Raw genomic sequence first — 55031 nt, forward strand, 5'->3', positions numbered from 1 at the left:
TTCTGGGCCGTCTCTACAGCGCAGCCGAGTTCCTGGACGTCGAATCCTACACGCACGTGATGCGGTGGGCCAAGGCCATCGATGCGCGCCCGGCCGTTAGCCGCGGTCGCATGGTCAATCGCCCGTTCGGTGAGCCCCACACGCAGCTTCACGAACGCCACGAAGCCAGCGATTTCGAAACCCGCACCCAGGACAAGCTGGAAGCTGCGGCAGAATAACCTTTGGCGCCCCGTAGGTCAGGGATCGGCGGGGCGCTTTGAATTGGGCTATTTCAGGATGGGCGGCTGGTTCGGATCACTGCCCGGTGTGACTTGTTTTACAACGCGTTCCTGCGGTTGCGGCAGATCGAACCGAAGCCCGACCTTTGCCAACGACGCAGCGGCCGGATCATGTGGCGCAAAGAACCCCACATCCATCGCCCCGGCTTCGATGCCAGAGAAGGTCAGTGCCTCGGACGCGGCTTTGGCCAGTGCAGCTTCTGCACCCTCAACCGCGCCAACAAACCCCAAAAGGTGGCCCGAGCCACCGTCCTCTGATTTCGTGCCCACCAGATACGCCGCTTGCGCTAAACCAACAGCTGTGGCCAGCTTGGCATCCAGCGCGGTCAGCAGATCGTCTGGCAACCCCACGGGAGGCAAGAACTCAGCAAGGCGTTGCTGCACTTCTTCGGGGCTGTGCTGCAAGGTGGTGTCCAACCAACCCAGCGCCTCGGACGGAATCAACATAGAGGACGGCGCCACCTCTAGGTTTAGCCCCAGGCCAATCCCCTGCCCCGACAGCATCGACGACAACACACGCCCGGACAGCGCCACATAGGGCACCGGGCGGCCAGCAAACCGGGACAGACGATCCTCGCGGTCGAAGGCCAGGACAAAGCTACCATCTGCCACGTCGAACAGTTCGGGCGAGATGTTTTCGCCTTTTGCCTCTTCGGTCAGCATCAGGAACAGCTCGCTATCCGCAAGCCGTTCGAAAAACCGCAGCCGGGCAGCGTTGTCGTGCAGATTGGCGTCCATGGCGACGTGGGCGGCGTCAAGGGCGGTTGTGTCAGTCATTCAGAACCTCTTGAACCCGCGCGCGCAGAACCGGCAAAAGCTCGGCCTCGAACCACGGGTTTTTCCTGAGCCATGCCGTATTCCGCCAGGACGGATGGGGCAAGGCAAATACCCGCGGCGCATAGTCTCGCCAATTGCGAACGGTCTCGGTCACAGGGCTGCGTACATGCAGATGGTACTTATGCGCATGTCCCCCAACCAGAATGGTCAGCGGTACTTCGCCTAATGCCTGCATAACCCTGCCATGCCATGTCTTTCCGCAAATTGGCGGGGGCGGCAGATCGGCCTTGCGTTCGTTGTAGCCGGGGAAACAAAACGCCATCGGAACAATCGACACCTGGGCGCGGTCATAAAATACGGTCTCGTCAATACCCAGCCAATCCCGCAATCGGTCACCCGATGGGTCGGTAAACGGACGCCCCGACAGGTGGACGCGCGCGCCCGGGGCCTGTCCCGCAATCAAGATCGGTGCGCCCGGCTGAAACCAAACCACCGGACGCGGTTCATGCGCGGTTTCGGTTGCCGCGAACCTGTCTGCACAAATGCGGCAGGATTTGATTTCTTTCTGTAACGAATTCATCAGATCGCAAGATTTCCTGCATCATGTTGGTTGACGGTCGAGCTGAAAGATAGTCAACGCGGGGCCTCGATCCAACCGGTGAAATAGTCACAATGCCGATGAAGTGCTGAGGTACGCATTGATCATTTGTTTCATAATTCGACATAATGTGGCCAACATGGGTCCGTAGTTTAACCACGCCCTCGCCGACCCGGTCGGTGCACAAACAAACCAAGAGCAGCAGGCTTTGAATGCTTGAGTTTGAGAATGTCAGTAAGTCCTTCTGGACCGGGACGCGCCGCAAGGTGATCCTGGACCGGGTCTCGTTCCGGGTCGAACTGGGCCGGTCGGTTGGCATTCTGGCCCCCAACGGCACCGGAAAAACCACGCTGATCAACATGATGGCCGGCCTGGAAAAACCCGACGAGGGTGTTATCCGTAAATCCTGCAGGATTTCGTTCCCAATGGGTTTCACAGGCGGCGTGGCTAGCAAAATGTCGGCGCTTGAGAACGCGCGCTACATCGCCAAAATCTATGGAATGGACCCCGACTATGTTGAGGCTTATTGCAGCTGGCTATGCGGTTTGGGTGAATATTTTGACCAACCCATGGCCACCTATTCATCAGGGATGAAGGCCCGATTTACCTTTGCGTTGATGCTGGCGCTGGATTTTGACATGTACCTGATCGATGAAGGGATGCCTGCCTCTACGGATGTCGAATTCAACAGAAAAGCGGGTGATATCCTGAAAGAACGCTTGCGCACGACCACTTTGGTGATTGTTTCCCACAACCCGGATATTCTTGAGCGATTTGCGCAACAGGCGGCGGTTCTTCTGGACGGTCAGCTTCATATGTTCGATACCTTGGAAGAGGCAAAACAGCTATATGACTACCAAACCCAAGGCTAGAAAATACAATTGGCGTCGCAATCGTCAGGGGGTCGGCACGCCGGACGCCCGTGCAGATGCGATCTCGCGCATCAGGAAGGCGACGCAACCGACCGAGACTGGGAATGAACAGCAGCCTGCGACCGATATTGATGAAATCAAGCGCGAAGGGCTGACTGGGCGGCAATTGCGCGTCGCCCGGCGGCTGGCGCAAAAGAACGATCTTGCGGCGACCTCGGATTACGACGCAGTGCGGTTGCTGCGCTTAAAGGGCATCGACCCGTTTGAACGCGCCAACCTGCTGGAACTGGCGTCCGAAAAGGCACAGGCCGAGGATCAGACCCAGGACAAGATCACAATTCAGCTGCCGCAGACCGTCAGAGACACCCCGCAGACCTTGCCGGGTCCGGAACTTAGCCCGTCAGAACGCCGGGATTTTGAAATCGGTGAGATTCAAAAGGACATCGCACGCCGCCGCAAACGCAAACTTTTTGCCTTGTTTGCGCGTCTGGCGGTTTTTGTCGTGCTGCCAACTCTGATCGTTGGACTGTATTTCTATCGGATCGCGACACCGATGTACGCCAGCGACTCAGCCTTTTCCATCCTGCAAGCGGATGGCGGCGGTTCGATCGGCGGCCTACTATCCGGTACGCAGTTTGCCACAGCCCCGGATTCCGTTGCCACACAGGAATTCCTTGAATCAAAAGATGCTTTGCAGCGCCTTGAGGGGGACGTCGGGTTTTCTGAGGTTTTCAAGCAAGATTGGATTGACCCGATTCAACGACTGTCTCCGGACGCAAGCCTTGAGGAAACTTATAAGCTTTACAAGCGGATGATCGTTATCGGATTTGACCCTACAGACGGCATCATCCGCATGGAAGTTGCTGCGCCGGATCCGGACATTGCGGTCAATTTGTCTAACACGCTCATCTCTTATGCCGAAGACCGGATAAACGGGCTGACAGAGCTGAAACGCGAAGACCAGATGCGAGATGCCCGCGCTGGTTTTGAAGCCGCCCAACAAGAACGCAGAACAGCGCAGGAAGACCTGATCAAACTGCAGTTGGAGGGCGCCGTACTGGACCCCGAAAACGTCCTGACAGGTCTGCGAACCCGTATCACCGAAATTGAGATTCAGCTGCAGGACAAAGAACTGCAATTGGCGGCCCTACTGGACAACCTGCGCCCGAACAAAGCCAAAGTGGATGGGGTTCGTGCCGATATTGAACGTCTAGAAGCGGTTCATGAAGAGCTGAACGCGGAAATGCTGGATGTCTCAGCAGGCGAAAACTCGCTGGTTAGGTTGAGCGTTCGAATCCAGATGGCACAGGCGGATCTGGCGGCGCGCGATTTGATGCTGCAAACCGCAATGGAGCAGATGGAAACCACCCGGACCGAGGCGAACCGAAAAGTTCGCTATCTGACAGTTTCGGTGAACCCCATCCCAAGCCAGGAACCGACCTATCCGCGCAAGTTCGAAAATACGATTTTGGCTTTCCTGTTGTTTGCTGGTATCTACCTGATGATCTCGCTTACCGCGTCGGTCCTTCGTGAACAGGTATCCTCGTAAGACACATGAAACATGTAAAAATCTCCGACCTAACGGTTGGCAATGATCTGCCGCTGACGATCATTGCTGGCCCTTGCCAACTTGAAACCGCCGATCATGCACAGATGATTGCGGGAAAAATGAAAGAGGCCTGTGATGCTGCCGGTGCGCAGTATGTGTTCAAAGCCTCATATGACAAAGCAAACCGAACGTCTTTGTCGGGAAAACGCGGCTTGGGGATCGATGCCGGACTGAAGGTTCTGGATGACATCCGCACGACGATGGGTATTCCGGTGCTGACAGACGTCCACACCGAAGCACAATGCGCCATCGTCGCCGAGGCTGTGGACGTTCTGCAGATCCCGGCCTTTCTGTGCCGCCAGACGGACATGCTGTTGGCGGCTGGAAACACAGGTGCAGTCATCAATGTCAAAAAAGGACAATTCCTAGCCCCTTGGGAAATGCCGAATATCGTCGCTAAAATTGAGAGTACGGGAAACCGAAACATTCTGTTGACTGAGCGCGGATCTTCTTTCGGCTACAACACGTTGGTGGCTGACATGCGGTCTCTGCCGCAAATGGCCCAGACAGGCTATCCGGTTGTGATGGATGCCACGCATTCCGTGCAGCAACCGGGTGGCCAGGGCGGTTCTTCTGGCGGGCAACGCGAATTTGCGCCCGTTATGGCGCGGGCCGCTGTGGCCGTGGGCACAGGCGCAGTGTTCATGGAAACGCATCAGGACCCTGACAATGCCCCCTGTGATGGGCCAAACATGATCTATCTGGACCAGATGCCTCAGCTCGTTGACACGTTGATGCGCTTTGATGCACTGGCCAAGGCCAACCCAATTCAGATTTAACCAAGAGAATTCCTATGACCAAACCGATCCCCGAGGTGACCCCAAACACCTGGAGCTTTCTGCGCGACCCAATGATCAAACCCACGGGCTTTCGTGAATACGACGCCCGCTGGAAATACCCGGAAGAAATCAACCTGCCCGGTATGACGGCCCTTGGGCTGGGTCTGGGCACGCAAATGCGCAAGCGCGGAATCGAGCCGGTGATCGCCGTTGCGAACGACTATCGCGACTATTCGCTGTCGATCAAGAACGCGCTTATCCTCGGGCTGATGCAGGCTGGTATTCAGGTCAAGGATATCGGCCCGGCGCTTAGCCCTATGGCCTATTTCGCCCAGTTCCACCTGGATGTTCCTGCCGTCGCCATGGTAACGGCCAGCCACAACCCCAACGGTTGGACAGGTGTGAAAATGGGCTTTGACCGTCCACTGACCCATGGTCCGGACGAGATGTCGGAACTGCGCGACATTGTCCTGAACGGCCAAGGTGTTGCGCATGAGGGCGGATCTTATGAGTTCGTTGACGGCGTCAAAGAGGCCTATATCGATGACCTGGTCGGTGATTTCAAACTGTCTCGGCCGCTCAAGATTGTATGTGCAACCGGCAATGGCACAGCCGCGGCCTTTGCGCCTGAGATTTTTGAACGCATGGGTGTCGAAGTTGTGCACAGCCACACCCGGCTGGACTATACTTTTCCCAACTACAACCCCAACCCCGAAGCCATGGAGATGTTGCATGACATGTCCGACACCGTGAAATCCAGCGGGGCCGACATGGCACTGGGATTTGACGGGGACGGCGACCGCTGCGGCGTGGTGGACGACGAGGGCGAAGAGATTTTTGCCGATAAGGTCGGCGTCATCATGGCCCGCGACCTGGCCAAGCTTTATCCGAATGCAACCTTTGTGGCCGACGTGAAATCGACCGGCTTGTTTGCCAGCGACCCCGAGCTGATAGCACATGGCGTCAAGGCGGATTACTGGAAAACCGGCCACAGCCACATGAAGCGTCGGGTCAAGGAAATCAACGCCCTGGCCGGGTTTGAGAAATCAGGCCACTACTTCTTGGCCGAACCGATTGGGCGCGGCTATGACTGCGGCATGCGGGTGGCTGTTGAGATCTGCAAGCTGATGGACCGGAACCCGGACAAGAGCATGTCGGACCTGCGTAAGGCACTGCCGAAAACGTGGTCGACACCGACCATGTCGCCTTATGCCTCGGATACCGAAAAATACGGCATCCTTGACCGTCTGGTAGACAAGCTGGTCGCCAAGGCCCGCGCCGGCGACACTCTAGCAGGCCGCCCGATCAAAGAGGTTGTCACGGTCAACGGTGCTCGGGTCATTTTGGATAATGGTAGCTGGGGTCTTGTACGGGCATCATCGAACACCCCCAATCTGGTTGTGGTCTGTGAAAGCAGCGACAGCGAGGATGAAATGCGCGCCATCTTCGCCGATATCGACGCGGTGATCCGCACCGAACCCGGGGTTGGCGATTACGATCAGACGATCTAGGACAGTCAGGCGGGGCGCGCTAAGCGCCTCCGCCTCAATCTCCGCCGAGCAGCTTTAGCAGACCTTTTTTGGCCTCTTCTTCAAGCTTGTTCTTCACCGCATCTTCGATGTCTTCGGTCTCGGTCACTGTGGTTCCCAACTCGCCCCCGACCTTATCCAGAACCTTCTGCTTGGCGTCATCTTCCAGATCCTTCAGCTTTCCTTCTGCCGCGGCCTCAATCACCTTGGTCAGATCGGGTTTGATCGAAGGGTTGCTCCACGGTCCGACGATCCGGACGGGAACCGACAAGCCCTCGCCGGAATTGGCGCGCAGGGCCACCGGAGTGAACAAATAATCGATCCGGCGTGCACCGATATCAACCTGCCCTGTGCCGTCGGCCCGGAAGTTATCCAGCGACATCAGCAGATCCTTGTTTGTCAGAACCCCTTTGTCGATCGTAAAGCTGGCCGACAGAATGTTGAAAACAGTCGTTCCGCCAGAGCCCTTGCCACGCCCCATTAGCCGGTCAAGATCAAGGCCGGAGATCACCCCCTGCCCCACGTTCAGATTTCCCTTACCGCCGAGCGAACGCATAATCTGGTTTTCGGTCTGACCCACGCCTAGAAACTCGAACGCGCCCGAGCCGGAACCGGTAAAGCGGTCGATCCCCCCCAGCGTCGACAAGGCTTGTTGGATATCTATATTCTTGGCATTCAGCTTGCCGCCGACCGACAGCCCATTCCGATTATTGGCAACCACCCGCCCGTTCAATTGCCCCGAAAACAGTGTGGCTGGGTTCATACGCAGAACCGCGCGGGACCTGTCCAGGCTGAGTGTCAAAACACTTGGCCCCAGCGTCAATTCCGGAACCACAATCGAACTGACTTTCAGGCGTATCTCTCCGTTAGCCAGGGCCAGAGCCGAGGCATCTATCCGCTCTGTCGACCAGCCGCTATCTTGCGAAGGGGTCGCGCCTGATCCACCGCCGCCTCCGGTTGCCGCAAACTCAGAGGATGCCGCGTTATACCGCGACAGGTCGATATCGCCGCCTTCCAGCTTTGCCGTGATCTTTGGCGGGTCCGAAATCTCGATATCGGCCTCACCGGTCAGGCGGTTGTTGTCCAGTTGCGCCACCATATTGCGCAGTGAAATCCGGCCCCCTTTGGTATAGGTCATATTCGCGGAAACATCGGCCACGCGCCCTAACCCAAAGGGCACACCTGTACCTGCCTGCCCAAAGGCCGCGAGCATCCGTTCTGTTTCTTGCGTTTTGACCTCCAGCTTGCCGTCCATCTCACCGGTCAGGTTGACGCGCCCGTCGAAACCGACCTCACCGCCCGGTGCCGTCAAGGCCAGCTTTAACGGCGTAACAGCACCCGATGCATAGGCTGGCAGATCCTGGATCTTTAAATCGATGTTGACCTTGCCACCCGGCACCCGCATCCCGGCCTTCATCACCATGGGTGAAGTTGGACTAGGCCAACTGGCCGCAAGGTCGACATTCGAGAAATCAAACGTCGTCACCCCGTTTTCGACGTAAATCAACCGCGCATTGGTCAACTCGAGACGATCCAGAGTGACCTGGCCTGTTTCCGAGCCTGATGGCGCGCTGCCGCTACTACTGCTTCCGCCTGTTGGTGCCGGAGCAGCCACGGCCTCAAGCTCCCAATTGCCGCGCCCGTCTGACAGTTCAAGGCGCAACACCGGGTTATCCGCGATGACACGCCTGATCCGCAAGTCTCCGTTCAGCAGCGCCGCAGCGTCTACCCCCACGGCCAGGCTTTGGGCGCTCAGCATCGGTTCCGATCCAGCCCAAGGTGCATTACCAAACGTGACCGGCCCGGTCTCCAGCCCCAGAACGGGCCAGAAGGACAGGTTCACGTCCCCCGACAGCGTCAGGTCGCGGCCGGTCTGCCCTTTGACCTGCTCGGCCAGAATCGACGCCAGCTTGTCGCCCGGCATCAGCAAAAGGGCGCCAATCACCAGCCCGATAACGACCACAAATAGAAACAGGATGCGCAACAGCCACTTCATTTTTCTGCTCTCCGCTTTTTGGCATGCGTTGAAAAGATCATTCAAAGCCTGCGTCACATTTGCAAGGGGAAGCTTTCCCCTCTATACGCCGCGCCATGACCACAAACCCGCCCAGCCTCCGCCCCGACCTAGCGCCTGCCGCTCGGATCACTGATACGCCCCGCCCGAACCAGCCGACTATCGGCATGGTGTCTTTGGGCTGCCCCAAGGCTTTGGTCGATAGTGAGCGTATTCTGACCCGCCTGCGCGCAGAAGGGTACGGAATATCACCGGACTATTCAGGGGCGGATGCCGTGATCGTGAACACCTGCGGGTTTCTCGACAGCGCCAAGGCGGAATCGCTGGACGCCATCGGCGAGGCGCTGGTTGAGAACGGCAAGGTCATCGTGACCGGCTGCCTGGGGGCAGAACCGGACTATATCCGCGAACACCACCCGCGCATCATGGCCGTTACCGGGCCACATCAATACGAACAGGTGCTGGACGCCGTGCATAGGGCTGTCCCACCGGATCCCGACCCGTTTGTAGACCTGCTGCCAGCCGCCGGCGTGCAGCTGACCCCGCGCCATTACAGTTACCTGAAAATCTCTGAGGGTTGTAACCACAAGTGCAAATTCTGCATCATTCCCGACATGCGCGGCAAGCTGGCCAGCCGCCCGGTCCATGCGGTCCTGCGTGAGGCTGAGAAGCTGGTCGACAACGGGGTGCGCGAGCTGTTGGTGATCTCACAGGACACTTCGGCCTATGGGTTGGACAGAAGGTACGACGTGAACCCGTGGAAAGACCGAGAGGTGCGCAGCCACATTACCGACCTGGCGCGCGAGCTAGGGCGGTTCGATGCCTGGGTCCGGCTGCATTATGTCTACCCCTACCCGCATGTGCGCGACCTGATTCCGCTGATGGCGGATTCGGGGTGTAACATTTTGCCCTACCTGGATATTCCGTTCCAGCACGCCCACCCGGATTTGCTGAAACGCATGGCGCGCCCGGCCGCCGGGGCCAAGACGCTAGACGAGATTGCCGCATGGCGCGCGACCTGCCCGGATATCACCCTGCGGTCGACCTTTATCGTTGGATACCCCGGTGAGACCGAGGCCGAGTTTCAGACCCTTCTGGACTGGATGGACGAAGCGCAGCTGGACCGTGTCGGCTGTTTCCAATACGAAAACGTCGCCGGTGCCCGGTCGAACGACCTGCCCGATCATGTTCCGTCCGAAGTCAAGCAGGACCGCTGGGACCGCTTCATGGAAAAGGCGCAAGCGATATCCGAGGCCAAGCTGGCCGCCAAAGTCGGTCAGACCATCGACGTGATCGTCGACGAGGTCGATGACGAGGCCGCCACCTGCCGCACCAAGTCCGACGCGCCCGAGATCGACGGGAACCTGTTCATCGACGAAGGGTATGAGGCCCTCAAGCCCGGCGACATCGTCACGGTCGAGGTAGACGAGGCGGGCGAGTATGATCTGTGGGGCAAGCTGCGCTGACGCGGCCTGCCCGGTCACCACAGATAGGGCAAGCGTGAGTCAAGTTTATTGGTGGTTGCTCTGTAAATCGCAGATCATGTCAGGACACCCGGAACCCTTGTGAAGGAGAGTCCAATGTCCCGTCTTCGCCCCTTTGCGCTGAAATGCGTTGCGGTGATCTTCGCCGCTCAGTTTGTTGCCGTGCCCGTCAACGCCGATGGTATCAGCATCAGTTCAGGCGGTGTCATAGTTTTAGGTTCCAAGTCGTCAGGCATCCTCCGCAGCAAACATCGCGTGCAAAGGTATTATGTCGCACCCAGACCGCATCACCACAAAGCCAGGCCGAAGGTGCACTACGTCAAGCCCGTCAAGCGTCATCGCCGTTTGCGGCTGGGGCATCACCCGAAACGGCAGTCGCCTTACTACATCCCACAGAAATACGGCATTCAGCACCGGAACTATCACCGTCGGGGGTTACGCCATCGTTACTGACCCCCAATCGACGAAGGGCAGGCAACAAAAAACCGCCCCGAGGGCGGCGCAGATACAAGGGGTGGTGCGGGCGGCTTGTGCAAAAGCCGCCCGCGGAATGCTTATTGTGCGACCGGGTTACACACGGTCTGACCTGCTTCGGTTGTCGCCAGTTCGGTACCAGCCGGGCAGCTTGGTGTGCCAAACTTGTCATACTCGGGCGTGATGTAAACCGGGGTCGGCTCCTCTTGCTGCGAGCATGCAGCCAATACCAAGGCAATTGCGCTAACGGCAGCAAATTTGAGTTTCATGTCCGTCAATCCTCTTTTAAATTTCTGATTTTGCCCAAGAATTCGGGGCCGGAATCAGAATACGGTCTCCGTGGCGTCATTGCAATGATTTCAATCACATGATCGTGAGTAAAGGCGAAACCACGCCTGTAAGGTGATCAAAATCAGCAGTTTTTTGAGCAACTTCTACCGTTTTTCGCGTATCACTCTAGAATAATTCTGGACATCAGCCAAAGACGGAGTAGCCAAATGTCAGATAGCCCAAACATCGCCCAAAAAGGGCCGTACCCGGTCGAAGTAACCGAAGGAAAAAGCTATTTCTGGTGTTCCTGCGGGCAGTCCAAACAGCAACCATTTTGTGATGGATCGCACAACGGCACGGGGTTCGAACCCGTCAAATACACGGCTGACAGCAGCAAAAAGGTCTTTTTCTGCGGCTGCAAACATAGCGCAAAGATGCCCCTGTGTGACGGGTCGCATTCCAAACTTTAATCAGACCTTCAGCGCATTCAGAAGATCAGCGTTGGCGCAGAAATCCGGGGCGGCGCTCGCTTCGGATTGCAACTCGGACAGCCACGCCATACACCGCCCGCTGCACCTAGACGCTCGGCAACGTGTCACCAACTCGGCGTATTTGTCGGCCGACAGACGGCCTTCAACCATCGCCTCGGCCAGAGAGATATGCATGCAGCGCGCGACGGATCGGGTGAGCCAAAAGTGCTTTTCAACATCTCCCAATACGTCCCGCGTCATCTCATTTCCTGCTCTTGCAGTGCTTTCAGTGCGGCAAAGCGCTGTTGATTGATGCATGCTTCCGGAGCATTGCTGGCAGCGTGATGCCGGCTTAGCCAATTCGGGCATTCTTTGGCCCAGCTACAGCCGCGACAGAATTCGATCATGTCCGCCCAGTCCTGCTGCGACAAATACCCCTTTCGATGTGCTGCGACCACATCCGTACCCGTGGTCTTGCCCATTTGCTGGACAAGACGGAAATGGGTCATGATCTGTCCGAGACGCGGCATTGTACGCTCCAGCGGCTAGGGTATCAATTTACTGAGAAGGTCCTGGTTCCGGCAATACTCCGGTGTTCGCTGCGCGATCTCATCACGATCCAGGAAAGCCTGGCAATGGCCCGGGTTCGGACAATCCGTACATCGGATGACAGCGTCAGAAATCTCATCGATCGAGACATCCCCACCGATCGCTGCATTTTCCAGATCAACCCCGAGTTTCGTGGCCATCCGGTCAACAAGACCGGCATGCAGCCTCAGCGTTTCTCGGTTGGGCATTGAATATCCTTTCCCTTTCGCACGTAAGGGGAAGGATAGCTCAAATTGGCGTTGGGCCATTTGACTCAGGTCAAAGCCCGGTGCCGATGTAATCCAGATAGGCCCGCGTGGCGTCCTGCACGCGGCGAAAGCGATCTCCACCCAGCTTTTTGCCGCCGTACCAACGGGTGACGATAACAACGTGCCCCTCAAGCCCGGCGCGATCCAACATGCGCAGGATCACAATGCCTGCGCCACTTTCACCGTCATCAGCCTTGAGCGCACCCGTCGGCAAAACGGCCGCCCAGGTGTTGTGCGTGGCCTTTGCATAAGATTTGTCGGATTTGAGGTCACGCAATACCGCATCAACGTCAGTTCGCGACTGAACCGGGGCTCCGGACACCGCGTATTTCGACCCGCGATCTGTCAGGATCACACCAAGCCGTGTTATCGCCGTCATTCTGACAGCCCAAGCTGACGCGCGGTGTCCAGAACGATCTGAACGCGCTGCGCGTTTGGCGGATGCGTGCCCAAAAAACGATCACCCGGATCGGGAATGCGGGCGAAGTACTTTGCGCCGACCAGCGGGTTATAGCCCGCGTTATGGGTAATGATGGTACCAAGCTGATCGGCCTCAAGCTCAAATTCTTTCACATTGATCTGAGTACCAACTTCGGCCCCCAGTTTCTGCGAGCGTTCAAGGTCTTTCCCGTCTTCACCGTACAGCTTTCCCAGATCGCCAAAGATGACGGCGCTTTCTTTTGCGTTTTGCGTCTGTCGATCGATGTGACCCAACACATGATGGGCTGCTTCATGCCCCATCACAAAGGCCAGCTCATCCGCATTCTGCGCCGATTGGATCATCGCGCGGGTGAAAATGATAACCGGTTGATCCCTGTCGTCTACGGTCTGAAAGGCATTGGCAGGCGCGCGCGGATTCAGATCGACCAGAATCGTGAAATCACAATTGCTGACCTTGGCCTGCCGCAGACATTCGGCACGCGCTTCCTTGCCAACCTTGCGACTAATTTCCTGAAAGGTTCGAGCCTCAACCTGAAAGTTCGCGGATTCCTGCGACCATTCGGTCACCGGCTGAATACGCGGGGTGTCGGTGCTGCAGGTCGCCAGCACCAGGGGAAACAGCAAAAAGGTCAAACGGCGCATTCATATTCCTTTGAAACGGCGACCCCGTTTGAAAAACCATAGCGCGGTGTCAGCAGGATCGCCACTGCCGGATTGCGATTGAGCGGGTTGCATTGCGCGCGCGCGCCCGGCACTCTGGTTGCATGTTTTCGATTGAGCATGAATTCGACTCGACGGTTATTACTCTGGTGGACGAAGGCGCCAAGCCTTTGCAGGAGGATATCGTCATCAACAGCTTTGCTGAATGTGTAACAATAGAGCAGCTGGACCCGCGCACGGACCAGATGCAAAAGATAACCCTTTCACCCGAACAGGTGCGCGATCTGGCCGCGGCGCTGGATCTGCCGGAAGGGGTGTATCAGATTCACGAGACACCACCTCAGGGCGCATAGACAAACACCTTGTCCCGCGCGGCCTGCTCCTGTTTCAAGATCAGGACCGAGGGCGCAACGCCCAGTGCCGCTGCGAGTATCTTGCGCACGGCATCGTTGGCCTTGCCGTTTTCCGGTGCGGCCGTGACGGTGATACGTATCGCACCAATGTCAACAACGATGCTGTCTTTAGCTGCCTTGGGTGTGACCCGCGCCGCAATCGCAGCGCCGGGTATTGCGAGGCCGCTTAGATCGGGCATGTCACGCAGTTTTGGTTTCGCCATAGACCTCTCCTGATCTCAAACACTCTTGCATGGGGGGCTGGGGAATGAAATTGATCCAGCCAATCCAGCTGTTTGCTCTTGAAACCTGCCAGATGCTCAACCAGATACAAACTGCCCATGTAAAGGAAGTTAACATATGTCCTTGAGTAACCCGGCTGCCCTTGAGTTTCTGCAAGTGCGGCGGTCGCGCCCGGCAAAGACACTGATTGCTCCGGCACCTTCACGGGAAGAGCTTTTGCCCCTATTGACGGCTGCAGCCCGCAGCCCCGATCACGGCAAGCTAGAGCCCTGGCGTTTCATCGTATTGGAAAAAGGGGCAATGGCCCGCCTTTCTGAACTGACGCAGGATTGCGGCGATGCATTGGGTAGATCACCCGACGATATCACAAAGGCGCGCAGCCAGTTCGATTTGGGCCAATTGGCCGTTGCGGTGATCGAAGTCCAAAAACCTTCGGACAAAATCCCGGCGATCGAGCAAACCTATTCAGCCGGAGCAGTATGTCTGGCGCTATTGAACGCCGCGCTTGCTGCGGGATGGGGCGCGAACTGGCTGTCGGGCTGGCAAACCCATGATCAGGGGTTCTGCCGAAAGGCGTTCGATCTGAAGGACAATGAACGCGTCGCGGGCTTGATCCACATTGCCACCGAAAGCAATACCCCACCCGAACGTCCGCGCCCGGATGTGGCCACCCTGACCGAGTGGGTTTCAGAATGATGATCCTCAACGCCTTTTTCGCAGCCCTTGGTCAGATTGGTGACCCCAGGTTCCGTTCTGTCCTGCTGCGCGGTGTTGGCCTGACGATTGCGCTGTTGATCGCAGCCTGTGCCGGGGCGATCTGGTTGATCAACTGGCTGTCGGGGGATGAAATATCGCTGCCGTTTATTGGTGCGGTTCCATGGCTGAACGACGTGCTGAACTATTCAGGCATCTTTTTGGTGTTGGTTCTGCCGGTTTTTCTGATGATGCCGGTGGCCTCGGCCATCATTTCGTTGTTCCTGGAAGAGGTCGCGCAAGCAGTCGAGGATAAGAACTATCCCACCCTGCCCGGCGTGCCCGGCATCCCACTGAGAGAGAGCATTGCTGATGCGCTGAGTTTTATGGGCGTTTTGGTCGTCGCCAACCTGCTGGCGCTGATCCTTTATGCGATCTTTCCACCTCTGGCGCTGTTCATCTTCTGGGCCATGAACGGATTTTTGCTGGGGCGGGAGTATTTCACACTGGCCGCTATGCGCCGGCTTGGTCGGGACGGTGCGCGCCAGCTGCGCACCAAGCACACGGGCACCATCTGGCTTGCAGGAACCCTGATGGCCATCCCCCTGACGGTGCCGCTGGTGAATCTGGTGATCCCGGTCATCGGGGTCGCCACGTTCACCCATATCTATCACAAACTGCCAGGGTCCACGCCCTGACGGTCAGCCGCGCGGCTCCAGTTGGTTCAGCCAGTCAAAGTCACGCACAGAAATCACGCCCGAGATAATTATTCCGGCAATGATCCCCCACAGCACCACCGAGATTCCGGTGGTGATCCATAGCTTTTTCTTCATGTGATGCACTTCCGGCGCGCCCGCATGGGTGCCCGGAACAATCTCGCCCAAATCGCCCTGCGTCTTGATACGGATCGGTAACACGACAAGCAGCGTCATGAACCAGATAACAGAGAACAGAACCAGTGCGGCAGTGATCGTCATGACAGCCTCATTTCTTTTGGATCATACCTGCTCTAGCTCGACCAGGCAGCCATTGAAATCCTTGGGATGCAGGAACAGCACGGGTTTGCCATGGGCACCGATCTTGGGTTCACCCGATCCCAGAACCCGAGCCCCGGTTTCCTTCAGGTGATCCCGGGCTGCGATAATATCATCAACCTCATAGCAGACATGGTGAATCCCGCCTGAAGGGTTTTTCTCCAGAAACCCGTTGATCGGGCTGTCGTCACCCAGCGGGTACAGCAATTCGATCTTGGTGTTGGGCAGTTCGATGAACACGACCGTGACGCCGTGATCCGGTTCGTCCTGGGGCGCGCCGACCTTTGCGCCCAGTGCGCTACGGTATTGCTCGGACGCGGCCTCAAGGTCAGGAACGGCAATGGCGACGTGGTTCAGGCGACCAATCATGGAACTCTCCTCTATTCTGCGTTGCGGCGGTTATGAGCGCTGATGGGGCAAAGAACAAGTGCGCCAAATTGCCGTTAACCCTGTGTTAGGCGGAAGTTCTTAGCGTGAGGCATCTGCTGATTAGGAGTTTTGCCATGGACGATTCGACACCCTTCGCTTCTCCCGCGCAGCCGACGGCTACGCGGCCGCTGCTGGGGCAGACCATTCTGGTTGTCGAAGACAGCCGCTATGTCTGCGACGCAATCCGTCTGATGTGTTTGCACAGCGGCGCCCGTATCCGGCGCGCCGATTGTCTGAAATCGGCCCGGCGTCACCTGCAGGTATACCGGCCATCAGTCATTCTTGTTGATATCGGCTTGCCTGACGGGTCCGGTACGGATCTGATTGCCGAGCTGACGGATTCATCGCCCCGAATTGGCGCGATCCTTGCCATGTCCGGAGATGACTATGCGCAGGACGCGGCGCTGACCGCAGGCGCGGATGGATTTCTATGCAAGCCGCTGAAGTCGCTGGCCTACTTCCAGAAGTTTATTCTTGAATGTCTGCCCCTAGATCGATGCCCCAACAACCTGCATGCCGTCCGGGATGAGGTCATTCGCCCTGATCCGATGGCTTATCAGGATGACATGGCACATATCGCCGACGTACTGGCCGGGCCAAACGATCACAGGACGTTGGATTACGCAGCGCAATTCTTGCGCGGTGTCGCCCGCGACGCCGATGATACGGTTTTGGCAAATGCGGCCCAAAGACTGGCTGCATCACAGGCTGAAGGCACGCCGGTAACCGCGCTGGCCGCACAGGTGGCCGGTATCGTGCAGGCCCGACTGGAACAACGCGAGGCGATCTAACGTGGCGACAGCTTATTTCATCACCGCAACAATCCTGTGCCTTTGGGCCTATCACCAGACCCGCACAGCGGCTTGCAACATCCGGGATGCACGTGGCACGTTGTGCAACCCTCTGGATAGGGGCGGGCAGGAATCTGGGCATCACAAGGCCTGCCCCAAGTAAGCCTGCCCAAAGTAAAAAGCCCGCCGCGGAGGTTGCGACGGGCAAAATGTTACTCCTGCGGGATGATCCGCAGACCAAGTTCCATCAACTGATCCGAAGTCGGATCAGAGGGCGCATCCATCATCAGATCTTCGGCGCGTTGGTTCATCGGGAACATCATGACTTCGCGGATGTTGGCCTCATCCGCCAACAGCATCACAATCCGGTCGATACCCGCAGCGCAGCCCCCGTGCGGCGGCGCGCCATAGTGGAACGCGTTGAACAGGGCGCCAAAGCGGCTTTTCACTTCGTCTTCGCCATACCCGGCCAGTTCAAAGGCTTTGAGCATAATCTCGGGCTTGTGGTTCCGGATCGCACCTGAAACCAGTTCGTACCCGTTACAGGCCAGATCGTATTGATACCCGCGCACGTCCAGAGGGTTGCCCTGCAGCGCTTCCATACCACCTTGCGGCATCGAGAACGGGTTGTGTTCAAAGTCGATCGCGCCGCTTTCTTCGTCTTGCTCATAGATCGGGAAATCCACGATCCAGGCAAAGGCGAAACGGTCCTTTTCGGTAAGGTTCAAATCCTCACCGATCACATCGCGCGCCTTGCCTGCAACCTTCTCAAAGGCTTTCGGCTTGCCACCCAGGAAGAACGCGGCATCGCCTACGCCCAAACCCAGTTGTTGACGGATTGCTTCCGTGCGTTCGGGGCCGATATTTTTGGCCAGCGGGCCCGCGGCCTCCATCCCTTCGCCCTGATCGCGCCAGAAGATATATCCCATACCGGGCAGACCCTCTTTCTGGGCAAAAGCGTTCATGCGGTCACAGAACTTGCGGCTGCCGCCTGTGGACGCGGGGATGGCGCGGATTTCGGTTCCGTCTTGTTCCAGCAGTTTGGCAAAGATGGCAAAGCCAGAGCCGCGGAAATGGTCTGAGACCACCTGCATCTTGATCGGGTTACGCAGGTCGGGCTTGTCTGAGCCATACCACACTGCCGCGTCCTTATAGGAGATTTGCGGCCAGTCCTGATCAACCTTACGGCCGCCACCAAACTCTTCGAACACACCCGTCAAAACCGGCTGGATCGTGTCAAACACGTCCTGCTGCTCGACAAACGACATCTCAAGGTCAAGCTGGTAGAAATCGGTGGGCGAGCGGTCAGCGCGCGGGTCTTCATCACGAAAACACGGCGCGATTTGAAAGTACTTGTCGAAACCCGACACCATGATCAGCTGTTTGAACTGCTGCGGGGCCTGCGGCAGGGCATAAAACTTGCCCGGATGCAGGCGCGAGGGCACCAGAAAGTCACGCGCGCCTTCGGGGCTGGAGGCCGTGATGATCGGTGTCTGATACTCGCGGAAACCCTTGTCCCACATGCGGCGACGCATCGAGGATACAACGTCCGAACGCAAAGTCATGTTCTGCTGCATCGCTTCGCGGCGCAGGTCCAGATAGCGATAGCGCAGGCGGGTTTCTTCGGGGTATTCCTGATCACCGAACACCATCAAGGGCAGTTCGTCAGCCGCGCCCAGAACCTCAAGCTCGCGCACATAAACTTCGATCTCGCCAGTTGGCAGTTTGGTGTTCACCAGTTCGGGGGCGCGTGCCTTGACCGTGCCGTCGATACGAATACACCATTCGGAACGGACTTTTTCTAGCTCGGCAAAGGCCGCGCTGTCGCCGTCGCACAGAATCTGCGTGACGCCGAAATGGTCGCGCAAGTCAATGAACAGCACGCCACCGTGATCTCGGACCCGATGCACCCAACCGGACAGGCGGACGGTTTCACCAACATTGGCGGCGGTCAGTGCGGCGCAGGTGTGGCTGCGGTAGGCGTGCATGAAATATCCCTTCGGGCGCAGAATTCGTCGCGCCGATACACCGCGTCAGGCCCGGAAAGTCAAGGCAAGTTGGGCCATCAAAACGGCCTTTGCACGTTGCCTGAGTAGAAATAGATGCCCAAACCCACCGCAAAGATGACGTTACCCGCAATTGCGTGCAGCAAGACCGCTAAGAAAAACGACCCGCGACTGCGAAACGCCCAGGTAAAGAGCAACCCTCCAGCAAACGTCATGATGGCGACGATCCAGCTCCAGTACATCAGGTGCGCCAGGGAAAACAGCGATGCGTTCAGAAGATGAGCGACACGTCCGTCGGGCAGGATCGCGTGGTAGCGGCGGAAAAACAGAGATCTAAACAGCAACTCCTGCGGCAACGCGGAAAGCGCCGGGTAGCCCAGCCAGATCACCGCCAGAAACTCAGGCCGGTTGCGTAGCAAAAAGAAGGCTGCGTCGGAGCGCAGCGCCATCACCAGCGCGGAACAAACCAGTGTCATTGCAACGGTGAAACCGACAAGCTCGGGCCAAGACCAATTGCGCCAGCTATAGCGCAACTCTGCCCAGGCAAACCCCGGCGTGAAATGCAACAGCACTATGCCAATACCCGTGAAGGTGAACAGCGATGGAAACATCCAGTTGGACGGGAAAAATACGGCGATCAGTATCGGCACGGCGATGAAAAACAGCCCAAATTCCAAACGCAAACGCAGATAGAGAGCCCTGGTGCCTGCCCAATCACCTTGCTTGCTCACTGCGCTATCAACTCTGCCCGGATCAGGCCACGCAAGGAATTCCCGACATAGACGGTTTGCGCGTTTTGCAGATCGACCAAGGTTAGGACAGCTTCGGTAAATTGTTTTTTAGCAACCATTTCCTCACGCAATATGCCGGGCAACAAACCGCAGGACAAAGCCGGGGTCAGTGCGCGCCCATCGGGCATCTCCAGAAACAGATTGGTGATCGTGCCCTCGCACAGCTCATCGCGTTCGTTAAGAAAAGCCTGTTCGTCAACTCCCTGAGGCAGAGAGGCGCGGGCCGTATCGTAGATCGCGCGCTGTGTTGTTTTATGTCGCAACCATACATCAGAAGAGGTCAGGCGCGCTTGGGCGACATTTACCCGCCAGACCGAAGGGTTTGCGGCCAGCACACCGGTTGTCACGGCAAACTGCCCGTCCATTGCCAGTGTCAGGCGACACCGCAATGGTGTTATTGCGGTGACCTTATCCAATGTTGCAATAGCCCGATCCAAATCGAACGGCAAACCCAACCTGGCTGACGTACGCGCCATGCGGGCCAGATGCCGGTCGCGCCGTACAAACCCTTGCCCCGGTCGCAAGGCCAGGGTCTCGATCAGGCGGAAGTCAGGGTCGGCTGGTGGGCAAAGCGGGCTTTCCATAACGCTTCCTCATACTCGGACGGGGCGGTGCTGTCCCAGATCACGCCGCCGCCGACATTCAGCGTAGCGGTGCCATCCTCGACCATCAGCGTGCGGATCGCGACGTTGAACGCGGACCGGCCATCCGGGGCCGCCCAGCCGATGGCACCGCAATAGATGTCGCGGGGCCAGGGTTCGAGCTCGGTCAGAATCTCCATGGCGCGGATCTTGGGCGCACCGGTGATCGAACCACAGGGAAACAGTGCCGTCAGAATATCCGACAGCTCTGCACCCAAATGCAATTGCGCCTGCACCAGAGAGATCATCTGATGCACGGTCGCGTAGGTTTCCACCTTGAACAGCTCTGGCACCTTGACCGAACCGGCCAGAGCAACCCGGCTGATATCGTTGCGCAGTAGATCGACGATCATCAGGTTCTCGGCCCGGTTCTTTTCGTCGATCGACAGGAACGCCCGGCGGCGCGCATCCTCGGCCATGTCGTCGCTGCGCGGCTGAGTGCCTTTCATCGGACGGGTTTCAATCCCACGATCAGCATCGGTGCAAAAAAACAATTCCGGCGACCGGCTGAGCAGATCGGGCAACCCATCCTGCTGTACCAATGCGCCGTGTCCCACCGGCTGACCTGCCGACAGTGCGGCATAAAACGCAGCGCTGTCGCCCGTGACCGTCAGGTCGATCGGAAAGGTCAGGTTGGCCTGATAGATATCCCCTGCCCCAATCGCATCATGAACCTGACGAAAGGCTCGCGAATAGCGCGGCTCGTCCCAGCGGGGCCGAAACGCTGTTACGCCTCCGTCCGCAGGGGGAAGCTCGCGGAGAGACGGGCAGTCGTAGACGCCGAAACACAGTAACGGCAAGCGGCGCCCTGCTGGCATACGATCCAAAAGACAGGGTTCCAGTGCAAAACCCAGTTCATAGCTGGCGTAGCCTGCCAGCCAAGCGCCCTCGGCGCGTGCCTGATCCAGCGCCGCCATTGCCTGGGGCACTTCTTCCGCTGTGTCAGCGCGGATCACTCTGACCGGCCGGTCGAAACTGGTTCCGGGTCCGGCAGGTCCCTGATCGAAACGAATACGCAAGTGCATCCTCAATTTCCCGTGCTCCGCGGTATAGAGAATACGGCGTTAAGGGAAAGAGGGGAAAGCGGCAATTTCACCGCCGATTCCGATAGCCCTTGAACCTTTTCGCGCGGTCCCTATAACGCAGGACAATTTGGGCGCATGGGCGGTGCCCCAACTCGCTGACAATCAAAGGAATGAGGCCATGCCGAGAAGAACCGACATCCAGTCGATCATGATCATCGGGGCGGGCCCCATTGTTATCGGTCAGGCGTGCGAGTTCGACTATTCCGGCGCTCAGGCTTGCAAGGCGCTGCGGGAAGAAGGGTACCGGGTCATTCTGGTAAACTCGAACCCCGCCACGATCATGACCGATCCAGGACTGGCCGATGCGACCTATATCGAACCCATCACGCCCGAGGTTGTCGCCAAGATCATCGAAAAAGAACGCCCCGACGCATTGCTACCCACCATGGGTGGGCAAACCGGCCTGAACACATCGCTTGCACTGGAAGAGATGGGCGTGCTGGACAAGTTTGGGGTCGAAATGATCGGCGCCAAGCGGGATGCCATCGAGATGGCCGAAGACCGCAAGTTGTTCCGCGAGGCGATGGACCGGCTGGGCCTGGAAAACCCCAAAGCCACAATCATCACAGCCCCAAAACGCGAAAACGGCAGCACCGATCTGGACGCAGGCGTTCAGATGGCGTTGGACGAGTTGGAAGAGATCGGCCTGCCCGCCATTATCCGCCCGGCCTTTACCTTGGGTGGCACCGGCGGTGGTGTGGCCTATAACCGCGAGGACTACATCCATTTCTGCCGCACGGGCATGGATGCCTCACCCGTCAACCAGATCCTGGTCGATGAATCCCTGCTTGGCTGGAAAGAATTTGAAATGGAGGTGGTGCGCGACACCGCCGACAACGCCATCATCGTATGTTCCATCGAGAACATTGACCCGATGGGCGTACACACCGGTGACTCGATCACTGTGGCACCGGCGCTTACACTGACCGACAAAGAATATCAGATCATGCGCAACGGCTCAATCGCCGTTCTGCGTGAGATCGGGGTCGAGACCGGTGGATCAAACGTGCAGTGGGCAATCAACCCCGATGATGGCCGGATGGTCGTGATTGAGATGAACCCGCGCGTATCGCGTTCCTCGGCGCTGGCGTCCAAGGCAACCGGTTTCCCGATTGCCAAGATCGCGGCGAAACTGGCCGTTGGGTATACTCTGGACGAGCTCGACAATGACATCACCAAGGTCACGCCCGCGTCGTTCGAGCCAACCATTGACTATGTCGTCACCAAAATCCCGAAATTTGCGTTCGAGAAATTCCCTGGCTCGGAACCCTACCTAACCACCGCAATGAAATCGGTGGGTGAGGCAATGTCGATCGGCCGCACAATCCACGAATCGATGCAGAAGGCGCTGGCCTCGATGGAATCCGGGCTGACAGGGTTTGATGAGATTGAAATTCCCGGCTTGAATGTAGGGCTCTGGGACGAAGCTGACGACAAGGCCGCCGTGATCAAGGCGATCAGCCAGCAGACCCCGGATCGCTTGCGCACCATCGCTCAGGCCATGCGCCATGGTCTGTCGGATGATGAAATCTTTGGCGTCACAAAGTTCGACCCCTGGTTCCTGGCCCGCATCCGCGAGATCATTGAGGCCGAGCGCGCCGTGCGCAAAGACGGTTTGCCAGTGACCGAGGACGGCATTCGCAAGCTCAAGATGTTGGGTTTTACTGACGCGCGTCTGGGCAATCTGACCGGCCGGGACGAGACCAATGTTCGCCGTGCCCGCCGCAATCTGGGCGTCGCCGCCGTGTTCAAGCGGATTGATACCTGTGCGGCCGAATTCGAAGCACAAACACCCTATATGTACTCGACCTATGAGGCCCCGATGATGGGAGACGTCGAGTGTGAAGCACGGCCCTCGGATCGCAAAAAAGTCGTCATTCTTGGCGGTGGCCCCAACCGGATCGGTCAGGGGATCGAATTCGATTATTGCTGCTGCCATGCCTGTTTCGCGCTGACTGAAACTGGTTATGAAACCATCATGATCAACTGCAACCCCGAGACGGTCTCGACCGATTATGACACTTCGGACCGCCTGTATTTTGAGCCGCTGACTTTTGAACACGTCATGGAAATCCTGACGAAAGAACAGGAAAACGGTACTTTGCACGGTGTTATTGTTCAGTTCGGCGGTCAGACCCCGCTAAAGCTGGCCAACGCGCTGGAAGAAGAAGGCATTCCGATCCTGGGCACCACGCCCGACGCAATCGATCTGGCGGAAGACCGGGAAAGGTTCCAGGCGCTCGTCAACGATCTGGGATTGAAACAGCCCAAGAACGGGATTGCCTCGACCGACGCACAGGCACTTGAAATTGCAGAAGAGATCGGCTTTCCGCTGGTGATCCGCCCGTCGTATGTTCTGGGTGGTCGTGCCATGGAAATCGTGCGCGACATGGATCAGCTGCGGCGCTACATCAACGAGGCTGTGGTGGTCTCGGGTGACAGTCCGGTGCTGCTGGACAGCTATCTGTCCGGCGCAGTTGAGCTGGATGTGGATGCCCTGTGCGACGGCACCGACGTGCATGTTGCGGGCATCATGCAACATATCGAAGAGGCCGGCGTACACTCGGGCGACTCTGCATGTTCACTGCCGCCATATTCGCTGTCCAAAGAGATCATTGGCCAGATCAAGGATCAGACGTTCAAACTGGCCAAGGCGCTGAACGTTGTAGGCCTGATGAATATTCAGTTCGCAATCAAGGATGACGAGATCTATCTGATCGAAGTGAACCCGCGTGCCTCGCGCACCGTGCCCTTCGTCGCCAAGGCCACCGACAGCGCCATTGCCTCGATCGCAGCGCGTGTCATGGCCGGTGAAAAGCTGGCGGATTTCCCGAAGCGTCCACCCTACAAAACCGTCGACGACACCAAGATCGCCGATCAGATGACACTGGCCGATCCGGATATGCCGTGGTTCTCGGTGAAAGAGGCCGTGTTGCCATTCGCCCGCTTCCCCGGTGTCGATACCATATTGGGCCCGGAAATGCGCTCAACCGGTGAAGTGATGGGCTGGGACCGTGACTTCCCACGAGCCTTCCTCAAGGCGCAGATGGGCGCTGGCATGGTGTTACCCGCATCGGGGCGCGCCTTCATCTCAATCAAGGATGCCGACAAGACCCCGGCAATGCTTGAGGCGGCGCAGGTTCTGGTCGAGCAGGGCTTTACCTTGGTCGCAACGCGCGGCACTCAAAGCTGGTTGGCGGACCAGGATGTGCCCTGCGATGTGGTCAACAAGGTCTATGAGGGACGCCCTGATGTCGCGGACATGCTCAAGGATGGTCAGGTTCAACTGTTGATGAACACAACTGAAGGCGCACAAGCGGTCGAGGACAGCAAATCCATTCGTTCCATCGCGCTGTATGACAAAATCCCTTACTACACCACTGCTGCCGCAAGCCACGCCGCCGCGCTGGCAATCAAGGCACAGGCCGAAGGGGATGTTGAGGTCAAGTCGCTGCAAGGCTAAGCGCGCGCCACACAATCGATAAAGCAAAACCCCCGGTCGATGGCCGGGGGTTTTTCATTTAAACAATGGCTTGCGGGTGCGCGTGCTTTCGCCTCTCTTCCCGCTGAAAGAACACCATGTAGAACACCGGCGCAGCCACCATCGTCAGGATCGTGGCAAAGGCCAGACCGCCCATAATGGTCACCGCCATCGATCTAAAAAACGCATCCGTCAGCAAAGGCGCCATCCCCAGAATGGTGGTGATCGCCGCCAGCATGACCGGCCGCAGACGCGAGACCGAGGCCTCTATAATCGCCTCGTGCAAGCCTTTGCCGGATTCGCGGACCAGATCGATTTCCTCGACCAGGACGATGCCGTTTTTGATCAGCATCCCCGACAGGCTGAGCAGACCCAGCAGCGCCGTGAAGGTGAACGGCAGGCCCGTGCCCAACAAACCGATCACGACCCCGTTCACCGACATCGGCACCAGCAACCAGATGATGATCGGTTGGCGTATTGCGTTAAAGATCAGCACTGATATCAGCACCATGATCAACAGGCTCAGAGGCAGCTGGCGCCCCAGACTTTCATTGGCCTCGCCTGCATTTTCGAACTCACCACCCCACTCCATGCGATAACCTGCGGGCAGGTCCATTTCTTCGATGGCCTGACGCACCTCGGAATGGACTTGCGCTGCGGTCATGTCCGGCGGGATGTCGGCCCCGACTGTGATGGTCAGCACGCGGTCACGGCGATGAACCAGCGTATTCAGCGCCTTGTATGCGAACCCATCGACCATCTGCTCAATGGGAACGAACCTCTCTGACTGGTCCGAATAGACCACCTGATCCACAATCGAGTAGGCCCCGTCTGCCGGGCGTCGCAGAATGATCGGGATCAGACGATCACGTTCGCGGAAAACACCGCCGGTAATTCCATCGGTTGAGAATTGCAGCGTAGCCGCAATGTCTTCGCGGGTGACGCCAGCGGTCTGGGCACGTTCGGTCGCATAGATCGGTTGAACCGCCAGTTCCTGTTCGCGCCAGTCGTGATAGACGTTCAGCGCGTTGGGTGAAGCGGCGCGCATTTTCAACACGGCCTCGTCAGCCAACTGACGCAGAACCGCAGGGTCACTGCCCGAGAACCGCGCCTGGATCGGATCCCCGCCGCCGGGGCCAAAGATCAAGCGCTTTGTGCGGAACGTTCCCTCCGGGAACTGAGCTGATCCAAATGCGTCCAGGTCCGCCTGCAGCACTGGAATATCGTCCAGAGTTTCCGTGCGAATGATCATGTGTCCATAGCTGGGGTTTGGTTTTTCTGCCTCATAGGTCAGCAGGAACCGGGTTGCGCCCTGGCCGACAAAAGTAGTCACCGAGACGACGTCCTCACGCTTGGCCAGCCAATCTTCGAACACCGTCATATCGGCAGCGGTGCGGGCGATGGGTGTGCCCTGTGGCAGATTGTAGTGTGCAAAGAACAGCGGCGTGTTCGAGTCAGGGAAGAACTGCTGTTTGACCAGCGCAAACCCGGCGAAACAAACAACTGTCACACTCACAAGCGCGGCGATCACCAGCCAGCGAAAGCGCAAGGCCCAGCGCAGAATATGACCGTAAACGCGGAACATGACCCCACCATAGGCATCCACTGCGCCTTCTTTGCCCTGCTGAAAAAAGTAGTGCCCCAGCATCGGCGTCACCGTCAAAGCCAGAACCCAGCTCAGCAACAACGAGATCCCGATCACCGCAAACAACGAGAACATGAACTCACCCGTTGCATCCGGGCTAAGGCCGATGCCTGCAAAGGCCATGATCCCAATGACCGTAGCCCCCAGCAATGGGATTTGCGTCTTTGATGCAGCCTCGTCCGCTGCATCGCGCGAATTCTTACCGCGCAGCATGGCGATTTGCATGCCCTCGGCCACGACGATGGCATTGTCTACAAGCATACCCATGGCAATGATCAGGGCTCCTAGCGAAATCCGCTCCATCTCGATCGAGAAGATCGACATGAACAACAGCGTTCCCACTACGGTCAGCAACAGGGTCGAACCCACGACCACAGCCGCGCGCCATCCCATGAAAACCGCCAGCACGGCCACCACGATGGCGACCGACATCGCAAGGTTCACCAGAAAGTCGTTCGAGGCCTGCTCGACCACCACATGCTGTTGATAGATAGGGAGGATCTCGACTCCGAACGGAATTTGTGAGTCCAGTTCGGCGAATTTTTCATCAGCGCGTTTGCCGACCTCGACGATGTTTTCACTCGACAGACCCGCGACCCCCAGCGTGAACGCTTCGCTGCCGTTAAAGCGGATCATGACCTCGGGGTCGGTCTGGCGGCCCCGATACACATTCGACATGTCGAACAAGTTGATAACCTGCCCCTGCGATCCGACGGATAGGCCGGCAATTGCGGAAACGGTGTCAGACCCTTCGGCCGTCAGAATCGTTGTGCGGCCATCGTCTGACCGGACAGACCCCGATGCATTGACGGAATCTGCGTTGGCAATCGCCTCGTTGATAGCTTGCAGGGGGACGTTCTGGTTTACGGAAATAGCCAAATCGGGTTCAACAAAGATTGCCTCGTTCGGCAGACCCTGAACCTCAACATCCGCGACACCGTCTACCGTCAGCAACTCGCGCCGCAGGAACGTGGACAATTCGTGTTTTTCGGCGTCCGAAAATCCATTCGCAGTCACTGCGTAAAACAGCCCGAACACATCGCCAAACCCGTCATTGACAAAAGGCTGCTCGGCACCAGACGGCAAAGCTCGGGATGCATCACGCACTTTGGCGCGCAGTTTGGTCCAGATCTCGGGCAATTCAGTTCCGTCATAGGTGGATTTGATTTCAACCTCAATCAGCGAGAAACCGGGCTGATTGATCGAGGTGATCGTGTCGACTTCGCCCATCTGCTGAATGGCAGATTCCAGAGGCTCGGACACTTCAAGGGCCACCTGTTCCGCAGTGGCGCCGGGATATTGGGTGGCGATAACGGCGTTTTTGATGGTGAAGGCAGGATCTTCCAATCGGCCCAACGACAGGAAACCCCAGATACCCCCAAACAGGGCAATCACGATGACCAGCCACGTGTAAATCGGCCGGTCGATAGAGGCGCGTGCGATGTTCATCTGTCAGCCCCTCAGTTCGCAAAACCGACAAAGCGGCTGACCGTCTGACCGTCGGTCAATGCAGCCCCACCGGCCACCACGATCTCATCCCCGTCCGACAAGCCGCTGAGCATGCGCACGTCACCGGTTTGGGTCGGCTCAATCGTGACCGGGACCCGGCGCACGGTGCCTTCGTCTGCCCCAGCCGGCGAAAACACCATGACGCCGATTGCACCTTCGGCATCTGCGACAATGGCAGTGTTTGGGATGACGATGCCGGTCTGGTTGTCCTGCACTTGAACATTGACCGTCACTGAGGACCCCGGCAGGATTTGCAGCCCCTCGGGCGGGGTCAGTCCGAACTGAATGCGGAATGTCTGGCCAACACTTGAGGATTCGGCGTCGAATTCGCGTATTTGCAGCGGGAAAACCTCGTCACTGACCGGGAACTTGGCGGTGACTTCAATGTCATTCTGCCCACCCGACCGCTGAAACAGAATCTCAGGTACATCTACTTCTATCCGCAATTCTGACATGTCGTGGATTCGCACAATGGGCGTTCCAGAGGCAACAGTTGTGAACGCCTCGACCGAGCGGCTGGAGACCAACGCATCAAACGGCGCGGTCAACGTGGCCTGCTCAAGATCGTATTCGGCATCACGCACGGCAATCTGAGCCAGCTGCGCGGCGGTTTCCGCGTCATCCACAGCCACCTGACTTGCGGTCGTGCCACGTAGGCGTGACAGTCGGGCCAGCGTCCGGTCGGCCTGTTCCTTTTGCAGAATGGCCCGGTCATGGCGCCGCTGGAACGGCTCAAGGTCCAGTTCGGCAATCAGCTCATCCTTGGGGATCACAAAGCCTTCGGTCACCGGCATATCAACGATTTGACCGGCCACCTGAAAGGCCAGATCAACCGTCTGACGTGCCGCTACCCGGCCAAAGAACTGGCGCGAAAACCCTGGTGTGGTCTCTTGCACCACAATCAGTTTCACCGGTTTGATGGCCTCTTCAGCCACAGCAGACGTTGCAAATACGGTCAGAGCGACGCTCAGAACAGAGAAGATTTTCATTTCTTCAATCCCTCGGGAATTCCAGTTTTCATTATGCTTTCCCGGATTTTCCGGGCCAGTCGTGCGAACTCAGCAGTCTCGGCGGGGGTCAGCCCCGAGGCGCGTTGAAACAGGGCCCCCGCCTCTGTCACCAGCATTTGGCGCATCTCAAGGCCTTTCTCGGTCAGAACCAACAACCAGGCACGCCGATCCTCGGGGTCGCTTTGACGGGTCAGATACCCCGCCTTTTCCAGCGCATCTGCGGTTGAGGTGATCGTAGACGGAACCGTCAGCATATCTGACGCCAGAACACCCATGCGCTTGGGCTGATCCAGCTTGATAAGCATGTGGCATTCCTGATGGGTCAATTCCATTTCGATGCAACCAAAGCTTTCTTCCAGCTTCCAGTACAAAGCATACACCCCCATCATCGCCTGCATTTCCGGGCTGAGGCGCTCAATCAGTGCGCTGTCATCATGTGTCATGGACCGAATCCCTGTGAGATCGTGACCTCGCATATACTTCGAAAAATGAACTATTCAAGAATTGAAGCTGATTTATTGTGAAGTTTGATCTTCCCTCGGGTCAATATCACTTGAACAAACCCGTCTGTGTCTGCATTTTGGGCAAATCCGAAAAACTCAGGTCAAATCATGTATACGCCAGCCATCACCGGTACCGGTGTTTTCACGCCAGAAAGCGTCATCACCAATGCTGAACTTGTTGCAGCGTTCAACGCTTATGCCGACAAGGTCAATGCTCAGAACGCTGATGCCATCGCCGCAGGTGAGACGGAACCGATGCAGCATTCCTCGGAAGAGTTCATCGTCAAGGCCTCAGGGATTGAAAACCGGTATGTGATGGACAAGACCGGCGTGCTGGACCCGGATGTGATGCACCCCTCGCTGCGTCAGCGCAGCGATGACGAACCGGGTGTTATGACCGAGATGGCCGTGGACGCCTGCAAAAAGGCGTTGGAACAGGCGGGACGCCGCGCCGAGGATGTTGATCTGGTGATCTGCGCCGCCTCGAACCACGAACGCGCCTATCCCGCGGTCGCTATCGAGATCCAGCAAGTCCTGGGCATTGACGGTTTTGGGTTCGACATGAATGTCGCCTGTTCGTCAGCCACTTTCGGCATTCAGGCGGCGGCCGACATGGTCCGCTCGGGTTCGGTCCGCTCTGCGCTTGTGGTCAATCCCGAGATATGCTCCGGCCATCTGGAATGGCGGGACCGCGATTGTCATTTCATTTTCGGGGACGTCGCCACCGCAACATTGATTGAACGGATCGAAGACGCCAGCGACCCGCATTTCGAGATTCTTTCGACCCGCTGCGCCACGTCCTTTTCCAACAACATCCGCAATAACAATGGCTTCCTGCGTCGCTCACGCCCCGATGGGGTGGTTGACCGGCGCGACATGCAGTTCATGCAGAACGGCCGCAAGGTGTTCAAGGAAGTGCTGCCCATGGTCAGCAAACACATCTCGGATCACATGGACGCCGAAGGGGTGACAAGTGACGACCTAAAGCGTCTGTGGCTGCATCAGGCCAACAAGGCGATGAATGATTTCATCGGCAAAAAAGTTCTGGGCCGCGAGCCGGAAGCAGGTGAGCAGCCCAACATTCTGCAGGACTACGCCAATACATCCTCGGCCGGATCGATCATTGCCTTTTCCAAATATTCCAATGATCTGACGGACGGAGATGTCGGTCTGATCTGTTCGTTCGGCGCAGGCTATTCAGTTGGGTCGGTAATTGTGAAGCGGCACGGGTAAGCGCCGGGCGCTGTCCAGGCTCTACCCACCTTCGACGGGTCAGAGTGATTTGTTAGTAAGGGCAATGCTTTAGAGAAGGGGCAAACGCCTCATAAATCTTTTCCTTTTGCGCGTCGGTTGGCTCTAAAGCCTCCCGAAATCCCGACTTGGCCTTGGTTTTAATTCCACTGTAGGGAAACCCGAGTTTAGCCGATATTTCAGTAAGTTCGTCATGAAGGGATTCGTATCTGACGATACGATCGACGATAAGCTGGCCATCCGCATCCACGTATTTTTCCACATCCATCGGGAACCCACCTCGTTCAACATATGCGTCCCAGGTCAACTCGCTGTTCCCCTCACCATGATACGGGCTGTTTTTGAGCATGGAGTAATGGCTGATGCATTTGCTGACAGGTTCACGTTCCACACAAAACTTGAAGTACGAGTTGAAAATTTCCTCGCCGATGATGTCCCGTACGAGGCTGGCACTCATATGGTTGCGAAACTCAGACTGTCCTTGCAGATCCGATGCGGGACCAAGGTCATAGTTCCTTGGCTCATGACCGGCAACCGGGGGGCGAATAGGCGTAACCACATCTCGTTTACCCATGAATTTACTCAAGTCCACTTCGGTTGAAGTCCCCGCCGTCTTGGCCGTCTTGATAAAAATGAACTGATACTTGTGGCTCAGTAGCATCTATTCGAATTCTCCTAAGTGAGTGCTTGCGATCGAAAGCGCTCAAGCCTCAGCCTTGTTCCACAGGTTTTCGGGACCGGCAAGAAATGCTGTTACGAGTCCACGCAATCAGCTTTCCCGGTGATTCCCGAATTTACGCTGTCCAATACATTGGGCGCCCTGCGGTTCACAATCGAATCCTTGGGTTTGCAAGCCAAACAGCGTCAACCTTAGCTGACGCTTTCCTCTCCCAGATGCAGCTTCATCTCAATCAGAACCTGTTGCAGCAGGCTGGTTTCCCTCAGCAAGCGCTTGGCTTCGTTCACGGTGATGATGCCGTCTTCGATCGCGGCCTGGTATTCAGTCATCAGCATGGCAAACCGCTGGCTCAGCGCGATAACGTCCGAATTCACCCCACCGGTGCGCGGGTTGTCAGTATTTCGGCCGTCGTAAGACAGCGTGATGTTTTTAAGGTCCGCCAGCGCTGAAGTGACATGAGGAAAGTTCGCCACGGCCTCAAGCCGCGCCACGGCATCGACGGGCATGAACCGGTCCGTGTGTTCGGTGTTGTCTGAATAATACCGGCCCAGTGTCGCCTTGGACTTGCCAGTGATTTCGCACGCGGATTCGATTCCGACATCCTTAACCAACGCTTCAGTGTGCTTTTTCAGATAGGCCCCGATATCTGCCATATTTTTACCTTCTCTGCCGCCTGTACCCACAACATCTGCCTCTGTGGGGGAAAGGGAAATGAAAATTCCCATACTCGATTCATAATTGAAATGTCATATGTTGGCTATCCCTCAGATATGCAGGGGTTTTGTGAGTGAGTGGCGGCGGTTTACGCCGGTAATGAGTGTTCGCGGGGCAGAATTGTAACCTCGTGTTGTTACGGCCGCACGTTGGCCGGCAACGTCACCGTTGTGGACGCGGAGGTTCCATCCCCATTGAGCCTACGCTCTGCCTCTGCAACCACAATGGTGACGTCGTTTCTTTTGATTTTTGACATCTTGCCCGCAAGGAGAGGTCCATTTAGACCCGGGTACATGGCAAAGCTCTATTTCAATTACTCTACTATGAATGCAGGCAAATCGACCGTATTGCTGCAGGCATCGCACAACTACCGCGAGCGTGGCATGGACACTTACCTGATGACAGCGGCGCTGGACGGGCGTGCTGGCACGGGGAAAATCGCCTCTCGCATTGGCATCTCTGCCGACGCCGATACGTTCGGGCCTTCAGACGATGTGTTTGCGATGATCGAACAGCGCATGAACCAAAGCCAGATCACTTGTGTCTTTATTGATGAGGCTCAGTTTCTGACCCAGGATCAGGTCTGGCAGCTGGCCCGTGCTGTGGACGATCTGCGCGTGCCAGTGTTGGCCTACGGGCTAAGAGTGGATTTTCAAGGGCATTTGTTTCCCGGCTCGGCGGCCTTGCTCGCCTTGGCAGATGAGATGCGCGAGGTGCGCACCATCTGCAGATGCGGGCGCAAGGCTACTATGGTGGTTCGTCAGGACGAAAACGGCACAGCCATCACCGAGGGTGCGCAGGTGCAGATCGGCGGAAATGAGACTTACGTCTCGCTCTGCCGCAAACACTGGCGCGAGGCGGTCGGCCGCTAAACCGGGTTTGGCAACGGGCGACCAGCGACAAAGGCCGCCACATTGTCCAACGCCATATGCCCCATATCGGCGCGCACTTCTTCGGTCGCGGTGCCCAGATGCGGCAGCAGGGTCACGTTTTCCATATCGCGCAAGGCCTGCGGTACGGCTGGTTCGAACTCGTACACATCCAGACCTGCGCCTGCGATCTGATGTGCCTGCAAGGCTGCGATCAGGGCTGTCTCATCCACGACCTCTCCCCGTGCGATATTGATCAGGATGGCCGATGGGTTCATCGCCTCCAACACCTTTGCATTGATCAGGTGGCGTGTTTCGGCCCCGCCCGGCACAGCGAGGATCATGAAATCGACCGCGGCGGCCAGTTCATTTAGCTCAGGGATATATTCAGCAGGAAAATCCACGTCCTTTGGGCTGCGTGATTGGTAAGCCACCTGCATCCCGAATCCAAAGTGACAGCGCCGCGCGATGGCCTGACCGATACGGCCCATGCCAACGATGCCAACACGCTTACCGGTGACGTGATGACCCAGCATCTGAGTTGGATGCCACCCCTGCCACGCGCCTGCGCGCACCAGCCGCTCACCTTCACCTGCGCGTCGAGCTGTCGTCAGCAGCAACGTCATCGCGATATCTGCCGTGGCATCGGTGACGGCTCCGGGCGTATTGGAGACCGCAACGCCAGCAGCACGTGCCGCATCCACATCGATGTGATTAAATCCCACCCCGAAATTTGCCAGCAACTTGCAGCGCGGCGCAGGAATTTCGGCAAATACCTGTGCCGAGAACAGATCTCCGAGGGTTGGCACCACGATATCGAACTCGGACAACGCACGCAGCATTTCGCCCTGCGCCAGAGGCAGGGTGTTGTCACGAATTTCTACGTCAAACTCGGCACGGGCGCGAACTTCGACGCTTTCAGTCATTGGTCGGGCGATCAACAGCCGCATCAGTGCATCCGCCCGCCGGTGGGGACGTCGCCATCCGGCCCGATCAGCACGATCTCCCCCTGTTCATCCGGCAGGCCCAGCACCAGGACTTCGGACATAAACTTGCCGATCTGGCGCGGCGGAAAGTTAACCACTGCCATCACTTGCTTGCCGACCAAAGACGCCGGATCGTAATGCGCGGTGATCTGGGCCGAGGTTTTACGCTCCCCAATAACGTCGCCAAAATCGATCCACATCTTGATCGCGGGCTTGCGCGCCTCGGGGTACGGTTCGGCCCGAGTTACTTCACCCACACGGATGTCGACCTTAGCAAAGTCGTCGAATGAAATCTCACTCACGAGACAGCTCCTTGGATCGCTCGGTTGCCGCTTTGACCGCGCGGTGCAGTAGATCGGGAAACCCCTGGTCTTCATGCATCAGAACCTCAAGCGCGGCTTGAGTGGTCCCGTTGGGAGAGGTCACGTTGATGCGCAATTGCGACGGGTCCTCATCAGCAGCCGCTGCCAACGCCCCTGCCCCCGCGACTGTGGATTTGGCAAGCTTCATCGCCAGATCATGCGGCAAACCCTGTGCCTGCCCGGCTGCAGCCAGCGTTTCGATCAGGTGAAAGACATAGGCCGGACCAGACCCGCTGAGGCCGGTGACGGCGTCAATCTGCGTTTCGTGATCCAGACGAACGGTTTCACCAATGGCCGACAGCAGGGTCTCAGCCAGCGCAACATCTGCGTCAGCGGTCACTGGGTTACCGATCAACGCGGTGATTCCCTGCCGGATCGCCGCAGGCGTGTTTGGCATGGCGCGCACGATCGGAGTACTTTCACCCAGCACGCCTTCGAACGTGGCAATCGACGTGCCCGCAGCGACCGAGATGAAAAGGCTTTTGCCACCGCCCAACGCTTTGATCGCAGGCAAAGCATCACCCATCATCTGCGGTTTCACGGCGACAAGTACTACTGCCGGGGTCTCAGGGAGTGGCGTGTTGATGTTAACGCCCTGTGCCTTCAGCCAGTCCGAGGGATTCGGATCAATCACCCAGACCGCTGACGCAGGAAGACCATGCTCTAACCATCCGGCGAGCATGGCCGATCCCATCTTGCCGCATCCCAGAAGCACCAGCCCCTGTTCGGCGACACGTGACATGTCCATGATTGCCCCTCCGCTTAGACATCGCTTTGGGGCAAAGGTTTACGCGCGGCCGTAGGCCTCTGCAATGGCGACTTGCATTGCGTCTTCGGGGGTACGGTTGCCCCATGTGACGAGTTGGATCGCCGGGTAATAGCGTTCGGCGCTCAGCACTGCTGCGGTGATCATCGTGTCGATCTGCTCCGGGCTGGCCATCTGCCCGCCGGCCAGAACCAGACCATAGCGGTAGACCATCAGCTTTTGGTTGGCCCAGTAGGTGAATGCCCCGGCCCAGCACTGATCATTCATCTTGTTCAGCAGCTCATACAGGATGGTCTCGCGTTCTGACGGCGGCTCCATCTCGAACGAGCAAACCATGCGCAGCGTCTCGTCATAGTTGGACCAGGCCAAAGTGATCGAATATGTGCGCCACTGCCCTTCAACAGCCATCGCAATCTGATCATCTCCGATCCGGTCAAAGTCCCAGTCGTGATGTTCAGCAAGATGTTCAACAATATCGATAGGATGAAGGTCTTCTTCCAGAAACTGTTCGGAAAGGGCCATAACGTCACCTCACTACTCTCTAGCATTTTGGGACTGGCAGCGCCCCAGCACTAGTTGCCTGCTCTACAAGCCGGGCTTCCCCCAAAGACTTGTACTAAATATGGTGCGATGTGGGTGGTGGTCTGGCAACCCCATTTGTTGGGGATAACAGCAATAAGTTGTGGACAGTTAGCAACGGCGATCAAAATATTGTCACTGCGTGTCGCTTTGTCTTGATTAAATTCTGCGACCCGTCAAACTACACCGCACGCACAACCCGATGCCTCGGGTTGCGCGGCAGATAACTTGTCCCAAAAAAATCTGAAACCGTCGAAACGCTGGCGCGTTACTTGTCCAGTTTCGCTTCAAGCGCCGCGATGCGCGCTTCAAGCGCTGTATTCTCTTCGCGCGCTTTCTGCGCCATCGCACGGACAGCATCGAATTCTTCGCGCGTGACAAAGTCGCGGTCGGCCAGCCAGCGGTCGATCATCGACTTCATCGCGGTTTCGGCCTCTTCCCGTGCGCCCTGGGCAACACCCATCGCGTTGGTCATCAGTTGAGATACGTCATCTAGAATCTTGTTGCGGGTTTGCATGGCTTTACTCCGATATCGCGGTTTGTCTCTATATGGGTAAAGATTGGCTCGGGCTCAAGGTTGACTTGCCCCGCAAACCCCGGGCAATGAGACGCACATGCAGGCTGTTCTAAATTTCCCCGATCTGTCGCCCGAATTGTTCTCGATCTCAGTGTTCGGGTTCGAGTTCGCCCTAAGGTGGTACGCGCTGGCCTATATCGCCGGTATTCTGATCGCATGGCGGTTGGGGGTAATGGCGCTAAAACGTCCCGCCTTGTGGCCGGACAACAAGCCGCCGATGCAGGCCGCGCAACTAGAGGATCTGATCACCTGGATCATCTTGGGCGTGATTCTTGGTGGACGGCTGGGGTTTGTCCTGTTTTATCAGCCCGGCTATTATCTTTCGAACCCGATTGAGATTCTAAAGGTCTGGCAGGGTGGCATGGCCTTTCATGGCGGATTGCTGGGGGTCGTGGTCGCTTCTTACCTTTATGCGCGGCGCTATCAAATTCCGGTTCTGTCCATGGCAGATCTGATTGCGCATACAGTACCACCGGGGTTGTTGCTGGGGCGGCTGGCAAATTTCATCAATGCTGAGCTTTGGGGTCGGCCCAGCGAATTGCCATGGGCCGTCGTGTTTCCAGGCCCGGCTGCACAGGATTGCCCTGGTGTCTTGGCCGGAATGTGCGCGCGACATCCTTCACAACTATACGAAGCCGCGCTGGAAGGGTTGCTGCTGGGGGCGTTGCTTTTGTGGTTGGCCTATCGGCGCGGCGCGTTCCACAGACGTGGTCTGATCTTGGGGATATTCCTTGCAGGTTATGGCGCCTCACGTTTTTTCGTCGAATTCTTCCGACAGCCCGACGCACAGTTCATAACGCCCGGTAACCCACTGGGGCTGGCGCTGCATGTCGGTGGTCACGGCCTGACTATGGGACAATTGTTGTCGCTGCCCATGATCGCGCTTGGGCTGTGGTTTGCCCTGCGTGCGCGTTCCACGCAATGAGCCTGACGGATCACCTGTTGGCGCGTATCGCTCATGACGGTCCGATAACTGTTGCCGACTATATGACCGAATGTCTGCTGCACCCGACACATGGGTACTACACCACGCGGGACCCGCTGGGCACGCAAGGAGATTTCATCACAGCCCCGGAAGTGAGCCAGATGTTCGGCGAACTGATCGGACTTAGCCTTGCACAAAGCTGGCTGAATCAAGGCCACCCTGACCACTTTGTTCTGGCCGAGCTCGGGCCGGGTCGCGGCACCTTGATGGCTGACATCCTGCGGGCCACGCGCAGCGTTCCGGGCTTTCACGACGCGGTCGAGGTTCTGCTCCTGGAAGCTTCGCCTACCCTGCAGAACCTTCAGGCACAGACGCTGAAAGACTACGCGCCGCACTGGATCGACTCCGTCGCCGACCTGCCCGAATCTCCGCTGTTTCTGGTTGCTAACGAATTCTTTGACGCTTTGCCGATCCGCCAGTTCCTGCGCGATGGGGACAGCTGGCGCGAGCGGCTGATTGGTGTGGAAGATGGCGCGCTGGCCTACGGGCTTGGTCCGCGGGTCCCGCAGATTGCGTTGAAGCACCGGCTGGACGACACACAAAACGGCGACCTGGTCGAACTTTGCGCGGCGGCGATTCCGATCATCACCGTGATCGCGGGGCGAATCGGCACTCATGGCGGAGCTGGATTGATTGTGGACTATGGTGATTGGCATTCGCTGGGCGATACGTTTCAGGCCCTCAAAGCGCATGAGCGCGCCTACCCGCTGGCGGCGCCAGGCCAGTCCGATTTGACGGCGCATGTGGATTTCGAACCCCTGGCACTTGCTGCCCGCGCTGCCGGGTGCGCCTATACACGACTGACGCCACAGGGCGTGTTTCTGGAACGGCTAGGGATCAGCACCCGCGCGCAAGCTCTGGCCGCGCCACTCGGCGGGTCTGAGCTTGATACGCTGGTCAGCGCACATCGCCGGTTGACGCACCCTGATGAAATGGGAAACCTGTTCAAAGTGCTGGGCCTCTACCCATCGCCATCCTCACCGCCACCGGGACTTGAGCCATGACATTGGAAATTCTGACTTCGGATATGTTGTCGCCTGTGCGTCACGGGTTCTTCAGCCGCCGCGGCGGCGCCTCTTCCGGGGTTTTTTCAGGCCTCAACTGTGGCTACGGCTCATCCGATCAGACCGAGGCGGTCTCGGTCAATCGGACCCGTGTGGCCAACGCAATGGATGTTTCCCCCGAGGCGCTGATCAGTGTTCATCAGGTCCACTCACCCACTGTTTTGACGATCGATAGCCCGATCAACGACGACAAACCCAAAGCGGACGCAGTGGTGACGGCATCCCCGGGGCTGGCCCTAACGATTCTCACGGCGGATTGTCAGCCGGTTCTTTTTGCCGACGCACAAGCAAATGTGATCGGGGCGGCGCATGCCGGATGGCGCGGCGCCCTGGATGGCGTGCTTGAGGCGACGCTTGACGCGATGGAGGCACTGGGTGCAAAACGCGAAAATACAGCGGCTGTAATCGGGCCCACAATCTCTCAGCAGGCTTATGAAGTCGGGCCTGAATTTCTGGACGATTTCGTCGCAGACTCAGCTGAAAACCTAAGGTTTTTCGCAAACGGAGCCGGGGACAGGCTGCAATTCGACCTGCCCGCTTTTGGGCTGCACAGATTGCGACAAGCCGGGATCGGACAGGCGGAATGGACGCGCCACTGCACCTATTCGGATCCAGACAGGTTTTATTCGTATCGCCGGGCGACCCATGCGAAAGAAGCAGACTATGGCCGCCTGATTTCTGCCATTAAATTATAAGCCTCGCCCCAATTGTGGCGATATGGCCGCTTTTTCGCCACATTTAATGTGTCTATTTGAGTCGGAACAATTTGATTTTTATTGTCCTCTCTCAGGTGTTTACTAGTTGGTGCTTCCTCAGAGTGTGACAGCTTTAAAGAAGAGGAAATGAACGGCTTCGGTAGTCCTGAATTCATCCCCTGCTAGCCTTATCACCGCCGTATTGGTCGGCCAGGTTACGGCTTATAGGGACCAGGGGCATCAGACCCCAAACCAGCAGGATGATAAAATGAAGCCAAAATCTCGCTTCCTTAATTCGGTGGTCGAGGCCACCAAAGAGAACGAACTGGAGATGCCCTGGAAACGGGTTTCCAGTAACTCGGTCAGAGTTGCGCGCCGGCTGGCAACGCGACGCTGATCACTAAGGCCCGGGGAACCAAGCTGCCGGTTCCCAGAGTCAAGACGCGCAACGGAGGGCTGCTCCGATCCGCTGTGCGACCAGCCGCAAGTTTTTGCGCGGCATGGGTTCGGAGCGTGTGTGCGTAGGTAATTTTCGCCTGCGTTTTTACGAGTTTGTCTGGGGGGTCAATGTGTTGACCATTAGTGTGCAAGGTATATTCGCGATGCGCGACCGGTTTTGGTCGCGGCTCTGTGGTAACCCTTCTCATTCAAGACAAAGAAAAACCGATCGGGCGGACCTACACAGGGGTTCAGTCTGCCTGAACGGATGTTAGAGGGGTCGGAATAACCATGACTATTCCATATTCTTTGTCGCGCGCTGCCAGAAATGCCGTTGGAACTTCGGTAGTTCTGCGCGATGCGCCAAGGCCAACAACAAAGCAAAAGGCGCAGTTGCGCCGCTATGAAGTCAGTACACTGATGAAAAACGGGGAAATTGCGCAGACGCGCCATATTGCCCCCGCTCTGCCTGTATTCGAGGATGCGTTCTGCGCTTTCACACGTGGGTCGCTGGTGGAAACGGAAAGCGGTCCGATGGCAATCGAGGACCTGCTGCCCGGCGACACCGTGCTGACGCAGGATGGCACATCCGAAACTGTCGTGTGGAAAGGGTCAGTGACTTTGATCCCGGGGCGCGTGGATTCCAGGGGCCGAACACGCCCGCTGACACGGATCATGGCAGATACGTTCGGGATGCAAAAACCGCTGTCCGGCGTGATTGCTGGCCCGTCTGCACGACTGGTAGGCACGCCCGGCCATCTGCGCCACATCCACGGCGACGATCAGGTTTTGACCCCGGTTCATGAGTTTCAGGACGGGATGAGTGTTATCGAGACACTGCCACCGACGCCCATCGAACTGTTTCATATCTGCCTGAAACGGCATTCAGTCATTCGGGTCGACGGGTTGCAATTCGAATCCTACCATCCCGGTATCAACGCGGTGCGCAGGATCAGCCATTCGCTACGGTCGATCTATCTGAACCTGTTCGCGCATGTCGATTCGCTGAACGATTTCGGCCCACTGGCCATGCCGCGTGCCGGCGACGGCGAGATGGACGCACTGACAGCCTAAGACCGAAGAAACTGCAATGTGGGGGCATTATGCAGCTGATAATAAGTTGGGTACTTTCGCTGATGGTGGCAGCCTTCTTGCCACCATCAAAACAACAATCAAAGCGGATGATGTTTACGCCGTCCGGCTCATTCGTTCTTCCAGAACGTCAAAAGGTACGCCGGGTTCGTCTTTTGCGCCGCGGATAACAAGCGATGTCTTGACGCTGGCCACGTTCGGCGTGGTCAGCAATTCGCCTGTCAGAAATTGTTGGAAACTGCTGAGATCCGGCGCGACGCATTTCAGGATAAAGTCCACCTCGCCATTCAGCATGTGGCACTCGCGAACCAGCGGCCATTCGCGGCAGCGTTCCTCAAAAGCGCTAAGCTCCGCTTCGGCTTGGCTTTCCAGACCAACCATAGCAAAGACCTGAACCTCGAACCCGAGTTCGCGTGAGTTCACCTCGGCGTGGTAGCCGCGGATCAGGCCGGATTCTTCCAAAGTACGCACACGCCGCAGACACGGCGGCGCCGAAATACCGACGCGTTTTGCCAGCTCGACGTTGGTCATACGACCGTCAGCCTGCAATTCCGCCAGAATCATGCGGTCAATCTCATCCAGCCGAGTCGCGACCATCAAATGCTCCTGATTTTTTCGGTTGTTATATCAGCACCCGGAAGATGCGCAATAATCTTTCGTGCTTGCGCAATATTGTTTATTTTCAATGTTCTTTTTTTTGCGCTCTGCGCCGCGCGCATAGCGGATACAAATCCGGAAGGGGCTTTAAGCCCCGCCCGGTGGTCGCTATATCCATCCGTCAGGGGCCGCGCGCCCATATCAGGCAGATCAAGCTGGGGGTACCATGGCCGAAACACGACACACCAAGGTTCTGATCATCGGATCGGGACCGGCCGGTTACACTGCGGGCGTTTACGCCAGCCGTGCGATGCTGGAACCGATTTTGGTTCAGGGCATCGAGCCCGGCGGTCAGCTGACCACCACCACCGAGGTCGAGAACTGGCCCGGTGATACCGAAGTTCAGGGTCCCGACCTGATGGTCCGCATGCAAGACCACGTCAAAGCGATGGGCTGCGAGGTGATTGGCGACATCATCAGCGATCTGGATCTCAGCAAACGCCCGTTCACCGCCAAGAGCGACAGCGGCACCACCTACACTGCCGACGCGGTCATTCTGGCCACTGGCGCACGCGCCAAATGGCTTGGTCTGCCCTCGGAAGAAAAGTTCAAGGGTTTTGGCGTCTCGGCCTGCGCCACCTGTGACGGTTTCTTCTATCGCGGGCAGGAAATCGTGGTGATCGGTGGCGGCAACACCGCTGTCGAAGAGGCACTGTTTTTGACCAATTTTGCCAGCAAGGTCACGCTGATCCACCGTCGCGATGAACTGCGTTCCGAGAAGATTCTGCAGGATCGTCTGTTTAAGAACGACAAGATCGAACCCCTGTGGTTTCACGAATTGGATGAAGTGGTCGGCACTGACGCCCCGCTGGGCGTCGAAGGCGTACGCGTCAAGAACGTGAAAACCGGCGAGATCAGCGAGATCCCCTGCAAAGGCGTCTTTGTCGCCATTGGCCATGCCCCGGCCAACGAATTGGTCAAGGATTCGCTAGAGACCCACATGGGCGGATACGTGGTCACCAAGCCAGGTTCGACTGAGACCTCGGTGCCCGGCGTTTTTGCAGCAGGCGATCTGACCGATCACATCTATCGCCAGGCCGTCACCAGCGCCGGGATGGGCTGCATGGCGGCACTGGATGCCGAACGTTTCCTGGCCGAGCAGGAATAATCCAATGCTGGAATTCTCTGGTCCGGTCTGGAGAATTCTGTTTCAATCCAAGGCAAACGCCCCTTTGGCCCCTGCCCGGGCGCCAGAGGGGCGTTTTCACCATTCGGGACAAGTGGCGCTTTATGCGTCGCTCAGCCCAGAGGGAGCCGGAATTGCAATCCGGCGTTACGTGTCGGGCGGTGATCCCCAACGGGTTCTGCAGCGGGCAAAGGTGACAATGGCGCAGATGGTTGATTTGCGCGGCCAGCCCGAAGTGTCGATTGTCTGGCAGGACATTTTTGACCGGCAGGGGAATTCTCCGACATGGAAGTTTTCAGACCAAGCGCGCGACACAGGCGCTGATGGGGTGATCTACAGCTCACGCTCTCGCCCGGATCTGAGCCATTTGGTTCTGTTCACCACATCGCCGGCGCGAATCCGCACCGATGGTCCACCGTCAAACTGGTTGCCGCCATACACAACCATAGCTTGACCGCTGCGCGACGCCGTATCAAACTCGTGGCAAGGAAAGCGAACGCAGGTGATCTGATTGAATAGTGTTCTGTGGCAAGGCAGCTGGGCAACCCGGCTGAGGATCGGTAGTGGCCTGATCCTGTTCACTTTTGCGATCTTCCATTTCATCAATATCGGGCTGGGCTTGTTTCATACCGATTATCTGCATGGCATGCAGGATGGGCGCAAGGCTGTAACCCGGCACGACGTCACGAGCGTGATCCTGTACGTCGCCTTGCTTTTTCATTCCGGTTTGGCGCTGTATTCTATCAGCAAACGCAGAACCCTGCGGATGCCCTTTTCGACCGGGTTACAGGTGGTTCTGGGGCTACTCATCCCACTGCAGCTGATCTCTCACATCGTTCAAACTCGTTATGCGCATGAGGTGTTCAACGTAAATGACGAGATGGGTTACATCATCATCTTGATGTGGCCCAGCAACGTAATCTGGACCCAAAGCCTATTACTGCTGCTGGTTTGGATACATGGCTGCATTGGCTTGCACATGTGGTTGCGTCTAAGCCGCTGGTGGTCAAAGACGGTGCCTTATTTGATCGGTCTGGCCGTGTTCATCCCGTCTTTTGCGCTGGCCGGGTTGCTGACCGAGGGACGGCGCCTGTGGACGGATTTCGCTGATCCGTTTTTGCGCGACCAATATATTGAACACTATAACTGGCCTACGCCCGAAGAGTTTCAGGCCCTGTTCAGCGTCAAAAACAACGCCCTGTTGGCCTTCTGGATCGCTTTGGGCGTATCCCTTGCAGTCTATGTCTTACGCAAGCTTTGGCGCAGGCGGCACTCGGTACGCGTCAAATACGTCGAAGGCCCCGAAGTCGTGGCCGAAAAAGGCATGACGCTGCTTGAGATTTCGCAGGCCAATGGCATCCCGCATACTGCGCTGTGCGGAGGCAAAGGGCGTTGTACTACTTGCCGCGTGATAGTTGAGGATGGCGCTGCCAATCTGCCCGATCCCAGCCCGACCGAGGCCCGCAGCCTTGCCGCCGTCAGTGCACCCGAAGGGGCACGTCTGGCCTGCCAAATCCGACCGACCGAGCCGATAACGGCCTTTCGCATGTTCCGGTCTGGTGGCGGGCGCAACCGGGCCCATGCCAGCCAGGGTCAAGAGAGGCAACTGGCAGTTCTGTTCCTGGACATGCGCGGATTCACGGCGCGCACCACTGGCCAGTTGCCCTATGATATCGTTTTTCTGCTCAACCGGTTTTTCGACGCAATTGTCCCTGCGATCACAGCTGATGGCGGCGTGGTCGACAAATACATGGGCGACGGGCTGCTGGCCGTATTCGAGACGTCGGATGCCAAAAGCTCGGCCCGGGCCGGGCTACGGGCGGCCGCTGATGTCAGCCGGGCGCTGGACATCTTCAACCGCCAACTTGAGGCCGAAGGCAGCCCCCGTATTCGCATTGGCATGGGCCTGCATCTGGGTGATCTGGTTCTGGGTGAGATCGGGGCCGCAGGAAATGCTGCACGCACAATAATCGGCGACGCAGTGAATGTAGCCAGCCGTCTCGAAGCGGAGACCAAGGCGCTGGGGGTCGAGCTTTTGGTCTCGGCTGAATTGTTGCAAGAGGCAGGTCATGACGGTGATATGAGCGGCCTGCGATCCTTTAACCTGCGCGGGGTGACCCGCCCGATTCCCGCTCTGCCCGTCCCAAGTGCTGCAGAGCTTGGGACCGAGATGGCCGCATAGGAACGCATTTACCTTTTCAAGTCGAATTGCCGCCCATCTGCGGGATTTTGACCGTAATATGTCCTGATTACTGGAAAATCCTTCCATTCCGGAGAAAAACCGCGCATATCGTCCTTTGTTTCATGACTGTATATGGACTTTGACCACTGGCCGGGGCAAACGCCCCGCAAACGCCCTTGAATCACCGGCAAACCTCACTTCGACAAGAGTATTCCAATGACGATGTTAAGCAACCTGACTCCGATCCCTGAACTGTATGTTTCGTACGAGTCGGCGCAGAAATTGAAAGTAGAAGCTGCCGATCTGACTAGCTGGGACCTGAGCCCGCGCCAGATCTGCGACCTTGAACTGCTGATGAATGGCGGGTTCAACCCGCTCAAGGGCTTCTTGTCCGAGGCGGATTACGACAACGTCGTCGAAAACATGCGTCTGGCGGATGGCACCCTGTGGCCGATGCCGATCACGCTGGATGTCAGCGAAGACTTTGCCGACAAGATCGAGCTGGGTCAGGACATTGCCTTGCGTGATCAGGAAGGCGTCATTCTGGGCACCATGACCGTGACTGATCGCTGGACACCAAACAAAGCGCGCGAGGCCGAAAAAGTTTTTGGCGCTGATGACGATGCGCATCCTGCTGTAAACTACCTGCACAACGTCGCGGGCAAAGTCTATCTGGGTGGACCCATAGTCGGCATTCAGCAACCCGTCCACTATGACTTCCGTGCCCGCCGCGACACCCCGAACGAGCTGCGCGCCTATTTCCGAAAGTTGGGCTGGCGTCGCATCGTGGCCTTCCAGACCCGCAACCCGCTGCACCGCGCGCATCAGGAACTGACCTTCCGCGCCGCGAAAGAGGCACAGGCCAACCTGCTGATCCATCCGGTTGTCGGCATGACCAAACCAGGCGATGTTGATCACTTCACCCGCGTCCGCTGTTATGAGGCGGTTCTGGACAAATACCCGGCCTCGACCACGTCGATGTCGCTGCTGAACCTGGCAATGCGCATGGCCGGCCCGCGCGAAGCGGTCTGGCACGGACTGATCCGCGCCAATCACGGCTGCACCCACTTCATCGTTGGCCGTGACCACGCTGGCCCCGGCAAGAACTCTGCCGGCGAGGATTTCTATGGCCCATATGACGCGCAAGACCTGTTCCGCCAGTTCCAGGATGAGATCGGCGTCGAAATGGTCGATTTCAAACACATGGTCTATGTGCAGGAACGCGCCCAGTACGAGCCCAATGACGAGATCGAAGACAAAGACAATGTCACGATCCTGAACATCTCGGGCACCGAACTGCGCCGCCGTTTGCGCGAAGGTTTGGAAATCCCCGAATGGTTCTCGTTCCCGGAAGTTGTGACCGAGTTGCGCCGCACTTCACCGCCCCGCTCGGAGCAAGGTTTTACCGTATTTTTCACCGGCTTCTCTGGGTCCGGCAAATCCACTATCGCCAACGCGCTTATGGTCAAGCTGATGGAGATGGGTGGTCGTCCGGTCACGTTGTTGGACGGCGACATCGTGCGTAAGAACCTGTCGTCGGAACTGGGTTTCTCGAAAGAGCATCGTGACCTGAACATCCGCCGCATTGGCTATGTCGCCAGCGAGATCACCAAGAATGGCGGTATCGCCATCTGTGCCCCGATCGCGCCTTATGCCACCACCCGTCGTGCAGTGCGTGAAGATGTCGAAGCGTTCGGCGCTTTCTGCGAGGTCCACGTGGCCACCACTATCGAAGAATGCGAACGCCGCGACCGCAAGGGCCTGTATAAGCTGGCACGCGAAGGCAAGATCAAGGAATTCACGGGCATCTCAGACCCTTATGACGTGCCTGCCAAACCCGAGCTGAGCGTGGAGACCGAGAATGTTGACGTCGACAACTGCGCCCATCAGGTTTTGCTCAAGCTGGAAAGCATGGGCTTGATCGCCGCGTCGTAAACCCAAAGAGTGGTCGCAAAAAAGGGCAGCGCTGATGCAAAGCGCTGCCCTTTTTCGTAAAGTTGGGGTCGGTCAGTTCCGACCGTTTGCAATTGTGTTGGCAACGTCCTGGGCGTTGATTGGCGCACCCGAGGCGCGCAGTAGATCGCCAACCTCCCAATCACCGGCATTGACCGGCGCCGGGTTGTCCAGCAACGCCATCAGGTCCGGATCGTCATTCGGAGTCCAATTTGGCATGTTGCGCACATAAGACATCGGATCGCCGTCAAGAAGCCCGCCGAACACCTCGGCAACGATGGTCCCGCCGACCTGTCCCAACATCCGGCCCGAATTGTTTGCCGGCAAGATCTGGCTTTCCTTCAGGATGTAATGCCACAGAATATCCTCGTGCGGGTCACCAATTGCATGAGGCGTCAGGCCCATGCGATGCGCCACATCCGTTCCTTTCGGCAGTTCCAGCCGCATCGAGCGCAGCAGGTTCAGGAAGGCCAGCCTGTTGGGTTTGGGATCAGGCCCTTCGGGCAGCGCAAACACCGCCGATGACAGCTTGGTATCGATCCGGCGCGCAGGTTGCGGGAACGGACCGCCAGAATTGATGTCAAAGAACCAGTCCCATTGCAGCGTATGGCGATGGGGGAAATGGCGGAAGCCACGCAGGTCATGACGAATTTTCCCGCCCGAGTCCGCTGGACCATCGGGGTGGAAGATCGGCAATTCGGTTCCAAACCCAAGCCCGGTGTCATCGTCATCATTGACGTTGATCTGATAGCCCGGTCGGATCAGAGAATGGCCAAAACGATAGGCCGCGACCGAAAACTCAACCGGCATGAAGGGCTGATAGGACCAATCATAAACCGTGCCGTTGAACTTATGGCAATCCGCCTTGTCCAGAACGCGGGTCCAGATCGCATCGCTGACCAGTCGTTTGATGAAGTCGTTCCAAACCACATATTGATAAAACCAGCGCACCTTGCGCTGCGCCTCCCGAAACATCTCACCGTCAAACTCGAATTCGGTGCCTTCATTGTCTGGGTCGCCGGTCGCGAGCTGCAACATGACCCTGTTGTGCAGACGCAACATTGCCAACTGGAACTGGGATACAATCACGTTTTCGTCGTTGCGCATATCGCCGATGATGGCGCGGCCTTGCCGGTTGCGCTGTAGGTCCGGTTCGTTCGAGCCCGCCACCTGTTTTTCGCCGGTCCAGTCCTGTTCGGTTGTCCCCAGCAGGAACAGACCACCGCGCTTCTGATCATACATAAACGGCTCATCCGCCGGGCCTTCGCCATAGAGGCAATCAAGGTCCAGACGCGGCGTGCGGAAGTTGTCGAGCTTGTCCGGATCGCTCTGACGCATCAGCGACGAGGTCGGATCAAAGGTTATGTCGTGATCCACGAACTGGCCGAAATAAGTGTACCCGGCGGGCAGGTTCGCATTGTCCAGATTGTCCTGCCCGGCTGTCTCGCTCATGGAGTTTGTCGCAAAGTCGCGCAGAGCGGCGACTGCAGCAGCGTCGTCGGCATGGGGCGACTGCCATGGGGGAAGGGTGCGGAAGAGACGCCCGAACGGGCCTTTATATTGCTTAGATCTGGGTAGGCTGGAAATACCATACCTGGATGATGAAACGCTCATCGCTATGCTCCTAGAAAATGGGTCTGTTTAAAATGCTGACCAACTCTTATGCCGGTGCCGAAAATGCCGGCAATTGAATCAAAGTCTTAAAAATAAGGGCCAAAGACTATGTCTTCCTAAGCTGGCCGCAGGCGGATTTTACCAAAAAACGGGGTTTGAAAAAAGGTCAGCGCAATTGACTTTGCGAAAATCGGCCAACGGCGCTGTAACCATCAACCGATACAACCACTTGCAATCAAAGAGACAAAATCAGATTTATCAATCTAAGGCAATTCGGCCCGCAGCGCGGCGACTGCGCGGCGTTCAAACGCACCAAATTCAGCCGCCTGTAGTTGAATTGAGTGCAGATGAGGTAGTCGGCGGGCGTAATCTTCCGGGGAAACGGATTGAATTGCGCGGTGAATATCGGTCTCGGTCTTACACAGGACCATGCCTGATGTGTCGAAGAAATCACTGATATTCGGACAGCCCCAATAGATCGGAACAGTCGCGCACAGGATCGTGTCGGTCAGTTTCTCCGAGAAATAGTTCCGCTCACGCACATTCTCTATCACCACCGAAAAGCGATACGGGGCCAGCCCGTCTGATTTGCGCTCAAACGGCGTATAGCCGCGGCCCATGATCTCGACATCCGCGCCGCTGTCTCGGACCCAGTCGATGACCGAATGGCGTAACTGATGCCCTTTGAGGTCGCGCTTGGCCGAGGCAATCAACGAACAGGATTTGGTTTTCTCAACCGACAGCGCCTGCCAATCCGGAACCATAGTGACGCCATAGGGCAAGAAAACCGCGTTTGGTATGCCCTGCAACAACACATCATGAAAAGTCAGCACCCGAAAGAACCGGCGCCACGTATAGCGCAGCATCCGGTCGTGTTTGGCGTGAATGGCCGAAGGTTCACCCATCATCAGCGAAATCTGCGCACGGGTGCCCCGGCGCAGGCCCAGATGAACGGTGGAATTTGGGTACATGATCAGATGATCTGTGCGCTCCAGATCGCCTACGGTCTTGCCTGTCAGGCGCTCTGGGCAGCCTTCGGGCCAGATCAGCTCGGACAAGGGAACCCCGGCCAGTTTCGGCCCCAATCGGTGGCCATACGGCAGGATAGCGATGGCCGGGTTAGCCATCATGCAGCTTCCGACAAATCGACCTGACCGCGCATCAGCACGAAGCCGCGACCGGCGACCTTGATGCCGGTCATCGCATCGGCAGGACCCACGCGCGTGACCCTGGCCTGACCCGGGCGGCCCATATCGTTGCCCTGTTCGGCTGTGAACGTATCTTTGGGCATCAGCCCATGTTTCCAAAGATACGCCGCCATCGCGCCTGTGGCGGACCCGGTGAACGGATCTTCGGGCGGGCTGGGCGGCGCCAGCAGCAGACGCGAGAATGTATCGCCCGCACCGGTCGCCCCCTTGAGTGTCACCAGGAACGGTTCAGCCACGTCAGAGCCGGAAAAGCCAGCCCGTTCAGCCACCTTGCGGAGCGGCTCTTCGACCAACTTTGCGGCGCGCAACGCATCGTGATCGCGCAGAACCGTTACGCAGAAGGGCAAACCGGTGGACACCAGTTGCGGGGGCGAGATGATGGCCTCTTGCGGCAGGCTGACGGCGGCCGCGACAAGATCGGCGGGAATGTAATCGCCGAATTGCGGTGCGATCTGCGTCATCTCGATCTCATCGCCATTGAAACGGATCGGAACAATCCCGGCCCCGGTTTCCAGCGTCAGCGTATCGCCCTGTATCAACCCACGCGATCGCATTGCGGCCACTGTGGCGATGGTGGGATGCCCGGCAAATGGAATTTCGCGGCTGGCAAGGAAATAGCGCACTCTGATGTCGGCCACATCGGACGGCCCGGTAAATGTGCATTCAACCAGAGAGGTTTCGCGCACATAGTCCATGCAGGTGTCCTGGGCCAGCACCGCACCACCATGGACCACGGCACAGCCGTTTCCGCCAAAGGCGCGATCACTGAAGGCGTCTACCCAATCAAAGTCAAACCAACTCATGTCTCACGCTCCGCTCTACGATACTTTCACGTTGCGCATATCTCGCCCGCAGGGCGGCGGATGTCACGGGGAAATCGCGGGGCGGAACCGTTTCAGTGAACGGCCACCGGTGAAAAGTCATGTTCACGCGCCAGGTTGAACGCCAGCTTGCGGTCGGCGACCAATGCCAGTTGCTGACCATCTGAATCGTGTACGGCGTACAGGTGATGCAGATCACCGGCCTGTTCACGCAGTTCCCGAGGCAGATCAGCGACTTCGACCATTTTGACATAGACGATACGGTCGCCTTCGGTGTTCAGTTCAATCGGTGTATTCATAGCTCTTACCCCTTTCGTATGTTGATTGTTTGCACCACGGTTTCCGGGACGGCACGGGTCAGGTCCACGTGCAGCAGACCGTTTTCCATGATCGCCTCACCCACCTCGACACCATCAGCCAGCACGAACATGCGCTGAAACTGGCGCGCCGCGATGCCGCGATGCAGAAAGACGCGCCCTTCGCTGTCGTCGCGTTGACGGCCCCGGATCACCAATTGGCGATCCTCGATGGTGATCGACAGGTCCTCTTCCGCGAACCCGGCCACAGCCAGGGTGATGCGATACGAAAAATCCGAGGTCTGTTCGATATTATAGGGCGGATACCCTTCGTTACCGGCCTTTGCAGACCGTTCCAGAAGGCGTTCCAATTGCTCGAACCCCAAAAGATGCGGGTATGAGCCAAGAGTAAGTTTTGACACGTATTTTCGTCCTTTTTTGCCAAAGCGACGTATTGAGCGGTCCCGTAGCGGCAACCGCGTATGATAGAATATGGGAAGAAACCAGGATGTCCACAAGGTCTGGCCGGATAAACCCTGACACACTATCTTGTGTGGAAAGCACCACAATAAACACTGAGTCGCCCATGAACGCGCCCACCGATCTTTCGATGAAAACAGATGAAGTTTTGCGCGTGGAGCTGGAGGTTTTCCGCCGCCAGCACCGTGACCTGGACGAAGCGATCGAGGCGCTGCAGGCCAAAGGCACGTCTGATCAACTGACGATCAAGCGGTTGAAAAAGCAGAAACTGAAGCTGAAAGACCTCATTCGGTTGATCGAAGACCGCCTGACACCCGACATCATCGCCTGAAACCTCTGTACCGCATTGCCACATAACCGGATTTGGCTATAGTGCGCGCTCTTTCGGCAGGCAGGGGCACAAGCGAATGAGCGATGTGAAAGTGGGGATCATCATGGGCAGCCAGTCGGACTGGCCCACGATGAAAGAAGCCGCAGACATTCTGGATGATCTGGGCATCGCGTATGAAAAGCGCATCGTCTCGGCACATCGCACGCCAGACCGCTTGTGGGATTATGGCAAGACCGCCGTGTCGCGTGGATTACATGTGATTATCGCCGGAGCCGGCGGTGCGGCGCATCTGCCAGGCATGATGGCCTCAAAAACCCGCGTGCCGGTGATTGGTGTTCCTGTCCAGACGCGGGCGCTGTCCGGCGTCGATTCGCTGTATTCCATTGTTCAGATGCCCAAGGGCTTCCCAGTGGCGACCATGGCAATCGGCTCGGCGGGCGGTGCCAATGCCGGCCTGATGGCGGCCGGTATCCTGGCCTTGCAAGATAGCGCACTGGCCGACCGTCTGGACGCGTGGCGTCAAGCTTTGTCGGCCTCTATCCCCGAGGAGCCCGTCGATGACTGAGACCCTGCAGCCCGGCGCTAAGATCGGAATTCTGGGCGGTGGTCAACTTGGCCGGATGCTGTCGGTCGCGGCCTCTCGTCTTGGGTTCGTGTCGCACATCTATGAACCCGGGACGAACCCACCTGCCGGGCAGGTCGCTGACCGAGTGACCACAGCGGCTTATGACGATGCCGAAGCCCTGCGCGCCTTTGCAGAGTCGGTTGATGTCATCACCTATGAGTTCGAAAACATCCCAACCGAAGCCCTGGACCTGCTCGAGGCACATCGCCCTATCCGTCCGGGTCGCGAGGCGCTGCGTGTCAGTCAGGATCGCCTGACCGAGAAGGCTTTTCTGCAAGGTCTGGGGCTGCAAACCGCACCCTTCGCCGATATCACCGACCTGGACAGCCTGAACGCAGCAATCGACCAGATCGGCACGCCCGCCATTCTGAAAACCCGCCGCTTTGGCTATGACGGCAAGGGTCAGGCCCGGCTGCATGCGCCTGAGGATGCCGGGGCCGCGCTGGCCGATATGGCCGATGCGCCTTCGATCCTCGAAGGGTTTGTGGAATTCAGCCATGAGGTCTCGATCATCGCGGCGCGCGGGCTGGATGGGCAGGTGGCCTGTTTCGACCCTGGTGAGAACGTGCACCGCGACGGTATCCTGCACACCACAACGGTCCCTGCCCGTCTGCGTCCAGCGCAACGTACAGATGCGGTTCTACTGGCCGCCAATATCCTGAATGCGCTGGACTATGTTGGCGTTATGGGGGTTGAACTGTTCGTGACTCCGCAGGGCCTGATCGTAAATGAGATCGCGCCCCGGGTGCATAACTCGGGCCACTGGACACAAAATGGCTGCGCGGTGGATCAGTTCGAACAACATATCCGCGCCGTTGCGGGGTGGCCGTTGGGCGACGGCCAGCGCCATTCGGATGTGGTGATGGAGAACCTGATCGGTGGCGATATGGACCGTGTACCGGATCTGGCGCGGGACCGCGACGTGGCACTCCATCTTTATGGCAAGGCCGAGGTTAAACCCGGCCGCAAGATGGGTCATTTCAACCGCATCGCGCGGTAATTCAGCCGACGAACCGCGCCGCAATATCTCCGGCCATGTAACTGACCCGCCCGCCTGCCAGCGTGGCGACGACACGGTGGGTTTGCCCGTCCAGAATGACCAGATCGGCACGTTTTCCTGCGCTCAGCGTGCCCCTGTCCTGCAACCCAAGAACCCGAGCCGGCCCCGAAGACACCAGCGCCCAGGCGCCTGCCAAATCAACCAACCCGGATTTGGCCAGCATCAGCGCTGCGCGACGTGGGCTGGGATAGTGGTAATCCGAAGCCAGCGCATCACACAGCCCAAGCGTGATCAGATCCAAGGCGCTGGCATTGCCTTTATGCGATCCCCCACGCACCACATTGGGTGAGCCTAGAATGATGTGATCCCCGGCTGCCCGGGCGGCTTCAGCCGCTTCAAGTGTTTCCGGAAATTCTGTGATTTTCGCACCCCGAGCGCGCCACTCGGCACGGGTTTGGGCTGTGGCGTCATCATGGCTGCCCAAGCGCACGCCCTGCCGCTCCAGAACCGCACATAACGCGTCCAAAGCCGCTGGCACCTCGTCCCGGCGCGCGTGCATGGACATCAACATGTCAAAGTGCTGGTCTGGATTGCGCCCAGCCTTCAGCGCTTGCCCGGTCAGGCGCTGCGGTTTGCGTCCTTCGGACAAACGGTCATGCGGCAAGTGGTCATTGAACACCACATACGGCACCTGCCAATCCGCAATCCGGTCCGCGAGGTCGTCATAGTGATCCAGCATATGCGTCTCAAAGCGCAGCTGCGGCATCAGAACGGTGACGACGCGATCCTTGACCGAGGCGATGGCATCAAACACCTGCGCCGCGAACTCAGGGCCACGCACGCCGCCTTCCCAACTGTGGAACTGCGCCAATACGCCTGTGGTGATGCCGTTGGCGGCCAGTTCGGCCTCGACCGAGAGGATGCCCTCCCCCATCTGCTTCATTGCCCCGCGACGGGGCGCGATATGGCGTTCGAACCCATCCCCGTGCATGTCGATAATACCCGGCAAAACGAGATAGCCGGATAGATCGATCCTTTTCCCCGTGCGGTCGGGTTGAATAACACCATCAGCCAGCGACAGGTCAGTAAATGCCAGCCCCCGGTCCAACAACACCTCTGCCCCGGAAAGGGTCAGGTTCAAGGCATTCATTGCGTTGGCTCCGACGCAGGTTCCGAGCAATCCAGACCGATGCATATTTCATCGATGATATCCGATACCCCGTCCAGCCACGTTATTTGCGGGTCAAACTGGCCGAACTCGATAAAGTGCAACGCCTGTGCCATGACGCGCGGGTTGTTCATCATAAAAGTATGCGTCACCGGTAGGACAATGTGGTCTTTCATCCCCTCGACCCGGGTGGTCGTGATCGACACCTTGCCGTCATCGCGCCCATCAATCAGTGACGAGAACAGCGGGTTCAACGAATTCTCACCCGCAATCACCCCAAGCTCGAACTCCACAGGGGGCAGTTTCCGGGGGATCCCTTCGGGACCAGTCCCAAGCTCTAGTCCGGCCGGACCGTTGAGCATGCCAAACACTTCCCACGCACCAAGCTCATCAACAAGCTGGCTGCCCTGGTTGGGCGGGCCCAGCATCACCACGCGTCCCAGATTCTCCGGGTCATGATCCTGCAACCAATAGCGCAACAGAATGCCACCCATGGAATGCGCCACGACATTGGCTTTGTCTTCACCACAGGCCGCAATCGCATCCGGCACGGTCTGGATTGCAAGCTCGGCGATTGGCAGGTCGGTCGAAGGGTAGCCCGGGCGCACAACAGTGTATCCATGCGCCTTGAACAGCTGCTCCATCACCGTAAACGACGCCTCGGTTCGGGCGAGCCCGTGCAAAAGCACAACACATTTGGCACTGGCCATGACCGGGGCGAACAGCAGAAAAAGGGCAAGCAGATATCTCATAATCGCCAGATAAAGCCTAAGCGGATTGTATTAAACCCCCAGCCGCGGTTTCAAGCGCAGGACGGCCAATGCGATCCCGCCCAGAACCAGCGCGGCACCCAGAATCAGGCGCAAACTGGCAACCTCACCCAGAAAAACAACGCCGCCTACGATAGCGATGATCGGAACGCTTAGCTGCACGACCGCAGCAGTTGTTGCGGCCAATTGCGGCAAAACACGGTACCACAGGGCATAGCCCAGGCCTGACGTAACCCCTCCGGCCAATGCGGCCAGCAGGTATCCGGAGGCGGTCATGTGCCAGTCGCCCCCGGTTGTCAGCAAGGCTAATGCCGTTACGGGCAGTGCCACAACAAAGTTGGCTGCTGTTCCGGCCAGGGCGTCGGGCTCGGACCGTCC

At 57.7% G+C, this 55031-nt stretch carries 63 protein-coding genes (2 of these 63 only partly in view); 28 read left to right on the forward strand and 35 right to left on the reverse strand.

Going from position 1 to position 55031, the window contains the following annotated elements:
* Positions 1 to 218 carry the end of a glutathione-dependent disulfide-bond oxidoreductase gene (gene yghU / locus SJY13_RS08980; RefSeq protein ID WP_377190250.1) on the forward strand. It extends 661 nt beyond the left edge of the window, so only the last 218 of its 879 coding nucleotides appear in the window; its start codon lies beyond the left edge, outside the window; the stop codon is at positions 216 to 218.
* 48 nt (positions 219 to 266) lie between these two features.
* Here yghU and SJY13_RS08985 read toward each other — a convergent pair whose 3' ends face one another.
* Together SJY13_RS08985 and SJY13_RS08990 are read right to left on the reverse strand one after the other, a co-directional pair.
* Positions 267 to 1055, reverse strand: coding sequence for an SseB family protein (locus SJY13_RS08985; RefSeq protein ID WP_377190252.1), 789 nt, complete (start codon positions 1053 to 1055; stop codon positions 267 to 269).
* Positions 1048 to 1635 (reverse strand): uracil-DNA glycosylase family protein, encoded by a 588-nt coding sequence (locus tag SJY13_RS08990; protein WP_377190254.1) that lies wholly within the window; start codon positions 1633 to 1635, stop codon positions 1048 to 1050. Before SJY13_RS08990 ends, SJY13_RS08985 begins: the two co-directional genes overlap by 8 nt.
* 230 nt (positions 1636 to 1865) lie before the next feature.
* Here SJY13_RS08990 and SJY13_RS08995 point away from each other — a divergent pair, with 230 nt between their 5' ends.
* The 4 genes from SJY13_RS08995 to SJY13_RS09010 are packed head-to-tail and all read left to right on the forward strand — an operon-like array spanning position 1866 to position 6424.
* Positions 1866 to 2525, forward strand: a complete 660-nt coding sequence (locus SJY13_RS08995) for an ABC transporter ATP-binding protein (RefSeq protein WP_377190256.1) — start codon at positions 1866 to 1868, stop codon at positions 2523 to 2525.
* Positions 2503 to 4074 (forward strand): capsule biosynthesis protein, encoded by a 1572-nt coding sequence (locus SJY13_RS09000; protein WP_377190258.1) that lies wholly within the window; start codon positions 2503 to 2505, stop codon positions 4072 to 4074. Before SJY13_RS08995 ends, SJY13_RS09000 begins: the two co-directional genes overlap by 23 nt.
* Before the next feature lie 5 nt (positions 4075 to 4079).
* Positions 4080 to 4913 carry a 3-deoxy-8-phosphooctulonate synthase gene (kdsA, locus tag SJY13_RS09005; protein ID WP_377190260.1) on the forward strand — a complete coding sequence of 278 codons (834 nt, stop codon included), beginning with the start codon at positions 4080 to 4082 and terminating at the stop codon, positions 4911 to 4913.
* A gap of 14 nt (positions 4914 to 4927) precedes the next feature.
* A complete protein-coding gene (locus SJY13_RS09010; protein ID WP_377190262.1) occupies positions 4928 to 6424 on the forward strand; it encodes a phosphomannomutase/phosphoglucomutase in 1497 nt (498 codons plus the stop codon).
* Positions 6425 to 6458: 34 nt separating this feature from the next.
* Here the strand turns inward: SJY13_RS09010 and SJY13_RS09015 are convergent, their stop codons facing one another.
* Positions 6459 to 8438 (reverse strand): AsmA family protein, encoded by a 1980-nt coding sequence (locus SJY13_RS09015; protein ID WP_377190264.1) that lies wholly within the window; start codon positions 8436 to 8438, stop codon positions 6459 to 6461.
* A 95-nt stretch (positions 8439 to 8533) separates the two neighbouring features.
* On the opposite strand from SJY13_RS09015, the gene rimO reads away from it, so the two are divergent.
* Together rimO and SJY13_RS09025 are read left to right on the forward strand one after the other, a co-directional pair.
* Positions 8534 to 9922 (forward strand): 30S ribosomal protein S12 methylthiotransferase RimO, encoded by a 1389-nt coding sequence (gene rimO, locus SJY13_RS09020; protein ID WP_377190266.1) that lies wholly within the window; start codon positions 8534 to 8536, stop codon positions 9920 to 9922.
* A 114-nt stretch (positions 9923 to 10036) separates the two neighbouring features.
* The gene (locus SJY13_RS09025; RefSeq protein ID WP_377190268.1) at positions 10037 to 10393 is read left to right on the forward strand and encodes a hypothetical protein; all 357 of its coding nucleotides are present in this window, start codon (positions 10037 to 10039) and stop codon (positions 10391 to 10393) included.
* Between the two features lie 101 nt (positions 10394 to 10494).
* On the opposite strand, the gene SJY13_RS09030 is transcribed toward SJY13_RS09025, so the two are convergent.
* On the reverse strand, positions 10495 to 10683 hold the full coding sequence (locus tag SJY13_RS09030; protein ID WP_085821356.1) for a hypothetical protein: 189 nt from the start codon (positions 10681 to 10683) through the stop codon (positions 10495 to 10497).
* A gap of 228 nt (positions 10684 to 10911) precedes the next feature.
* On the opposite strand from SJY13_RS09030, the gene SJY13_RS09035 reads away from it, so the two are divergent.
* Positions 10912 to 11154 (forward strand): CDGSH iron-sulfur domain-containing protein, encoded by a 243-nt coding sequence (locus SJY13_RS09035; protein WP_377190271.1) that lies wholly within the window; start codon positions 10912 to 10914, stop codon positions 11152 to 11154.
* Here the strand turns inward: SJY13_RS09035 and SJY13_RS09040 are convergent, their stop codons facing one another.
* From SJY13_RS09040 to SJY13_RS09060, 5 genes are all read right to left on the reverse strand, one after another.
* Complete coding sequence (locus SJY13_RS09040) at positions 11155 to 11415, reverse strand: DUF6455 family protein (protein WP_377190273.1); 261 nt, start codon at positions 11413 to 11415, stop codon at positions 11155 to 11157.
* A complete protein-coding gene (locus SJY13_RS09045; protein ID WP_085821359.1) occupies positions 11412 to 11684 on the reverse strand; it encodes a DUF6455 family protein in 273 nt (90 codons plus the stop codon). Before SJY13_RS09045 ends, SJY13_RS09040 begins: the two co-directional genes overlap by 4 nt.
* Positions 11685 to 11699: 15 nt before the next feature.
* A complete protein-coding gene (locus SJY13_RS09050) occupies positions 11700 to 11951 on the reverse strand; it encodes a DUF6455 family protein (protein WP_085821360.1) in 252 nt (83 codons plus the stop codon).
* Between the two features lie 70 nt (positions 11952 to 12021).
* A complete protein-coding gene (locus SJY13_RS09055) occupies positions 12022 to 12390 on the reverse strand; it encodes a YigZ family protein (protein ID WP_377190275.1) in 369 nt (122 codons plus the stop codon).
* A complete protein-coding gene (locus tag SJY13_RS09060) occupies positions 12387 to 13094 on the reverse strand; it encodes a M48 family metallopeptidase (RefSeq protein WP_377190277.1) in 708 nt (235 codons plus the stop codon). Before SJY13_RS09060 ends, SJY13_RS09055 begins: the two co-directional genes overlap by 4 nt.
* 122 nt (positions 13095 to 13216) lie before the next feature.
* On the opposite strand from SJY13_RS09060, the gene SJY13_RS09065 reads away from it, so the two are divergent.
* The gene (locus SJY13_RS09065) at positions 13217 to 13465 is read left to right on the forward strand and encodes a hypothetical protein (RefSeq protein ID WP_377190279.1); all 249 of its coding nucleotides are present in this window, start codon (positions 13217 to 13219) and stop codon (positions 13463 to 13465) included.
* Here SJY13_RS09065 and SJY13_RS09070 read toward each other — a convergent pair.
* Positions 13453 to 13728, reverse strand: coding sequence for a DUF167 domain-containing protein (locus SJY13_RS09070; protein ID WP_377190281.1), 276 nt, complete (start codon positions 13726 to 13728; stop codon positions 13453 to 13455). The two genes, SJY13_RS09065 and SJY13_RS09070, sit on opposite strands and share 13 nt — an antisense overlap.
* Positions 13729 to 13864: 136 nt before the next feature.
* On the opposite strand from SJY13_RS09070, the gene SJY13_RS09075 reads away from it, so the two are divergent.
* Entirely contained in the window at positions 13865 to 14443 is a 579-nt protein-coding gene (locus SJY13_RS09075; protein WP_377190283.1) for a nitroreductase family protein, read from the forward strand.
* Positions 14443 to 15138, forward strand: coding sequence for an EI24 domain-containing protein (locus SJY13_RS09080; RefSeq protein WP_377193595.1), 696 nt, complete (start codon positions 14443 to 14445; stop codon positions 15136 to 15138). Before SJY13_RS09075 ends, SJY13_RS09080 begins: the two co-directional genes overlap by 1 nt.
* 3 nt (positions 15139 to 15141) lie before the next feature.
* Here SJY13_RS09080 and SJY13_RS09085 read toward each other — a convergent pair whose 3' ends face one another.
* Both SJY13_RS09085 and mce read right to left on the reverse strand, forming a co-directional pair.
* On the reverse strand, positions 15142 to 15417 hold the full coding sequence (locus tag SJY13_RS09085) for a DUF1467 family protein (protein ID WP_085821367.1): 276 nt from the start codon (positions 15415 to 15417) through the stop codon (positions 15142 to 15144).
* 21 nt (positions 15418 to 15438) lie between these two features.
* A complete protein-coding gene (gene mce, locus SJY13_RS09090; protein WP_085821368.1) occupies positions 15439 to 15843 on the reverse strand; it encodes a methylmalonyl-CoA epimerase in 405 nt (134 codons plus the stop codon).
* Between the two features lie 134 nt (positions 15844 to 15977).
* Between mce and SJY13_RS09095 the strand changes: the two genes are divergently transcribed.
* Complete coding sequence (locus SJY13_RS09095; protein WP_377190286.1) at positions 15978 to 16694, forward strand: response regulator transcription factor; 717 nt, start codon at positions 15978 to 15980, stop codon at positions 16692 to 16694.
* 1 nt (position 16695) lies between these two features.
* Positions 16696 to 16857: a hypothetical protein gene (locus SJY13_RS09100; RefSeq protein WP_377190288.1), complete on the forward strand. Its 162-nt coding sequence runs from the start codon at positions 16696 to 16698 to the stop codon at positions 16855 to 16857.
* 49 nt (positions 16858 to 16906) lie between these two features.
* Here SJY13_RS09100 and aspS read toward each other — a convergent pair whose 3' ends face one another.
* From aspS to SJY13_RS09120, 4 genes are all read right to left on the reverse strand, one after another.
* Positions 16907 to 18682, reverse strand: a complete 1776-nt coding sequence (gene aspS, locus SJY13_RS09105; protein ID WP_377190290.1) for an aspartate--tRNA ligase — start codon at positions 18680 to 18682, stop codon at positions 16907 to 16909.
* A 77-nt stretch (positions 18683 to 18759) separates the two neighbouring features.
* The gene (locus tag SJY13_RS09110) at positions 18760 to 19431 is read right to left on the reverse strand and encodes a CPBP family intramembrane glutamic endopeptidase (RefSeq protein WP_377190292.1); all 672 of its coding nucleotides are present in this window, start codon (positions 19429 to 19431) and stop codon (positions 18760 to 18762) included.
* Positions 19428 to 20075 (reverse strand): aminotransferase class IV family protein, encoded by a 648-nt coding sequence (locus SJY13_RS09115; protein WP_377190294.1) that lies wholly within the window; start codon positions 20073 to 20075, stop codon positions 19428 to 19430. Before SJY13_RS09115 ends, SJY13_RS09110 begins: the two co-directional genes overlap by 4 nt.
* The gene (locus tag SJY13_RS09120; protein ID WP_377190296.1) at positions 20030 to 21157 is read right to left on the reverse strand and encodes an aminodeoxychorismate synthase component I; all 1128 of its coding nucleotides are present in this window, start codon (positions 21155 to 21157) and stop codon (positions 20030 to 20032) included. Before SJY13_RS09120 ends, SJY13_RS09115 begins: the two co-directional genes overlap by 46 nt.
* Before the next feature lie 178 nt (positions 21158 to 21335).
* Here SJY13_RS09120 and carB point away from each other — a divergent pair, with 178 nt between their 5' ends.
* On the forward strand, positions 21336 to 24680 hold the full coding sequence (carB, locus tag SJY13_RS09125) for a carbamoyl-phosphate synthase large subunit (RefSeq protein WP_377190298.1): 3345 nt from the start codon (positions 21336 to 21338) through the stop codon (positions 24678 to 24680).
* 58 nt (positions 24681 to 24738) lie between these two features.
* Here carB and SJY13_RS09130 read toward each other — a convergent pair whose 3' ends face one another.
* From SJY13_RS09130 to SJY13_RS09140, 3 genes are read right to left on the reverse strand one after another with little or no spacing between them, the layout of a single operon-like run.
* Positions 24739 to 27792 carry an efflux RND transporter permease subunit gene (locus tag SJY13_RS09130; protein ID WP_377190300.1) on the reverse strand — a complete coding sequence of 1018 codons (3054 nt, stop codon included), beginning with the start codon at positions 27790 to 27792 and terminating at the stop codon, positions 24739 to 24741.
* An 11-nt stretch (positions 27793 to 27803) separates the two neighbouring features.
* Entirely contained in the window at positions 27804 to 28841 is a 1038-nt protein-coding gene (locus SJY13_RS09135) for an efflux RND transporter periplasmic adaptor subunit (protein WP_377190302.1), read from the reverse strand.
* On the reverse strand, positions 28838 to 29305 hold the full coding sequence (locus tag SJY13_RS09140) for a MarR family winged helix-turn-helix transcriptional regulator (RefSeq protein WP_377190304.1): 468 nt from the start codon (positions 29303 to 29305) through the stop codon (positions 28838 to 28840). Before SJY13_RS09140 ends, SJY13_RS09135 begins: the two co-directional genes overlap by 4 nt.
* A gap of 168 nt (positions 29306 to 29473) precedes the next feature.
* Here SJY13_RS09140 and SJY13_RS09145 point away from each other — a divergent pair, with 168 nt between their 5' ends.
* On the forward strand, positions 29474 to 30598 hold the full coding sequence (locus SJY13_RS09145) for a beta-ketoacyl-ACP synthase III (RefSeq protein ID WP_377190306.1): 1125 nt from the start codon (positions 29474 to 29476) through the stop codon (positions 30596 to 30598).
* 52 nt (positions 30599 to 30650) lie between these two features.
* Here the strand turns inward: SJY13_RS09145 and SJY13_RS09150 are convergent, their stop codons facing one another.
* Positions 30651 to 31277, reverse strand: a complete 627-nt coding sequence (locus SJY13_RS09150; RefSeq protein ID WP_377190308.1) for a hypothetical protein — start codon at positions 31275 to 31277, stop codon at positions 30651 to 30653.
* A 209-nt stretch (positions 31278 to 31486) separates the two neighbouring features.
* Entirely contained in the window at positions 31487 to 31948 is a 462-nt protein-coding gene (locus SJY13_RS09155; RefSeq protein ID WP_377190310.1) for a hypothetical protein, read from the reverse strand.
* 354 nt (positions 31949 to 32302) lie between these two features.
* Between SJY13_RS09155 and SJY13_RS09160 the strand changes: the two genes are divergently transcribed.
* Positions 32303 to 32881 carry a thymidine kinase gene (locus tag SJY13_RS09160; protein WP_377190312.1) on the forward strand — a complete coding sequence of 193 codons (579 nt, stop codon included), beginning with the start codon at positions 32303 to 32305 and terminating at the stop codon, positions 32879 to 32881.
* Here the strand turns inward: SJY13_RS09160 and SJY13_RS09165 are convergent.
* The 5 genes from SJY13_RS09165 to SJY13_RS09185 all read right to left on the reverse strand — a co-directional run bounded on the left by SJY13_RS09165 (position 32878) and on the right by SJY13_RS09185 (position 36088).
* Positions 32878 to 33828 carry a 2-hydroxyacid dehydrogenase gene (locus tag SJY13_RS09165; protein WP_377190314.1) on the reverse strand — a complete coding sequence of 317 codons (951 nt, stop codon included), beginning with the start codon at positions 33826 to 33828 and terminating at the stop codon, positions 32878 to 32880. The two genes, SJY13_RS09160 and SJY13_RS09165, sit on opposite strands and share 4 nt — an antisense overlap.
* Entirely contained in the window at positions 33828 to 34166 is a 339-nt protein-coding gene (locus SJY13_RS09170) for a tRNA-binding protein (RefSeq protein WP_377190316.1), read from the reverse strand. The genes SJY13_RS09165 and SJY13_RS09170 overlap by 1 nt, the downstream gene beginning before the upstream one ends.
* A complete protein-coding gene (proC, locus tag SJY13_RS09175; RefSeq protein ID WP_377190318.1) occupies positions 34159 to 34974 on the reverse strand; it encodes a pyrroline-5-carboxylate reductase in 816 nt (271 codons plus the stop codon). Before proC ends, SJY13_RS09170 begins: the two co-directional genes overlap by 8 nt.
* A gap of 39 nt (positions 34975 to 35013) precedes the next feature.
* Positions 35014 to 35514 carry a type III secretion system chaperone family protein gene (locus SJY13_RS09180; protein ID WP_085821383.1) on the reverse strand — a complete coding sequence of 167 codons (501 nt, stop codon included), beginning with the start codon at positions 35512 to 35514 and terminating at the stop codon, positions 35014 to 35016.
* A 325-nt stretch (positions 35515 to 35839) separates the two neighbouring features.
* The gene (locus SJY13_RS09185; RefSeq protein WP_085821384.1) at positions 35840 to 36088 is read right to left on the reverse strand and encodes an accessory factor UbiK family protein; all 249 of its coding nucleotides are present in this window, start codon (positions 36086 to 36088) and stop codon (positions 35840 to 35842) included.
* Between the two features lie 97 nt (positions 36089 to 36185).
* Between SJY13_RS09185 and lgt the strand changes: the two genes are divergently transcribed.
* The 5 genes from lgt (at position 36186) to SJY13_RS09210 (ending at position 40404) form a co-directional block, all read left to right on the forward strand.
* Positions 36186 to 37073: a prolipoprotein diacylglyceryl transferase gene (lgt, locus tag SJY13_RS09190; protein ID WP_377190321.1), complete on the forward strand. Its 888-nt coding sequence runs from the start codon at positions 36186 to 36188 to the stop codon at positions 37071 to 37073.
* Positions 37070 to 38137 carry a class I SAM-dependent methyltransferase gene (locus SJY13_RS09195; RefSeq protein ID WP_377190323.1) on the forward strand — a complete coding sequence of 356 codons (1068 nt, stop codon included), beginning with the start codon at positions 37070 to 37072 and terminating at the stop codon, positions 38135 to 38137. The genes lgt and SJY13_RS09195 overlap by 4 nt, the downstream gene beginning before the upstream one ends.
* The gene (pgeF, locus tag SJY13_RS09200) at positions 38134 to 38892 is read left to right on the forward strand and encodes a peptidoglycan editing factor PgeF (RefSeq protein ID WP_377190325.1); all 759 of its coding nucleotides are present in this window, start codon (positions 38134 to 38136) and stop codon (positions 38890 to 38892) included. The genes SJY13_RS09195 and pgeF overlap by 4 nt, the downstream gene beginning before the upstream one ends.
* Positions 38893 to 39160: 268 nt before the next feature.
* A complete protein-coding gene (locus SJY13_RS09205; protein ID WP_377190327.1) occupies positions 39161 to 39289 on the forward strand; it encodes a hypothetical protein in 129 nt (42 codons plus the stop codon).
* A gap of 332 nt (positions 39290 to 39621) precedes the next feature.
* Entirely contained in the window at positions 39622 to 40404 is a 783-nt protein-coding gene (locus SJY13_RS09210; protein WP_085821389.1) for a Hint domain-containing protein, read from the forward strand.
* 114 nt (positions 40405 to 40518) lie between these two features.
* On the opposite strand, the gene SJY13_RS09215 is transcribed toward SJY13_RS09210, so the two are convergent.
* Positions 40519 to 41019 carry an Lrp/AsnC family transcriptional regulator gene (locus tag SJY13_RS09215; protein WP_085821390.1) on the reverse strand — a complete coding sequence of 167 codons (501 nt, stop codon included), beginning with the start codon at positions 41017 to 41019 and terminating at the stop codon, positions 40519 to 40521.
* A gap of 226 nt (positions 41020 to 41245) precedes the next feature.
* On the opposite strand from SJY13_RS09215, the gene trxB reads away from it, so the two are divergent.
* The 4 genes from trxB to SJY13_RS09235 all read left to right on the forward strand — a co-directional run bounded on the left by trxB (position 41246) and on the right by SJY13_RS09235 (position 46322).
* Positions 41246 to 42187, forward strand: coding sequence for a thioredoxin-disulfide reductase (gene trxB / locus SJY13_RS09220; RefSeq protein WP_377190329.1), 942 nt, complete (start codon positions 41246 to 41248; stop codon positions 42185 to 42187).
* Between the two features lie 4 nt (positions 42188 to 42191).
* Positions 42192 to 42659 carry an RES family NAD+ phosphorylase gene (locus SJY13_RS09225; RefSeq protein ID WP_377190331.1) on the forward strand — a complete coding sequence of 156 codons (468 nt, stop codon included), beginning with the start codon at positions 42192 to 42194 and terminating at the stop codon, positions 42657 to 42659.
* 57 nt (positions 42660 to 42716) lie between these two features.
* A complete protein-coding gene (locus tag SJY13_RS09230; RefSeq protein ID WP_377190332.1) occupies positions 42717 to 44387 on the forward strand; it encodes an adenylate/guanylate cyclase domain-containing protein in 1671 nt (556 codons plus the stop codon).
* A gap of 216 nt (positions 44388 to 44603) precedes the next feature.
* A complete protein-coding gene (locus SJY13_RS09235; protein ID WP_377190333.1) occupies positions 44604 to 46322 on the forward strand; it encodes a bifunctional sulfate adenylyltransferase/adenylylsulfate kinase in 1719 nt (572 codons plus the stop codon).
* 72 nt (positions 46323 to 46394) lie between these two features.
* On the opposite strand, the gene SJY13_RS09240 is transcribed toward SJY13_RS09235, so the two are convergent.
* From SJY13_RS09240 to SJY13_RS09260, 5 genes are all read right to left on the reverse strand, one after another.
* Entirely contained in the window at positions 46395 to 47792 is a 1398-nt protein-coding gene (locus SJY13_RS09240) for a peroxidase family protein (RefSeq protein WP_377190334.1), read from the reverse strand.
* Positions 47793 to 48217: 425 nt separating this feature from the next.
* Positions 48218 to 49081, reverse strand: a complete 864-nt coding sequence (locus SJY13_RS09245) for a hypothetical protein (RefSeq protein ID WP_377190335.1) — start codon at positions 49079 to 49081, stop codon at positions 48218 to 48220.
* A complete protein-coding gene (locus SJY13_RS09250) occupies positions 49081 to 49965 on the reverse strand; it encodes a PhzF family phenazine biosynthesis protein (RefSeq protein ID WP_377190337.1) in 885 nt (294 codons plus the stop codon). The genes SJY13_RS09245 and SJY13_RS09250 overlap by 1 nt, the downstream gene beginning before the upstream one ends.
* Positions 49966 to 50057: 92 nt before the next feature.
* Positions 50058 to 50282 carry a DUF1150 family protein gene (locus SJY13_RS09255; protein WP_085821397.1) on the reverse strand — a complete coding sequence of 75 codons (225 nt, stop codon included), beginning with the start codon at positions 50280 to 50282 and terminating at the stop codon, positions 50058 to 50060.
* A 5-nt stretch (positions 50283 to 50287) separates the two neighbouring features.
* Complete coding sequence (locus tag SJY13_RS09260) at positions 50288 to 50701, reverse strand: Hsp20 family protein (RefSeq protein ID WP_085821398.1); 414 nt, start codon at positions 50699 to 50701, stop codon at positions 50288 to 50290.
* A 164-nt stretch (positions 50702 to 50865) separates the two neighbouring features.
* Between SJY13_RS09260 and SJY13_RS09265 the strand changes: the two genes are divergently transcribed.
* The 3 genes from SJY13_RS09265 to SJY13_RS09275 all read left to right on the forward strand — a co-directional run bounded on the left by SJY13_RS09265 (position 50866) and on the right by SJY13_RS09275 (position 52715).
* On the forward strand, positions 50866 to 51090 hold the full coding sequence (locus SJY13_RS09265) for a YdcH family protein (RefSeq protein WP_085821399.1): 225 nt from the start codon (positions 50866 to 50868) through the stop codon (positions 51088 to 51090).
* Between the two features lie 76 nt (positions 51091 to 51166).
* On the forward strand, positions 51167 to 51655 hold the full coding sequence (purE, locus tag SJY13_RS09270) for a 5-(carboxyamino)imidazole ribonucleotide mutase (protein WP_377190339.1): 489 nt from the start codon (positions 51167 to 51169) through the stop codon (positions 51653 to 51655).
* The gene (locus SJY13_RS09275) at positions 51648 to 52715 is read left to right on the forward strand and encodes a 5-(carboxyamino)imidazole ribonucleotide synthase (protein WP_377190341.1); all 1068 of its coding nucleotides are present in this window, start codon (positions 51648 to 51650) and stop codon (positions 52713 to 52715) included. The genes purE and SJY13_RS09275 overlap by 8 nt, the downstream gene beginning before the upstream one ends.
* Position 52716: 1 nt before the next feature.
* Here SJY13_RS09275 and SJY13_RS09280 read toward each other — a convergent pair whose 3' ends face one another.
* The 3 genes in view from SJY13_RS09280 to SJY13_RS09290 are tightly spaced (at most 30 nt apart) and all read right to left on the reverse strand, a layout consistent with a single transcriptional unit that may run on beyond the window.
* Entirely contained in the window at positions 52717 to 53865 is a 1149-nt protein-coding gene (locus SJY13_RS09280; protein WP_377190343.1) for an alpha-D-ribose 1-methylphosphonate 5-triphosphate diphosphatase, read from the reverse strand.
* Complete coding sequence (locus tag SJY13_RS09285; protein ID WP_377190345.1) at positions 53862 to 54635, reverse strand: esterase/lipase family protein; 774 nt, start codon at positions 54633 to 54635, stop codon at positions 53862 to 53864. Before SJY13_RS09285 ends, SJY13_RS09280 begins: the two co-directional genes overlap by 4 nt.
* A 30-nt stretch (positions 54636 to 54665) precedes the next feature.
* On the reverse strand, positions 54666 to 55031 hold the final stretch of the coding sequence (locus SJY13_RS09290; protein WP_377193597.1) for a DMT family transporter. 486 nt of this gene lie beyond the right edge of the window; 366 of the gene's 852 nt are visible here — the last part of the coding sequence; its start codon lies off the right edge, out of view; its stop codon occupies positions 54666 to 54668.

It is taken from the genome of Ruegeria meonggei (genome assembly GCF_042768335.1).
Lineage (GTDB): Bacteria > Pseudomonadota > Alphaproteobacteria > Rhodobacterales > Rhodobacteraceae > Ruegeria > Ruegeria meonggei.

Coding starts and splice junctions, on each gene's coding strand:
- SJY13_RS09210 (WP_085821389.1), top strand. CDS start 39,622: ATGACTATTCCATATTCTTTGTCGCGCGCTGCCAGAAATGCCGTTGGA.
- SJY13_RS09155 (WP_377190310.1), bottom strand. CDS start 31,948: ATGGCAGATATCGGGGCCTATCTGAAAAAGCACACTGAAGCGTTGGTT.
- SJY13_RS09010 (WP_377190262.1), top strand. CDS start 4,928: ATGACCAAACCGATCCCCGAGGTGACCCCAAACACCTGGAGCTTTCTG.
- SJY13_RS08990 (WP_377190254.1), bottom strand. CDS start 1,635: ATGAATTCGTTACAGAAAGAAATCAAATCCTGCCGCATTTGTGCAGAC.
- SJY13_RS09045 (WP_085821359.1), bottom strand. CDS start 11,684: ATGCCGCGTCTCGGACAGATCATGACCCATTTCCGTCTTGTCCAGCAA.
- SJY13_RS09250 (WP_377190337.1), bottom strand. CDS start 49,965: ATGAGTTGGTTTGACTTTGATTGGGTAGACGCCTTCAGTGATCGCGCC.
- SJY13_RS09215 (WP_085821390.1), bottom strand. CDS start 41,019: ATGGTCGCGACTCGGCTGGATGAGATTGACCGCATGATTCTGGCGGAA.
- SJY13_RS09280 (WP_377190343.1), bottom strand. CDS start 53,865: ATGAATGCCTTGAACCTGACCCTTTCCGGGGCAGAGGTGTTGTTGGAC.
- SJY13_RS09165 (WP_377190314.1), bottom strand. CDS start 33,828: ATGCGGCTGTTGATCGCCCGACCAATGACTGAAAGCGTCGAAGTTCGC.
- SJY13_RS09205 (WP_377190327.1), top strand. CDS start 39,161: ATGAAGCCAAAATCTCGCTTCCTTAATTCGGTGGTCGAGGCCACCAAA.
- SJY13_RS09025 (WP_377190268.1), top strand. CDS start 10,037: ATGTCCCGTCTTCGCCCCTTTGCGCTGAAATGCGTTGCGGTGATCTTC.
- lgt (WP_377190321.1), top strand. CDS start 36,186: ATGCAGGCTGTTCTAAATTTCCCCGATCTGTCGCCCGAATTGTTCTCG.
- carB (WP_377190298.1), top strand. CDS start 21,336: ATGCCGAGAAGAACCGACATCCAGTCGATCATGATCATCGGGGCGGGC.
- SJY13_RS09225 (WP_377190331.1), top strand. CDS start 42,192: ATGCTGGAATTCTCTGGTCCGGTCTGGAGAATTCTGTTTCAATCCAAG.
- SJY13_RS09235 (WP_377190333.1), top strand. CDS start 44,604: ATGACGATGTTAAGCAACCTGACTCCGATCCCTGAACTGTATGTTTCG.
- SJY13_RS09130 (WP_377190300.1), bottom strand. CDS start 27,792: ATGAACATCGCACGCGCCTCTATCGACCGGCCGATTTACACGTGGCTG.
- rimO (WP_377190266.1), top strand. CDS start 8,534: ATGACCACAAACCCGCCCAGCCTCCGCCCCGACCTAGCGCCTGCCGCT.
- SJY13_RS09095 (WP_377190286.1), top strand. CDS start 15,978: ATGGACGATTCGACACCCTTCGCTTCTCCCGCGCAGCCGACGGCTACG.
- SJY13_RS09075 (WP_377190283.1), top strand. CDS start 13,865: ATGTCCTTGAGTAACCCGGCTGCCCTTGAGTTTCTGCAAGTGCGGCGG.
- purE (WP_377190339.1), top strand. CDS start 51,167: ATGAGCGATGTGAAAGTGGGGATCATCATGGGCAGCCAGTCGGACTGG.
- SJY13_RS09240 (WP_377190334.1), bottom strand. CDS start 47,792: ATGAGCGAGACAGCCGGGCAGGACAATCTGGACAATGCGAACCTGCCC.
- SJY13_RS09160 (WP_377190312.1), top strand. CDS start 32,303: ATGGCAAAGCTCTATTTCAATTACTCTACTATGAATGCAGGCAAATCG.
- mce (WP_085821368.1), bottom strand. CDS start 15,843: ATGATTGGTCGCCTGAACCACGTCGCCATTGCCGTTCCTGACCTTGAG.
- pgeF (WP_377190325.1), top strand. CDS start 38,134: ATGACATTGGAAATTCTGACTTCGGATATGTTGTCGCCTGTGCGTCAC.
- SJY13_RS09195 (WP_377190323.1), top strand. CDS start 37,070: ATGAGCCTGACGGATCACCTGTTGGCGCGTATCGCTCATGACGGTCCG.
- SJY13_RS09115 (WP_377190294.1), bottom strand. CDS start 20,075: ATGGAAAGCCCGCTTTGCCCACCAGCCGACCCTGACTTCCGCCTGATC.
- proC (WP_377190318.1), bottom strand. CDS start 34,974: ATGGACATGTCACGTGTCGCCGAACAGGGGCTGGTGCTTCTGGGATGC.
- SJY13_RS09180 (WP_085821383.1), bottom strand. CDS start 35,514: ATGGCCCTTTCCGAACAGTTTCTGGAAGAAGACCTTCATCCTATCGAT.
- SJY13_RS09060 (WP_377190277.1), bottom strand. CDS start 13,094: ATGCGCCGTTTGACCTTTTTGCTGTTTCCCCTGGTGCTGGCGACCTGC.
- SJY13_RS09050 (WP_085821360.1), bottom strand. CDS start 11,951: ATGCCCAACCGAGAAACGCTGAGGCTGCATGCCGGTCTTGTTGACCGG.
- SJY13_RS09015 (WP_377190264.1), bottom strand. CDS start 8,438: ATGAAGTGGCTGTTGCGCATCCTGTTTCTATTTGTGGTCGTTATCGGG.
- SJY13_RS09140 (WP_377190304.1), bottom strand. CDS start 29,305: ATGACACATGATGACAGCGCACTGATTGAGCGCCTCAGCCCGGAAATG.
- SJY13_RS09185 (WP_085821384.1), bottom strand. CDS start 36,088: ATGCAAACCCGCAACAAGATTCTAGATGACGTATCTCAACTGATGACC.
- aspS (WP_377190290.1), bottom strand. CDS start 18,682: ATGCACGCCTACCGCAGCCACACCTGCGCCGCACTGACCGCCGCCAAT.
- SJY13_RS09040 (WP_377190273.1), bottom strand. CDS start 11,415: ATGACGCGGGACGTATTGGGAGATGTTGAAAAGCACTTTTGGCTCACC.
- SJY13_RS09150 (WP_377190308.1), bottom strand. CDS start 31,277: ATGCTACTGAGCCACAAGTATCAGTTCATTTTTATCAAGACGGCCAAG.
- SJY13_RS09070 (WP_377190281.1), bottom strand. CDS start 13,728: ATGGCGAAACCAAAACTGCGTGACATGCCCGATCTAAGCGGCCTCGCA.
- SJY13_RS09275 (WP_377190341.1), top strand. CDS start 51,648: ATGACTGAGACCCTGCAGCCCGGCGCTAAGATCGGAATTCTGGGCGGT.
- SJY13_RS09265 (WP_085821399.1), top strand. CDS start 50,866: ATGAACGCGCCCACCGATCTTTCGATGAAAACAGATGAAGTTTTGCGC.
- SJY13_RS09080 (WP_377193595.1), top strand. CDS start 14,443: ATGATCCTCAACGCCTTTTTCGCAGCCCTTGGTCAGATTGGTGACCCC.
- SJY13_RS08985 (WP_377190252.1), bottom strand. CDS start 1,055: ATGACTGACACAACCGCCCTTGACGCCGCCCACGTCGCCATGGACGCC.
- trxB (WP_377190329.1), top strand. CDS start 41,246: ATGGCCGAAACACGACACACCAAGGTTCTGATCATCGGATCGGGACCG.
- SJY13_RS09030 (WP_085821356.1), bottom strand. CDS start 10,683: ATGAAACTCAAATTTGCTGCCGTTAGCGCAATTGCCTTGGTATTGGCT.
- SJY13_RS09145 (WP_377190306.1), top strand. CDS start 29,474: ATGTATACGCCAGCCATCACCGGTACCGGTGTTTTCACGCCAGAAAGC.
- SJY13_RS09285 (WP_377190345.1), bottom strand. CDS start 54,635: ATGAGATATCTGCTTGCCCTTTTTCTGCTGTTCGCCCCGGTCATGGCC.
- SJY13_RS09065 (WP_377190279.1), top strand. CDS start 13,217: ATGTTTTCGATTGAGCATGAATTCGACTCGACGGTTATTACTCTGGTG.
- SJY13_RS09035 (WP_377190271.1), top strand. CDS start 10,912: ATGTCAGATAGCCCAAACATCGCCCAAAAAGGGCCGTACCCGGTCGAA.
- kdsA (WP_377190260.1), top strand. CDS start 4,080: ATGAAACATGTAAAAATCTCCGACCTAACGGTTGGCAATGATCTGCCG.
- SJY13_RS08995 (WP_377190256.1), top strand. CDS start 1,866: ATGCTTGAGTTTGAGAATGTCAGTAAGTCCTTCTGGACCGGGACGCGC.
- SJY13_RS09055 (WP_377190275.1), bottom strand. CDS start 12,390: ATGACGGCGATAACACGGCTTGGTGTGATCCTGACAGATCGCGGGTCG.
- SJY13_RS09245 (WP_377190335.1), bottom strand. CDS start 49,081: ATGGCTAACCCGGCCATCGCTATCCTGCCGTATGGCCACCGATTGGGG.
- SJY13_RS09255 (WP_085821397.1), bottom strand. CDS start 50,282: ATGAATACACCGATTGAACTGAACACCGAAGGCGACCGTATCGTCTAT.
- SJY13_RS09120 (WP_377190296.1), bottom strand. CDS start 21,157: ATGCACTTGCGTATTCGTTTCGATCAGGGACCTGCCGGACCCGGAACC.
- SJY13_RS09085 (WP_085821367.1), bottom strand. CDS start 15,417: ATGACGATCACTGCCGCACTGGTTCTGTTCTCTGTTATCTGGTTCATG.
- SJY13_RS09135 (WP_377190302.1), bottom strand. CDS start 28,841: ATGAAAATCTTCTCTGTTCTGAGCGTCGCTCTGACCGTATTTGCAACG.
- SJY13_RS09000 (WP_377190258.1), top strand. CDS start 2,503: ATGACTACCAAACCCAAGGCTAGAAAATACAATTGGCGTCGCAATCGT.